General features: G+C 54.6%; 51 protein-coding genes, 3 pseudogenes and 2 riboswitches (1 of these 56 running past the window's edge). Of the genes and pseudogenes, 37 read left to right on the top strand and 17 right to left on the bottom strand.

Annotation, left to right across the window (positions count from 1 at the left end; translation table 11 throughout):
• The 5 genes from AC3WJN_RS15045 to AC3WJN_RS15025 all read right to left on the bottom strand — a co-directional run.
• On the bottom strand, positions 1-580 hold the 5' portion of the coding sequence (locus AC3WJN_RS15045; RefSeq protein WP_005826668.1) for a hypothetical protein. The gene continues 236 nt to the left of window position 1, outside the view; only the first 580 of its 816 coding nucleotides appear in the window; it begins with the start codon at positions 578-580; its stop codon lies beyond the left edge, outside the window.
• Positions 581-726: 146 nt separating this feature from the next.
• On the bottom strand, positions 727-1569 hold the full coding sequence (proC, locus tag AC3WJN_RS15040; protein WP_007787404.1) for a pyrroline-5-carboxylate reductase: 843 nt from the start codon (positions 1567-1569) through the stop codon (positions 727-729).
• A gap of 20 nt (positions 1570-1589) precedes the next feature.
• A complete protein-coding gene (locus tag AC3WJN_RS15035; RefSeq protein WP_005826665.1) occupies positions 1590-2858 on the bottom strand; it encodes a glutamate-5-semialdehyde dehydrogenase in 1269 nt (422 codons plus the stop codon).
• A 32-nt stretch (positions 2859-2890) separates the two neighbouring features.
• Positions 2891-4003: a glutamate 5-kinase gene (gene proB / locus AC3WJN_RS15030; protein WP_005826664.1), complete on the bottom strand. Its 1113-nt coding sequence runs from the start codon at positions 4001-4003 to the stop codon at positions 2891-2893.
• 374 nt (positions 4004-4377) lie between these two features.
• Entirely contained in the window at positions 4378-4992 is a 615-nt protein-coding gene (locus AC3WJN_RS15025) for a hypothetical protein (RefSeq protein ID WP_026558496.1), read from the bottom strand.
• A 196-nt stretch (positions 4993-5188) separates the two neighbouring features.
• Here AC3WJN_RS15025 and AC3WJN_RS15020 point away from each other — a divergent pair, with 196 nt between their 5' ends.
• The 7 genes from AC3WJN_RS15020 (at position 5189) to AC3WJN_RS14990 (ending at position 15327) form a co-directional block, all read left to right on the top strand.
• Complete coding sequence (locus AC3WJN_RS15020; RefSeq protein ID WP_005826661.1) at positions 5189-5605, top strand: hypothetical protein; 417 nt, start codon at positions 5189-5191, stop codon at positions 5603-5605.
• Between the two features lie 171 nt (positions 5606-5776).
• Positions 5777-6502, top strand: coding sequence for an ABC transporter ATP-binding protein (locus AC3WJN_RS15015; RefSeq protein ID WP_005826659.1), 726 nt, complete (start codon positions 5777-5779; stop codon positions 6500-6502).
• A complete protein-coding gene (locus AC3WJN_RS15010) occupies positions 6495-8162 on the top strand; it encodes a putative ABC transporter permease subunit (RefSeq protein WP_492329300.1) in 1668 nt (555 codons plus the stop codon). The genes AC3WJN_RS15015 and AC3WJN_RS15010 overlap by 8 nt, the downstream gene beginning before the upstream one ends.
• 259 nt (positions 8163-8421) lie before the next feature.
• Positions 8422-9537 (top strand): S-layer homology domain-containing protein, encoded by a 1116-nt coding sequence (locus AC3WJN_RS15005; protein WP_025844037.1) that lies wholly within the window; start codon positions 8422-8424, stop codon positions 9535-9537.
• 368 nt (positions 9538-9905) lie between these two features.
• Positions 9906-12314: a 3-hydroxyacyl-CoA dehydrogenase/enoyl-CoA hydratase family protein gene (locus AC3WJN_RS15000; protein WP_492329299.1), complete on the top strand. Its 2409-nt coding sequence runs from the start codon at positions 9906-9908 to the stop codon at positions 12312-12314.
• A gap of 19 nt (positions 12315-12333) precedes the next feature.
• A complete protein-coding gene (locus AC3WJN_RS14995) occupies positions 12334-13512 on the top strand; it encodes an acetyl-CoA C-acetyltransferase (protein WP_005826653.1) in 1179 nt (392 codons plus the stop codon).
• Between the two features lie 36 nt (positions 13513-13548).
• Positions 13549-15327, top strand: coding sequence for an acyl-CoA dehydrogenase FadE (locus tag AC3WJN_RS14990; RefSeq protein ID WP_005826652.1), 1779 nt, complete (start codon positions 13549-13551; stop codon positions 15325-15327).
• Positions 15328-15411: 84 nt separating this feature from the next.
• Here AC3WJN_RS14990 and AC3WJN_RS14985 read toward each other — a convergent pair whose 3' ends face one another.
• Positions 15412-16059: a Ger(x)C family spore germination C-terminal domain-containing protein gene (locus AC3WJN_RS14985; RefSeq protein WP_492329298.1), complete on the bottom strand. Its 648-nt coding sequence runs from the start codon at positions 16057-16059 to the stop codon at positions 15412-15414.
• Positions 16060-16108: 49 nt separating this feature from the next.
• Positions 16109-16555 carry a GerAB/ArcD/ProY family transporter gene (locus AC3WJN_RS14980; RefSeq protein ID WP_007776502.1) on the bottom strand — a complete coding sequence of 149 codons (447 nt, stop codon included), beginning with the start codon at positions 16553-16555 and terminating at the stop codon, positions 16109-16111.
• A gap of 456 nt (positions 16556-17011) precedes the next feature.
• Here AC3WJN_RS14980 and AC3WJN_RS14975 point away from each other — a divergent pair.
• The 3 genes and pseudogenes from AC3WJN_RS14975 (at position 17012) to AC3WJN_RS14965 (ending at position 20753) form a co-directional block, all read left to right on the top strand.
• Positions 17012-18545 (top strand): annotated as a pseudogene (locus tag AC3WJN_RS14975) (spore germination protein).
• Positions 18542-19632, top strand: a pseudogene (locus tag AC3WJN_RS14970) (GerAB/ArcD/ProY family transporter). Before AC3WJN_RS14975 ends, AC3WJN_RS14970 begins: the two co-directional pseudogenes overlap by 4 nt.
• The gene (locus tag AC3WJN_RS14965) at positions 19629-20753 is read left to right on the top strand and encodes a Ger(x)C family spore germination protein (protein WP_007776484.1); all 1125 of its coding nucleotides are present in this window, start codon (positions 19629-19631) and stop codon (positions 20751-20753) included. Before AC3WJN_RS14970 ends, AC3WJN_RS14965 begins: the two are co-directional and overlap by 4 nt.
• A gap of 78 nt (positions 20754-20831) precedes the next feature.
• Here AC3WJN_RS14965 and AC3WJN_RS14960 read toward each other — a convergent pair whose 3' ends face one another.
• From AC3WJN_RS14960 to AC3WJN_RS14945, 4 genes are read right to left on the bottom strand one after another with little or no spacing between them, the layout of a single operon-like run.
• On the bottom strand, positions 20832-21344 hold the full coding sequence (locus AC3WJN_RS14960) for a 1,2-dihydroxy-3-keto-5-methylthiopentene dioxygenase (RefSeq protein WP_005826638.1): 513 nt from the start codon (positions 21342-21344) through the stop codon (positions 20832-20834).
• Positions 21345-21361: 17 nt separating this feature from the next.
• The gene (locus AC3WJN_RS14955) at positions 21362-22015 is read right to left on the bottom strand and encodes a methylthioribulose 1-phosphate dehydratase (protein ID WP_005826636.1); all 654 of its coding nucleotides are present in this window, start codon (positions 22013-22015) and stop codon (positions 21362-21364) included.
• Positions 22016-22018: 3 nt separating this feature from the next.
• Complete coding sequence (locus AC3WJN_RS14950; protein WP_005826634.1) at positions 22019-22687, bottom strand: 2-hydroxy-3-keto-5-methylthiopentenyl-1-phosphate phosphatase; 669 nt, start codon at positions 22685-22687, stop codon at positions 22019-22021.
• Complete coding sequence (locus AC3WJN_RS14945) at positions 22684-23898, bottom strand: 2,3-diketo-5-methylthiopentyl-1-phosphate enolase (RefSeq protein WP_007776480.1); 1215 nt, start codon at positions 23896-23898, stop codon at positions 22684-22686. Before AC3WJN_RS14945 ends, AC3WJN_RS14950 begins: the two co-directional genes overlap by 4 nt.
• A 119-nt stretch (positions 23899-24017) precedes the next feature.
• Positions 24018-24168: riboswitch (SAM riboswitch) on the bottom strand.
• A gap of 157 nt (positions 24169-24325) precedes the next feature.
• On the opposite strand from AC3WJN_RS14945, the gene AC3WJN_RS14940 reads away from it, so the two are divergent.
• The 9 genes from AC3WJN_RS14940 (at position 24326) to AC3WJN_RS14900 (ending at position 35061) form a co-directional block, all read left to right on the top strand.
• Complete coding sequence (locus AC3WJN_RS14940) at positions 24326-24844, top strand: sigma-70 family RNA polymerase sigma factor (RefSeq protein ID WP_035316625.1); 519 nt, start codon at positions 24326-24328, stop codon at positions 24842-24844.
• A complete protein-coding gene (locus tag AC3WJN_RS14935; RefSeq protein ID WP_007776475.1) occupies positions 24841-26034 on the top strand; it encodes an anti-sigma factor in 1194 nt (397 codons plus the stop codon). Before AC3WJN_RS14940 ends, AC3WJN_RS14935 begins: the two co-directional genes overlap by 4 nt.
• Positions 26035-26126: 92 nt before the next feature.
• Positions 26127-26272, top strand: a riboswitch (SAM riboswitch).
• 180 nt (positions 26273-26452) lie between these two features.
• A complete protein-coding gene (gene mtnK / locus AC3WJN_RS14930; RefSeq protein WP_005826623.1) occupies positions 26453-27682 on the top strand; it encodes an S-methyl-5-thioribose kinase in 1230 nt (409 codons plus the stop codon).
• Complete coding sequence (gene mtnA / locus AC3WJN_RS14925; RefSeq protein ID WP_005826621.1) at positions 27679-28719, top strand: S-methyl-5-thioribose-1-phosphate isomerase; 1041 nt, start codon at positions 27679-27681, stop codon at positions 28717-28719. Before mtnK ends, mtnA begins: the two co-directional genes overlap by 4 nt.
• A gap of 160 nt (positions 28720-28879) precedes the next feature.
• Positions 28880-29434: a GNAT family N-acetyltransferase gene (locus tag AC3WJN_RS14920; RefSeq protein ID WP_007776467.1), complete on the top strand. Its 555-nt coding sequence runs from the start codon at positions 28880-28882 to the stop codon at positions 29432-29434.
• Between the two features lie 227 nt (positions 29435-29661).
• Positions 29662-31404: an ABC transporter ATP-binding protein gene (locus AC3WJN_RS14915; protein WP_005826618.1), complete on the top strand. Its 1743-nt coding sequence runs from the start codon at positions 29662-29664 to the stop codon at positions 31402-31404.
• Positions 31405-31431: 27 nt separating this feature from the next.
• Positions 31432-33519, top strand: a complete 2088-nt coding sequence (locus tag AC3WJN_RS14910) for an ABC transporter ATP-binding protein (RefSeq protein WP_007776461.1) — start codon at positions 31432-31434, stop codon at positions 33517-33519.
• Between the two features lie 39 nt (positions 33520-33558).
• A complete protein-coding gene (locus AC3WJN_RS14905; RefSeq protein ID WP_005826616.1) occupies positions 33559-34743 on the top strand; it encodes an MFS transporter in 1185 nt (394 codons plus the stop codon).
• Positions 34744-34920: 177 nt separating this feature from the next.
• Positions 34921-35061 (top strand): hypothetical protein, encoded by a 141-nt coding sequence (locus tag AC3WJN_RS14900; RefSeq protein ID WP_167333240.1) that lies wholly within the window; start codon positions 34921-34923, stop codon positions 35059-35061.
• A gap of 95 nt (positions 35062-35156) precedes the next feature.
• On the opposite strand, the gene AC3WJN_RS14895 is transcribed toward AC3WJN_RS14900, so the two are convergent.
• The 3 genes from AC3WJN_RS14895 to sppA form a co-directional block, all read right to left on the bottom strand.
• A complete protein-coding gene (locus tag AC3WJN_RS14895; RefSeq protein ID WP_005826615.1) occupies positions 35157-36167 on the bottom strand; it encodes a CAP domain-containing protein in 1011 nt (336 codons plus the stop codon).
• A 132-nt stretch (positions 36168-36299) separates the two neighbouring features.
• Entirely contained in the window at positions 36300-36773 is a 474-nt protein-coding gene (locus AC3WJN_RS14890) for an RDD family protein (protein WP_007776457.1), read from the bottom strand.
• Positions 36774-36788: 15 nt separating this feature from the next.
• Positions 36789-37760 carry a signal peptide peptidase SppA gene (sppA, locus tag AC3WJN_RS14885; protein WP_007776454.1) on the bottom strand — a complete coding sequence of 324 codons (972 nt, stop codon included), beginning with the start codon at positions 37758-37760 and terminating at the stop codon, positions 36789-36791.
• A 181-nt stretch (positions 37761-37941) separates the two neighbouring features.
• On the opposite strand from sppA, the gene AC3WJN_RS14880 reads away from it, so the two are divergent.
• Positions 37942-38670, top strand: coding sequence for an amino acid ABC transporter ATP-binding protein (locus AC3WJN_RS14880; RefSeq protein ID WP_005826607.1), 729 nt, complete (start codon positions 37942-37944; stop codon positions 38668-38670).
• Between the two features lie 48 nt (positions 38671-38718).
• Here the strand turns inward: AC3WJN_RS14880 and AC3WJN_RS14875 are convergent, their stop codons facing one another.
• A complete protein-coding gene (locus tag AC3WJN_RS14875; protein WP_005826604.1) occupies positions 38719-39420 on the bottom strand; it encodes a polysaccharide deacetylase family protein in 702 nt (233 codons plus the stop codon).
• A gap of 141 nt (positions 39421-39561) precedes the next feature.
• Here AC3WJN_RS14875 and AC3WJN_RS14870 point away from each other — a divergent pair, with 141 nt between their 5' ends.
• The 6 genes from AC3WJN_RS14870 (at position 39562) to gcvH (ending at position 43074) form a co-directional block, all read left to right on the top strand.
• Entirely contained in the window at positions 39562-40374 is an 813-nt protein-coding gene (locus AC3WJN_RS14870) for a DUF2797 domain-containing protein (RefSeq protein WP_005826602.1), read from the top strand.
• 58 nt (positions 40375-40432) lie between these two features.
• On the top strand, positions 40433-40621 hold the full coding sequence (locus AC3WJN_RS14865) for a hypothetical protein (protein WP_005826599.1): 189 nt from the start codon (positions 40433-40435) through the stop codon (positions 40619-40621).
• A 139-nt stretch (positions 40622-40760) separates the two neighbouring features.
• Entirely contained in the window at positions 40761-41123 is a 363-nt protein-coding gene (locus AC3WJN_RS14860) for an arsenate reductase family protein (RefSeq protein WP_005826597.1), read from the top strand.
• Between the two features lie 3 nt (positions 41124-41126).
• A complete protein-coding gene (locus tag AC3WJN_RS14855; protein ID WP_005826594.1) occupies positions 41127-42314 on the top strand; it encodes an aminotransferase class I/II-fold pyridoxal phosphate-dependent enzyme in 1188 nt (395 codons plus the stop codon).
• 56 nt (positions 42315-42370) lie between these two features.
• A complete protein-coding gene (locus AC3WJN_RS14850; RefSeq protein ID WP_051998869.1) occupies positions 42371-42634 on the top strand; it encodes a hypothetical protein in 264 nt (87 codons plus the stop codon).
• A 59-nt stretch (positions 42635-42693) separates the two neighbouring features.
• Positions 42694-43074, top strand: a complete 381-nt coding sequence (gene gcvH, locus AC3WJN_RS14845) for a glycine cleavage system protein GcvH (protein ID WP_005826591.1) — start codon at positions 42694-42696, stop codon at positions 43072-43074.
• Positions 43075-43381: 307 nt separating this feature from the next.
• On the opposite strand, the gene AC3WJN_RS14840 is transcribed toward gcvH, so the two are convergent.
• Positions 43382-45436, bottom strand: coding sequence for a methyl-accepting chemotaxis protein (locus AC3WJN_RS14840; RefSeq protein ID WP_007780223.1), 2055 nt, complete (start codon positions 45434-45436; stop codon positions 43382-43384).
• 304 nt (positions 45437-45740) lie between these two features.
• Here AC3WJN_RS14840 and AC3WJN_RS14835 point away from each other — a divergent pair, with 304 nt between their 5' ends.
• The 11 genes from AC3WJN_RS14835 (at position 45741) to sufB (ending at position 57031) form a co-directional block, all read left to right on the top strand.
• Entirely contained in the window at positions 45741-46175 is a 435-nt protein-coding gene (locus AC3WJN_RS14835; RefSeq protein WP_005826586.1) for a hypothetical protein, read from the top strand.
• A 28-nt stretch (positions 46176-46203) separates the two neighbouring features.
• On the top strand, positions 46204-46596 hold the full coding sequence (locus AC3WJN_RS14830) for a VOC family protein (RefSeq protein ID WP_005826584.1): 393 nt from the start codon (positions 46204-46206) through the stop codon (positions 46594-46596).
• A gap of 185 nt (positions 46597-46781) precedes the next feature.
• Positions 46782-47123 carry an SCP2 sterol-binding domain-containing protein gene (locus AC3WJN_RS14825; protein WP_007780218.1) on the top strand — a complete coding sequence of 114 codons (342 nt, stop codon included), beginning with the start codon at positions 46782-46784 and terminating at the stop codon, positions 47121-47123.
• Between the two features lie 78 nt (positions 47124-47201).
• Positions 47202-48362 (top strand): M20 peptidase aminoacylase family protein, encoded by a 1161-nt coding sequence (locus AC3WJN_RS14820; protein ID WP_005826580.1) that lies wholly within the window; start codon positions 47202-47204, stop codon positions 48360-48362.
• A gap of 360 nt (positions 48363-48722) precedes the next feature.
• Positions 48723-50303: a phosphoenolpyruvate carboxykinase (ATP) gene (pckA, locus tag AC3WJN_RS14815; protein WP_005826578.1), complete on the top strand. Its 1581-nt coding sequence runs from the start codon at positions 48723-48725 to the stop codon at positions 50301-50303.
• Positions 50304-50850: 547 nt separating this feature from the next.
• The gene (locus tag AC3WJN_RS14810; protein WP_007780203.1) at positions 50851-51387 is read left to right on the top strand and encodes a cupin domain-containing protein; all 537 of its coding nucleotides are present in this window, start codon (positions 50851-50853) and stop codon (positions 51385-51387) included.
• Positions 51388-51834: 447 nt separating this feature from the next.
• Positions 51835-52623 (top strand): Fe-S cluster assembly ATPase SufC, encoded by a 789-nt coding sequence (sufC, locus tag AC3WJN_RS14805; protein WP_005832072.1) that lies wholly within the window; start codon positions 51835-51837, stop codon positions 52621-52623.
• A gap of 21 nt (positions 52624-52644) precedes the next feature.
• On the top strand, positions 52645-53943 hold the full coding sequence (sufD, locus tag AC3WJN_RS14800; RefSeq protein WP_005832073.1) for a Fe-S cluster assembly protein SufD: 1299 nt from the start codon (positions 52645-52647) through the stop codon (positions 53941-53943).
• A complete protein-coding gene (locus AC3WJN_RS14795) occupies positions 53943-55169 on the top strand; it encodes a cysteine desulfurase (RefSeq protein ID WP_007780199.1) in 1227 nt (408 codons plus the stop codon). Before sufD ends, AC3WJN_RS14795 begins: the two co-directional genes overlap by 1 nt.
• Complete coding sequence (gene sufU, locus AC3WJN_RS14790; protein WP_005832076.1) at positions 55156-55593, top strand: Fe-S cluster assembly sulfur transfer protein SufU; 438 nt, start codon at positions 55156-55158, stop codon at positions 55591-55593. The genes AC3WJN_RS14795 and sufU overlap by 14 nt, the downstream gene beginning before the upstream one ends.
• A 40-nt stretch (positions 55594-55633) precedes the next feature.
• Positions 55634-57031, top strand: coding sequence for a Fe-S cluster assembly protein SufB (gene sufB, locus AC3WJN_RS14785; RefSeq protein ID WP_007780196.1), 1398 nt, complete (start codon positions 55634-55636; stop codon positions 57029-57031).
• Between the two features lie 285 nt (positions 57032-57316).
• Here the strand turns inward: sufB and AC3WJN_RS14780 are convergent.
• Positions 57317-57478 (bottom strand): annotated as a pseudogene (locus AC3WJN_RS14780) (AbrB/MazE/SpoVT family DNA-binding domain-containing protein); the annotation flags it as partial.
• Positions 57479-57671 lie beyond the last annotated feature (193 nt).

Here is a 57671-nt window from a genome sequence, read left to right as displayed (position 1 = left end):
CCAGCGTAATTTTGCGCAGCACTTGGGGATGAATCAGGATGCGGCCGCCGGAAAAAGGCGGGTGAACCACGGTCGATTCGCCGATGACTTCCTTTTTCGAGCTGAAAATGCGGGTGGCAGAAGCAATCAGCCGCTGCAAATAGTCTTTTTCAACCTCGACCCGCGGGATCGGGATGACGTGCCTGCCCATCGTCTCCCGCACGTAGCGCGCCGCCTCGATTTCCTGCGGCGGCTTGATGGACTCGATGGGAATGTATTCAATAGAAGCAGGAAGGTGCAGCGCCTCGACAATCCGTGTAATCATGCGCTGCGACGTGCCGAGAATCAGCAAGCGTCCCGGCTGAATCTGCTCCAGGCTGCGCCGCACTTCCTCTGCGTGCTCGTCGTAGTGAAAAATCGCCCGCTTGACCGCCTGGATTTTTGTCTTTTCGTACTTGGCGGAGGTACCAGCCACCTTGCGACCCTGGTAGATCAGGATGCCGTCGTCAATAATGGCGTCGATATTCATGCGGTGGGCGAGTTCTAGTGCACTGGAGCTTTTTCCTGTACCACTGGTGCCGTACAAGGCGTAGATTTCCATCGGATACCTCCCTCGTTAAGCTTCTCGCAAAAAATAGGGCAACGGTGCGCCTGCTTGCGTGCGCGCCCGGACATGCTTTGTTTCAACATGGTAACGCACAGGCGGCTCACGAAGCAACCATCTTTGCGAAAAGCTCTTACCGATACTTACCGATACTGCGCGCCCATTTCCCTGGCGCGCTCTGTCGCCCGCAGGATGGCTGCTGTTACCGCCTCCTGGAACCGATACGACTCCAACACTTCCAGCCCGGCCTGCGTAGTTCCGCCAGGGCTGGTGACTTGCCTGCGCAGCAGGGCAGGCTCTGCGCGCGTCTCCAGCAGCATATGGGCCGCGCCGATCACCGTCTGGAGAGTGAGCTGACGGGCCATTTCCCGATCCAGCCCGGCTGTCGCGCCTGCTCCCATCATCGCTTCGACCAAATAATAAATATAGGCCGGGCCGCTGCCGGACAGCCCTGTGATAATATCGAGCTCTTCTTCTGCGACTTCGTGCACGGTGCCAATCGCTTCAAACAGGCGCGTGGCGAGTGCAAGCTGCTCGGGACGCACAAACGCATTGGCACTCAGTCCTGTCGCAGACAGCCCGACAGCGGATGACGTGTTCGGCATCGTGCGAATGATCGGGCAGTCTACCCCCAGCCATTCGCCGATCAGGCTGGTAGGAACGCCTGCGATGACGGAAATAATCAGTTGGTTCGGAGAGATGGTTCCGCGCAGTTCGAGTAGCGCTTCCCCCGCGTCCTTTGGCTTGATCGCCAAAATCAAAATGTCAGATGCCCGCGCCACCGCCAGTTTATCCGTGGTGGCGTTGACCCCGTATGCGTCCGTCAACTGCTCCAGGCGCACCGCGTTGTTGCGGTTGGTGACGAAGATGCGGTCTGCTGCGGTCAAGCCTTTTTTCAAAATCCCCGAAAGCATCGCTTCCACGATGGAGCCTGCGCCGAGAAAGCCGATTTGTCCGGTTGTTATACTGGCTGTTTGGTTGCTCATCGCTGTTTCCTCCCTTTGGACTAGCGGATTTGTCCCGTTCCACGTACGACGTACTTGTAGGAAGTGAGTGCGGGCAAGCCCATCGGCCCGCGGGCGTGCAGCTTTTGCGTGCTGATCCCGATCTCGGCGCCAAAGCCGAACTCTCCGCCGTCGGTAAAGCGGGTAGAGGCGTTGTGATAGACAGCAGTTGCGTCGACAGCGGCCAAAAATTGATTCGCTGCGGCGTCGTCTTCCGTCACGATCGCTTCGGAGTGGCCTGAGCTGTGCGCGGTTATATGCTCAATCGCTTCGGCCAGACTGTCGACTGTGCGGACAGCCAGGATGAGAGCGGAGTATTCCGTATCCCAGTCCGCCGCCTGGGCTTCGCGGAGGAGAGAAGCGAGCTCATGGTGCGCCTCTCGCGTTTTGGCGCAGACGCGCAGTTCGACTCCTTGATCGAGCAGCTTTTGCAGCAGCGCCCGCTGGTAGTCGTGCGGCCAGTTGCGGTGGAGGAGCAGCGTTTCGGCTGCGTTGCAGACCGCGGGGCGGCTTGTTTTCGCGTTGACGGCGATTGCTTCTGCCATGTCGTAGCGGGCCGCCTGATCGATATAGATGTGGCAGTTGCCTACTCCCGTTTCCAGCACAGGCACGCTGGACAGTTGCAGCACGCGCTGGATCAGACCTGCTCCGCCGCGCGGGATGATGACGTCGACCAGTCCGTTTGCGGTACATAACAGGTCGACAGAAGCATGCTCGGCAAAAGGCAGGTATTGCACAGCGGCTTCGGGTAGTTCTGTCGCTGCCAGCGCCTCGCGAATCGAGCGGGCCAACGCGACGTTGCTGTTGACGGCGCTGTGGCTGCCGCGCAGGACGATCGCATTGCCGGTTTTCAGCGCAATCGCCGCCGCATCGACGGTGACATTCGGCCGAGCTTCGTACACCATGCCGATGACGCCAAGCGGGACGCGAATCTGTTCGATGACGAGACCATTCGGCTGCGTCCAGGAATCCATTTTTTGTCCGACAGGATCATCGAGAGCGGCCAAGGAAGCCAGGCTTTCCACGAGATCGTGTACACGCGCAGGTGTCAGGCGCAGGCGGTCGAGGTAAGAGGCGGGCTGTCCGTCAACTTCCGCCTTGGCGATATCCAGCTCGTTTGCCGCCAGGATGGTTTTTTCGTCGGCCAGCAGCTTTTCGCCGATGGCAGCCAATGCCCTGTCTTTTTCTGTACGGGTCAAGAGCGCCATTTGCCGTGAAGCCTGTTTAGCCAGCGAGAGTTGTGCATACACTTTTTCTTTCAAGCTTTCCATTGTCTCCCCATCTCCTTTTCTCTCTTTCGGTTTCAAAACGTTTTCGAGCGTGCCGGGGTCCATTCATCGCGGTGGATTACGGTACCGCTGCGTCGCGTCAAGCCAGAAGGTGAGAGCGAATCCAGGAGCTGGGCAGCGCCGTACCTGCTGACGCCCCGGCCGATCAGAGCGCCTTCGCAATACACCTCGATAACCTCGCCTTCCTCGAACATCCCCGAGACATCGCGTACGCCCGCCAGAAGCAGGCTGCGGCTTTTTTCCAAAATCGCTTCCGCCGCCCCGCTGTCGACCGTGATCGTGCCGCGAACAGGGGAGTGGAGCGCGATCCATTGCTTGCGCGTGGAAACGCCGGCTGTTGCAGGGGATTCGGGACGGTAGCCGACGTAGGTGCCATCGCCGTTGCCCGCAAGCACCTTGATAAGATCAGCCGATTGCGCCAATTTTCCGATAAAGCTCGGGATTCCCAAGCCTTGCGCCGTTTTCGCGGCGATCAGCTTCGAGCGCATTCCGCCCGTGCCGAGCTGTGACGCGCCTCCTGCCAACGCCTCGATTTCCTCTGTCACCTGCTCAAGCGAGCCGATTCGCCGGGCGTCCGGATGGTGGCGCGGGTCTTTGTCGTACAGTCCGTTCGTATCGGTGAGAATCATGTACAAATCAGCGTGGACCAGTCCGGCCACCAGCGCGCCGAGCATGTCGTTGTCGCCAAAGGTCAGCTCCGCCACAGATACCGTGTCATTTTCGTTGATGATCGGCAAAATGTTTTTGTCCAAAAGCAGCGACAACGTTTGAAAAGCGTGCTGGTAACGCTCGCGATCGGAGAAGTCTCCCCGCGTCAGCAAAATTTGCGCCACGCTGAAGTGATGGGCCGCGAACATTTGCGTGTACGTCTGCATCAGCAGGCTTTGCCCGATGGCTGCGGCGGCCTGCTTGGCAGCGAGAGAGCGGGGGCGCTGCTGGTAGCCAAGACGTTGATAGCCGCTCGCGACCGCGCCCGAGGAAACGAGCACGACCTGGTGCCCTGCCTCGCGCAGCTTGCTGACAGCGGAGACGAGCAAGGACATTTTCGCCGGGTCCACGCCACCGCCTGCCGCGGCAATCGAACTGCTGCCCACTTTGACAACCAAACGCATTTTTCCCTTCTTCATACTTTGACCTCCTAGCACTTACTTGTATCCATGTGAAAAAGCAATAAAAAAAGCCCAATCGTCTCTTTGATAAGGACGAAAGGGCATGTTAGCCTTACGCGGTACCACCTTAATTGACGTCTGCCGACAGAAGATACCCGTCAAGTCGCAAACATCCAGCTCTCTTTCTTTGATAACAGGTGAAAGAAACCCGTCCAGGTCTTCCCTGGATGCTCTGGGGTGGGTTCAAACCGATTCATGGACGAAACCTCTCAGCCGTTGGATTTCGCTCTCTGGACCTGAAGGGCGGTTTTACTGTTCCCCGTCATTGCCGCTCGCTATGCGCTTGTTAATTCACTATTATTCGCCGGGCCTATAAGAAATGTCAAGAGGGTTTATTGAAATTGTTCGCTGCCGTACGTGCCCGATCTTGTTTTGATCTCGAACCGCTTCGTCTTCTGATCGCGAACGAGGCGGTAGTGCAGCGTGCGGTCGGAGGCAAAAGACGAGTCGGTCGCGTCCTGGACCGTTACGTTCAGCTCGCCGTTTGCTTTGGCGACCGTCGTATTGCGGACGGAGATCAGGACCGGATAGTCGACGCGCGGAATCGCAATGTACAGCTTTTCCTTGACCAGCTTCGTCGTCAGCTTGTCGTACATCGCCAGCGCGAGCGGCGTGCTCCAGAAACGGCCGAAGTACTTGACGATTTTGTCCTTGCTGTCAAATTGCTTCGGCAGCTCGCGGAACGCCAGCCCGTCCTCGTAGACGGTTTTGCCTTTGGCGTTGTCGAGCGCGGCGAAGTACACTTCCTCCAGCAGATGTTCGGCACGGTTGAGGAACAGGACGACATCCATTTTGTTGTCGCCGAGCTTCTGCATGGCAGACAGCTTCACGGGCTTGCTCTGGGCTTTCGTCTTGCTTTTGCTCTCTTCCTTGGCGGGAAGGGCACAGCCTGTAACGATCAGGGAGAGGGACAGAAAAATCATCCATTTTTTCCAGTTGGTTTTCATAGCGCACCTCACTTGAAAAGCCGTTGTTACCTGTTAGCGTGTGTGGCAAAAGAAATAAATAACCATGTGAAAAGATGCCAGTTGAAAAACAGGGCGGGATCACGGAAAAAGGAAACAGGATAGGGGTTGTCTGACAACGGGATTATGTCTATCATGGAGAGAGTTGTGCAGATCGAACGATTGAGGTGGAAAATACATGTTTGGATTTGGAAAAAAGGCAAAGAAGCTAGACGGCATTGATATTTTGATTATCAAGACCATTGAGGCGAAAAACCGCAACTTTTACCAGGTTGCTTTTCCCAGCGTGGTAGCAAACGATGTGATGTCCATGCTGCAAAAGCTGGAAAAATCGAAAATCAACCAGCAAGAATTTTTGGGCGAGATCGGCGGCTTTCGCATCGTGACTCACCTGGAAGCGCTGACCAGCTACAATGTGCTCGATGACGCGGATATGGAAGCGCAGCCTGTACAAATTGCCGATTTCGCAAACATCCTGCTCCGCCGCCTGGAAGCGCTGGCGGAGAGCGGCAAGCTGGGTGAATCCGAAGAGTTGGCGTTCATCATGGGCGAGCTGACGATGCTGCGCGATGGCAGCTTTGTACCGCAAGAGTAAAGAATACCCGGATGTTGAAGCCGGCCTTACGCTGGGCAGAATACATGATAAGCCGTTGGGAAACCGACGGCTTTTTTCGTATCCGCAACTTTCTCCTGCCGTTGGGCGTATAGCATAAAGTGGAATCTGTTGGAAATGGGAAAAGTAAAACAGATAGAAGGAGGGACGGACATGATCGAGCTGGTGAATGTGACGAAAAGCTACAACGGGACAAACAAAGCGGTCGATCAGCTAAATCTGACAGTGCCGAAGGGGGAAATATTCGGCTTCCTCGGCCCCAATGGAGCAGGGAAGACGACGACGATCAAGATGGTGACCGGAGTGATCCGCCCGGACCAGGGCGAAATTACGATTAACGGAAAAAACATCGCTTCCCAGCCGCTTGAAGCCAAGCAGCAGTTTGGCTATGTACCGGACAGCCCGGACCAGTTTTTGCGGCTGAAAGGGCTGGAGTACGTCAGCTTCATGGCCGATATGTACGATGTGCCAAAAGACGTGCGCGGGAAGCGGATTCTGGAACTGGCGAACCGCTTTGAAATGACGAACGCGCTCGGCGACCCGATTCAGAGCTACTCGCACGGGATGCGGCAAAAAATCATGATTATGGGCGTGCTTGTGCACAACCCCGAGGTGTGGATTCTCGACGAGCCGTTGACCGGGCTGGACCCCAAGTCGTCGTTTACGCTGAAAGAGATGATGCGGGAGCATGCCGACAGCGGGCGCACCGTATTTTTTTCGACCCACGTGCTGGAAGTGGCGGAAAAGCTCTGTGACCGTGTCGCGATCATCAACAAAGGGAAAATTTTGTTTTGCGGTACCTTCAAAGAGATGCAGCAGCATTTTCAGTCAGATGTTTCGCTGGAGAGCCTGTTCCTGGAGCTGACGAAGCATGAATAAAGTCCTGCTGTTATCCAAAGTGCTGCTTAAAAATGCGGGCTCGACCTGGGGGGCGAAAAAAGGAAGCGGCTGGAAGAAACTGCTGCTTGTCTTGGCGATTTTGATCGGACTGATTCCGATGATGCTCGGGGCTGTCGTCTTTATTTCCGCGATGTACGACGGGCTGGCGCTGCTCGGACAGGAAGCGGCGTTGCTCGGACTGGGAGTGACGGTGGTTTCGGTGGCGATTTTCGTCTTCGGGATTTTGTACGTCCTGAGCGTGTTTTACTACTCGCAGGATGTCGAGCAACTGTTGCCGTTGCCGCTTCGGCCGATGCACATTCTTGGGGCCAAATTCATTGTCGCGCTCTGCTATGAGTATCTTACGGCACTGGTCTTGCTGGGACCGCTTCTGGTAACATACGGAGTGAAGAGCGGGGGAGGCTTTCTGTACTACCTGTTTGCCGTCCTCATTTTTTTGCTCGTGCCCATCGTTCCGCTTGTGATGGCGGCAGTTGTGGTCATGCTGTTCATGCGCTTTACGAACGTGGGCAAAAGCAAGGAGCGCTTCCGCTTAATCAGCGGCCTGTTTGCGATTTGTCTGGCAGTCGGGTTTCAAATGGTCGTGCAGCGCCAGACGAGCGGCGGGGTAGACAGCATAGAACAACTGCAGGAGCTGATTGCCAGCCAGGAGAACGCGTTGTTGAACCTGGTGACGCAGTTTTTCCCTGCGGGCAGGCTCGCGGCACTCGCCTTGCAAGACAGCGGCACGCTGGAATCGCTCGGCTATCTGGCAGTCTTTTTCCTGGTGGCGGTTGCCAGTCTGATCGTCTTTCTTGTGGTCGGAAACAGCTTGTACTTCGCTGGGGTCATGGGGATCAGCGACGCTGTGGCCAAACGAAAAACGGTCGGAGATGCGGCTTTTCAAAAGCTCGTGAAGCAGCGCTCAAGACTCTTGTCCTACTTCTGGAAAGAATGGAAAATGCTCTGGCGGACGCCTGCCTTTTTCCTGAACTGCACGCTCTCCGGCATTCTCGTGCCGATCCTGGGCTTGCTGCCTTTGCTCGCCCGCCGGGATAGCGGAGAGATGCTCGCGCGCCTGCAAGCGACGCTACAGGGCGAGCACGCCGGAGCCATCAGCCTGGCGATTGCCTTCGCCGCTTTTGTGATGCTGGGTGCTCTCAACAGCACTTCGGTTACGGCGATTTCCAGGGATGGACAAGGGTTCTTTTACAACAAGACATTGCCGATTTTGCCCCAGCACCTTTTGCTGGCAAAAGTCATGCCGGGTATCATCCTCAGCACGATCAGCATGTTGTTGCTGCTGGCCGAAGCTGTCTGGCTTCTGGCGCTGTCCGGGGAGTTCATCGTCTGGGCGATCCTGTGCGGGATTCCGGGCGTGATCTTCATCAACCTGGTCGGCATCATGGTCGACCTGCACCTGCCCAAGCTGGGATGGAGCTCAGAGCAGGAAGCGGTGAAGCAGAATCTCAATCCGCTGTTCTCGCTTCTCGTCGGCCTGGTGGCGGGAGGACTGGTTGTCGTGGCTATTAGTTTTGCGGGGACTTCTCTGTTTGCAACGGCTCTGGGACTTTTCGCTCTTTTTGCCCTTCTGGACTTCGGGATTTACCGATTGCTTGTTGCCAAAGGACCAGGGTGGCTGGAAAAGATCGAAGAGTGAGCATAACGTTTGGCTGCTGAAAAGCCGTTCTCCCCGTGCTGGAGTGCGGCTTTTTTCACATGGTCAACGCCAATTAGGAACATTTTGTGAAAAGAGGGTATAAAGAAGTGCGCGATCCATCCCGATACATGAAAGGGGGATCGTTGTTGTCCGGGACGCTCGTCGAGTCCTGGACCTTTCTGCCACAGAAACGGCAGGGAGAACTACATAGAAAAAGGGGTAAAGATTCTGGCAAAGGAGAAAGGAGTATGCGTATAACATGATGAAGCGTTTTGCTCTCTGTTTTCTCATGGCATTGCTGCTCGTGCAAACTGCATGGACGGGCGGTGCACATGCTGCAGGTGTTTTCGATGACACCGAAGGACACTGGGCAGAGCAACAAATTGAAGAACTGGCGAGCCTGGGGATTGTAAAGCGAAACAGCAGCCACGCGTTTTATCCGAACAAGCCGATTACGCGCGGCGAAGCGCTGGCTCTGCTCAACCGCGTATTTGAGACGGCCTACGGCTCGCTTGAGCTGCCGCAGCGAAAAAGCAACCTGGACTACCGCTTTCTGCTTCGGGGGGAAGTAGAACAACTGTTGGTCAACATGAAAGCGATCTGGCAAGTAGAAACGAATGCGCTGTCCAGCTACGATCCGGGCGACAGAATGCTCTATTACTTGTACCTGGCCGAAAGCGGGCAACTGCTCAAAAAACAGCAAAAAGAAAATCCTGACTGGTGGCTGTCCAGCGAAGCCATGCAGCGGCCGTTGACCCGAGAAGAGGCGAGCCTGCTGTTGTTCCACGTGCTGGCGCCGCAAAAATTCAGAACGGCCAATTTGAAGCCGCAAGACGCGGTGACGTACTTCAACAGCTTTTACGAGTGGAAGCAGGATCGGTTCTACCGCGATACATACTCTCCATACCCGCTGGCTATTCGCGAGTTTCAGTTGTTTTTGACCGAAAAGACGTTTTCACCCGAGAAAATCATGACCCGCGCGGAATATGCCGTCGTCATGAAGCGACTGCTCGATTATTACCGCACCGATATGGCAGCCCAGTTCCGCAGCACGGTGGCGCAGCAGCAAAATATCGCCCAACTGTACTTGCGCTCCGCTACTCTCGCGCTGGAGAAAAAGCAGCAGGCCCGCTTGGCCGCCGTGTTCGCTCCCGAACCGTTAAAAGCGATGACAACGCTTCCGCAAGTGCCGAAGTACAACGGCCCGGTGACGATTACAAGCAAGACAGACATGAATGACCCGAAAATTCTTTGGCTGATCGGCCACTATCGCGACCCGGTAAACGGAGACTTCCAGGTCGAATACAAGCTGGAGCAGGATGCGTCGAATGCTTATGGGCGCAAAATCACAGCCGTTCTTTATTCGGAAAAATAGGCAAGCACTATGGGGAGCATCTGTTGCAGGATGCTCCTCTTTGTTTTGAAATGGAAAAGAGGAAGAAACATCGACAAGTGACGATTGCAAATGACAGAATTTTCGATTACAATAAAACTGAACGGTGACTCAGTAGGGGGTCAGCCAAAACATCTCAGGGCGGGTAACATAGCCAACACGTGGGATGTATTTTTTGGCCCACCAACTGAATGAGCATTCATTCAACAAGAGCATGAGCCTTGGCATACAGGAATATGGTTAAGAATAGTAGAACTTATGGAAATGATCTACTAATCTGAAAAGTTGAGCAAGGTTGGCAGCCATTGTGATTATGCCTCGACAGAGGTTCTCTAAAGGAGGATTTGAAGATGGAACGCAAAATTCGCAAAGCGGCGGTTCTCGGCTCTGGCGTCATGGGCGCCGGGATTGCCGCACATCTCGCCAACGTCGGAATCCCTACTTATTTGCTGGACATCGTACCGCGCGAACTGACGGCGGACGAGAGTAAAAAAGGACTGACACTGGCTGATCCGGCAGTGAAAAACCGCATTGCACAGGCGGGCAAAGACAGGCTGCTCAAGGAAAAGCCAGCTCCGCTCTACGATAAAAAGAACATCGAGCTGATAACGGTAGGCAACTTCGAAGACCATTTGCCGCTGCTCGCCGAAGTCGACTGGATCATCGAGGTCGTCGTGGAGAACCTCGAAGTGAAGAAAAGTGTGTTCGCGCAAGTAGAAGCACACCGCAAGCCAGGGACGATCGTCTCTTCCAATACGTCCGGCGTTTCTATCAACGAGATGGCAGAAGGCCGCTCTGACGATTTCCGCAAACATTTTCTCGGCACGCACTTTTTCAACCCGCCGCGCTATTTGAAGCTGCTGGAGCTGATTCCCGGACGCGATACCGACCCGGCTATCGTCGCTTTCATGAAGCAGTTCGGGGAGCATGTGCTCGGAAAAGGAATGGTCGTCTGCAAGGACACGCCAAACTTCATCGCCAACCGCATCGGTACATACGGATTGCAGGTTTCGATCCACGAGATGGTGTGTCTTGGCCTCGGGGTAGATGAAGTCGATGCGCTGACAGGCCCGGTAATCGGCCGTCCGAAGAGCGCGACGTTCCGCACACTCGATGTCGTCGGGCTGGACACGTATGTGCATGTCGCAGGAAACGTCCGCAACAAGAGCACGGACGAAGCGGAGCGCGCTGTCTTTGAGGTTCCGGATTTCGTTTTGCAAATGGTCGAGAAGCGCTGGATCGGACAAAAGGCAGGGCAAGGCTTTTTCAAACAGGTGAAGTCGGCGCAGGGCAAAGAAATTTTGGCGCTGGACATCAACACATTGGAATACCGCCCGAGCGTGAAGCCGAAGTTCCCGTCGCTGGACGCGGCCAAGACGGCGAAAACATTGCCGGAAAAGCTGCGGGCGCTCGCATACGGCAAGGACAAGGGCAGCGAGTTTGTCTGGAGCGTTTTCAAAAAAGTGCTGCTGTATTCCGCTGAAAAGGCTTACGAGATCGCCGACGACATCGTTGCAGTCGATCAGGCGATGAAGTGGGGCTTCGGCTGGGAGCTGGGGCCGTTCGAGACGTGGGATGCCATCGGCGTGGAAAAATCAGTGGCGCGGATGCGCGAGGAAAACGAGCAGATTCCCGCGCTGGTCGAGGAGCTGCTCGCGAGCGGCAAAACCTCCTTCTACCAAAAGGCAGAAGGCAAGCGCCAGGCGTTTGCGATCGGCGGCGTCTACAAAGGCATCGAGGAAAACAAGGAAAACATCAACCTCGCCGCGCTCAAGGAGCAAGGCAAGTTGATTAAGAAAAACGCGGGCGCTGCCCTGATCGACCTGGGCGATGGCGTCGCGTGTCTGGAGTTCACTTCGCCGCACAACGCGCTCGGACTGGATGTATTGCAGATGGCGAACCAGGCGGCAGAAGAAGTGCAGAAAAACTTCGCCGGACTGGTGATCGGCAACCAGGGCAAAAACTTCTGCGTCGGGATGAACCTCGCGATGGCGCTGATGGAAGCGCAAGATGAAAACTGGCTGGAGCTCGACATGCTCGTCAGCAATTTCCATAAAGCGGCCAGAGCGATTCGCTACATGCACCGCCCGGTCGTGGCGGCACCGTTCGGCATGACGCTCGGCGGCGGCGTCGAGGTCACGTACCTGGCTGACCGCGTACAGGTAGCAGCGGAAACGTACCTTGGACTCGTCGAGGTCGGCGTCGGGCTTTTGCCAGGCGGCGGCGGCACGAAGGAAATGCTGTTCCGCGCCATGGAAAACGTGCCGGAGGGCGGCAGCGTGCCAGTCGACCCGTTCCCGTTTGTCGCCAGAGCTTTTGAAACGATTGCGATGGCAAAAGTTTCGACTAGCGGACAGGAAGCGATCAACCTCGGCTACTTGCGGCCGACTGACCGGATCAGCATCAACTCTGACCATCTGTTGTACGATGCGAAGCAGCTCGTGCTCGCGATGGACAAAGAAGGCTATACGCCGCCCAAGCCGCGCAAAATCCGCGTAATCGGAGAGACGGGCTACGCCAACCTGCGCCAAAACATCTATGCGATGAAGAAGAGCGGGTACATTTCCGAGCACGACGAGCTGATCGCGTCCAAAATCGCCTATGTCATGTCTGGCGGCAACGTGCCGGCGGGTACGGAAGTGACCGAGAGCTACATTTTGGAGCTGGAAAAGCAAGCGTTCCTCTCGCTGATTAAGACGCCTAAGACTCAGCAGCGGATGCAGCACATGCTGACCAAAAACAAGCCTTTGCGCAACTAGGGAGAAGGAGGGTAAAACGATGAGAGAAGCAGTAATTGTCGCAGGGGCCCGGACTGCGGTCGGCCGAGCGAAAAAAGGAAGTCTCAAAGACGTACATCCCGTCGACATGGGGGCAGCCGTCGTAGCGGATTTGCTCCGCCGCGTTCCGCAACTGGACCCGGCGGATATCGAGGACGTCATCATGGGGACGGCGGTGCCGGAAGCAGAGCAGGGCATGAATATGGCGCGGCTGATCGGACTGCGCGCCGGACTGCCGACAAATGTCGCGGGCATTACGATCAACCGTTTTTGCTCCTCCGGCTTGCAGACGATTGCCTATGCCGCGCAACAGATTATGGTCGGCAGCTCGGACGTGGTCGTGGCAGGCGGAGTGGAGAGCATGAGCCTCGTGCCGATGCTCGGCCACAAGGTCGCGCTCAATCCGACACTGGTGGAGACGAAGCCTGAGGCGTACATGAGCATGGGGCATACGGCGGAGGAAGTGGCGCGGCGCTACCATGTGACCCGCGAAGACCAGGATGCGTTTGCGCTCCGCAGCCATCAGCGCGCGGTTGCGGCGATCAGCTCGGGCAAGTTCCAGGACGAAATCGTGCCGCTGACGGTGAAGCAGTACACGGTAGACGAAGCCGGAAAGGTGCATATCCGCGAGCGCATTTTTGACAAGGACGAAGGCGCGCGCCCAGATACGACGCTGGAGGCGCTCGCCAAGCTGAAGCCGGTCTTCCACGTGCAGGGCAGCGTAACGGCCGGGAACTCCTCGCAAACGAGCGATGGCGCGGCAGCGGTGATCGTCATGTCAGCCGACAAAGCGGCAGAGCTGGGCGTTTCGCCTATCGCGAAGTTCCGCTCCTTTACCGTTGGCGGGGTGGACCCGGATGTCATGGGGATCGGTCCGGTCGTCGCGATCCCGAAAGCGTTGAAGCTGGCGGGGATCAGCCTGGACGACGTCGATTTGTTCGAGCTGAACGAAGCATTCGCGTCCCAGTCGATTGCGGTCATTCGAGAGCTTGGCCTGGACCCGGAAAAAGTAAACGTCAACGGCGGCGCTATCGCCTTGGGCCATCCACTCGGTTGCAGCGGCGCGAAGCTGACCGTCTCGCTCTTGAATGAAATGAAGCGCAGAGGCGGCAAGTACGGCGTCGTCACTATGTGTATCGGCGGAGGCATGGGAGCCGCAGGCGTTTTTGAAATGATCTAGCACGTACGTCCATTTTCATAAAAGGAGAGGGATAGCATGGCAGATACGAAAGAATTGATCCGTGGTGGAAGCTTTTTGATTGACGCAGGTTCGGCAGACGACGTGTTCGTGCCGGAGGAGTACAGCGAGGAGCAAAAAATGATCGCGAAAACGACGGAGGACTTTGTCGTCAACGAAGTTCGTCCGCATCTGGAAGAATTGGAGCAGCACAACTTCGACATTTCCGTCCGTCTGCTGAAGGAAGCAGGGGAGCTTGGCCTGTTGGCTGGCGATGTGCCGGAGAAGTACGAAGGACTTGGCCTGGATAAAGTCAGCACGGCTTTGGTCACCGAAAAGTTTTCGCTTGCGCGCGGCTTCGCGCTGAGCTATGGCGCACATGTGGGCATCGGCTCGCTGCCGATCGTGTACTTTGGAAACGAAGATCAGAAGCAGCGCTATCTGCCTGATCTGGCGTCCGGAAAACGGATCGCGGCCTATTGCCTGACAGAGCCAGGCTCCGGCTCCGACGCGCTGGGAGCCAAAACGACAGCGACTCTCTCTGCTGACGGCAAGCATTACATCCTCAACGGAGAGAAGCAATGGATCACGAACGCAGGCTTTGCTGACGTGTTTATCGTCTATGCGAAAATCGACGGGGAAAAATTCACGGCCTTCATCGTCGAGCGCACCTTCCCTGGCGTATCGTTTGGACCGGAAGAGAAGAAAATGGGCATCAAGTGCTCCTCGACTCGCACCGTCATTTTGCAGGATGTGCCCGTGCCTGTGGAAAACTTGTTGGGCGAGCCGGGCAGAGGCCACGTCATCGCCTTTAACATCCTGAACGTAGGCCGTTACAAGCTGGCAGTCGGCGCAGTCGGCTCCGCGAAAAAAGCGCTGGAGCTGGCGACGAACTACGCGAAGGAGCGGAAGCAGTTTAAAACGCCAATCGCCAATTTCACTTTGATTAAAAACAAACTGGCGAACATGGCGATCAAAGCGTACGCCGCAGAAAGCTCCGTCTATCGGACAGTCGGCCTGTTCGACACCGCGCTCGGCCGCCTGGGCGAAAAAGCGGATGACGGCGCAGAAGTCGCGAAGGCGATTGCCGACTACGCCATCGAATGCTCGATCAACAAAGTGTTTGCTACGGAAGTTTTGGACTACTGCGTGGACGAAGGCGTGCAAATCCACGGCGGATACGGCTTCATGTCCGAGTACGAGATCGAAAACATGTACCGCGACTCGCGGATCAACCGGATTTTTGAAGGCACGAACGAGATCAACCGACTGCTCATCCCGGACACGTTGGTGAAAAAGGCGATGAAGGGCGAGCTGCCGCTTCTGCAAGCAGCGACCAGCCTGCAAGCCGAGCTGATGAGCTATTACCCGGAGGAGATCGAGGAAGCGCCGCTCGCGGTGGAGAAGCACCTGCTCAGCATGACGCGCAAAATCATCCTGATGGTGGCAGGCTCCGCGCTGATGAAGTACCAGCAAGCGATTTCCAAGGAGCAGGAGCTGCTGGCGTTCGCTGCCGACATGCTGATCGAGCTGTACGCAATGGACAGCATCGTGAAGCGCACGGAAAAAGCGATTGCGGCCAACGGACTGGAAGCGGAGCAGCAAAAGCTGGAGTTGACAGCGGTCTATGTGCATGAAGCGTTTGATCGCATCGAAGCGTGGGCGAAGGAAGCGCTCGCTGCCATGGAAGAAGGAGATGAGCTGCGCCTGCGCCTCTCGATCCTGAAAAAGCTGACACGCCGTACGCCGATCAATACGGTTGCGCTGAAACGGTCGATTGCCGATCGCGTCATCGAAGCAGGCGGATACGTGGTGTAAACCGCACAGACACGCATACAGAAAAAAGGAGCGAAGAGTCATTCTTTGCTCCTTTTTCTTTTGCCCGCAGCCAAAAAGCTTGGCTCAAGGCTTTTGCTTCACTTTGGAAATACCGCCGTCGTTGATGTGCACCTGCACGTTTACCGACTCCAGCATGTCGGGGCGAAGCGGGAGCGCGCTGTATTTTTGCAGTCTGTGCCACTCATGCGGGTGCTTGCGATAGAGCGTGTGCCCGAGCTGGAGAGTGTCTGCGCCCAGCTTCAGCCCTTTTTCAAACAGTCCGCGAATCTCTTCCTCGATTTTTTTGGCTGCTTCCGTTTCGATTTCGATTTCCCGCACAGGGCCTTGGCGGAAAAGCTGGGTAATAAAGCCGGAGATGTCGACATCCACCTGAAAAACGACGTTCTCGCCGGGGAGCACCGGACGTATGGCTGCTTTTGGCTTTTCGAGCACGAGCATGGCGAGCGTCTGTTTGTCTTTTTTACCTCCAAAAGCGTACGGACTACATGCTTGTCCATCCAGCGCAAGCCGAGCAGCTCGGAGCGCGGCCAGCAAGCTGTAAAACTGGATGGCGCTGAGCGGCAGGAGCGAGAGCGTCGACGAAAGGAAAAAGAGTCCGGTCAGCCACCAGATCCGTTTTCGCCCGCCAGGTATCATCCAGATTTCCACGATCAGCAGATGGGCGAGCGCGATTCGGGTGAAAGCCCCGCTGAACCATTGGTAAATGCTCAAAAAATCGAGATGCTCGATATAAATGCCGATATTGGCTAGCCGCCACTCTTCATAGGCCGGGTAGCGCAGCTTGGCGGCTTCCGCCGGGCCAAATTCGACGATCGCGCCAATCGTTCGGCCCCAAGGTCAAGTCAATCAGCGACATCGCCAGCGAGAAAAACTGATAGTAAGGCACTTTGCTTTTCAGATGATGCTTCAGAAACAAAAACAGGAGCAGTTCCACAAAGCCGCTTCCCGCGTACATCATGCCTTTGAGCACCGGGGCCATCCCGTTTTCCATGATCGGCAGAAGCAGGCGGTAGTCTTTGTTCTGAAAATTCGTGGACATCACGAAAAACTCTACGACGACTGGCAACAACACCGTCGACGTCATTGCAATGGAGCGTATCCCGAACAGAGCGTTGACGAGACACAAAGCGGCGAAGAGGACAGTGTGAACCGTCAGCGGAGTCTGGGGAGCAAAAGACAGGTTGATCCAGGTGACCGTGTCTGTCATGGTCATCTTCCCGATAATAAAGCAATAGAGAGGTCAGTGGCGCCAACAGGCGGGAAACGAAGAAGCCGTATCGGTTCTGCAACCGAACAAAAAGGTGTTCGCGCCCGGTTCTCAGATAGATAAAGTAAAGAAAGCACGTCCAGATCAGGTAGAGAGCCCCGGCAAAAAGGACGGAAATCCACGAATCTCTCTTGGCGGAGTCGAGCATCATGGGGATGACGATGACATGGTTCATCAAGCCGTTGGCCAGCATCAGTATTGCTACGATTTGAGTAAAAGCTAGTCCGTTTTTCATAGTTCTCCCGCCAGACTGTTCCAGTTCTTTTGTCAGTATTTGCAGGTCGTCTCGATTTATGCGACAGGACAGGCGTGCCTTCGAAGGTTGCATGCATATTTTTGGAAGCTGCCACGAAAGCTAAGAGAACATACTGAGCAGAGGATGGGGAACGGTTCGAGATGACGATGAGAGGATGGCTGAGAAGGAAACGGGTGTCGGCAAAAGACAGAATTCAGCCGTCCCATGCCCACCCGATAAGCGACAGCCTGGGCGAAAATATTAGCGAACTGGAGCGCATATTCACGCTGACACCTGACCTGGTGATTCGCACGTTTGAAAGCAGTATGCTCGAAGGTTCGGCAGCGATCGTGTATTTAACTGGGCTTGTGGAAAAAAACTCCATCAACAACAATGTGCTGCGGCCGATGCTGGCTCAGCGGGATCGGGGAAAAGCGGGAATTCTCGACCTGCTGTCGGTAGGAGATGTCTCGATTGCCCGCGATTTTCGCACCGTTGAAAAGGAGATTTTCGACGGCAGCTGTATCATGTTTGTAGAAGGGCGCAACGAGGCGTTCGTTCTCGATACGCACGGCTGGCCGCAGCGGGCGATTGAGGACCCGCAACTGGAAGCGTCTTTGAAGGGCGCCCACCAGGGGTTTGTGGAGACAGGGATGCAAAATATCGCCCTGATTCGCCGCTACTTGCCTAATCGGGAGTTGAAAATCAAGGAATTTTGGATAGGGGACAGGGGAGCTACCCGGGTGTCGATCCTATTTTTGCAAGATGTCGCACATCCGGAGGTTTTGCAAGAAATGGAGGACCGGATCAAGCAGATCAAGATCGACTCGATTCTCAATACAGGCGAGCTGGCAGAGTTGATTGAGGACAATCCGTTTTCCCCTTTTCCGCAGTTGATGATGACGGAGCGGCCCGATTCGGTGGCCTCGCACATTTTGCAAGGCAAGATCGCCGTCGTGGTAGACCGTTCTCCCAGCGTCTTGATTGGCCCTGCCACCTTTTCCTCCTTTTTTCAAAACGTGGACGATTACAGCACGCGCTGGCTTGTTTCGTCGTTTATTCGTCTGTTGCGGGGGCTGGCTTTTATCATCGCGACCTTTCTTCCGGCTCTCTACATCGCCCTGATCTCGTTTAACTACGAGGTGATTCCGCTCGACTTGATTTTATCGGTCGGAGAGTCGAGAGAGAGTGCCTTTTCCGCCTTTACTCGAAGCGATGCTTATGGAGCTGACTATGGAAATGCTGCGGGAAGCAGGGGTCAGGCTGCCAACGCCCATCGGACAGACGGTAGGCATCGTGGGGGGGATCGTCATTGGACAGGCAGTAGTTCAGGCGGGGATTGTCAGCAACATCATGGTGATTGTGGTCGCGTTTACAGCGATCTCCTCCTTTATCATCCCGAATTACGATATGGGGTCTGCGGTTAGACTGCTCCGGTTTCTCATGATGGTGCTGGCTGCTTTGTTCGGTATCGTCGGGATTATCGTCGGGCTGATGGGCCTCATTGCCCATCTGATCCAGTTGGAATCGCTTGGCGTTCCCTACGGAAGTCCGCTCGCGCCCGCTCGTTTCAGCGACTGGAAAGATTTCTTTGTCCGCTTGCCGTTTTGGACGATGCGGGATCGGCCAGTCAGTACGAGGGCCATTCAAGCGAGAAGGCAGGGAGATAATCGTCCAAGGGGAGATGGCGAATGAAAAAATATGCCTTCAATGAACTGACGGTCTTCCAGTACATTTATTTGATTCACGGTGCGCAGGTAGGGATCGGGGTGTTGTCCATGCCGCGAGAGCTGGCCGAGGTGGCAGGGACGGACGGATGGCTCTCAATTTTGATTGGTTGGTTCGCGGCTATGGCGGTCAGCCTGGTCATCATCGGCATCATGAAGCGCTATCCCGGCAAAACGATTGTGGATCTGCAGCCGTTGTTTTTGGGTAAATGGCTGGGGAAAGTCTGTGTTGCAGGAATCGCCGTCTATTGCGGTTTTGCCTCTTTCACTGTCATGGCCAACACTGCGGCCATCGTCAATACGTGGATTCTTAGTCAGACACCGATTTACATGGTAGTTATTTTGCTGGCCATTCCGGCTTATATGGTTCTCCAAGGCGGCTTGCGGGTGCTTGGACGGTATGCCGAGCTGATCTTTTATCTGACGCTGTGGATGCCGATCGTCTTGGTCACTGTCTTGCCGAAAACGAACTGGCTTTATTTGCTCCCTGTTTTCAAGGAAGGGTGGTGGCCGATTCTGGCGGGAATAAAATCAACGGTTCTGTCTTTTTTAGGATTTGAACTGGCTTTTTTTCTCTATCTTTTTTGCAGAAAAAGCAGTATGCAGTCCTTGGTATCGTTGTGGCCAATACGTTGTCCATGCTGATTTTTATGAACATCACCTTGTTCAGTTTCGTGTTTTTCAACCCCGATGAAATTCTACAATATACGTGGCCAACATTGAATTTATGGAAGGTGATTGAGTATCGATTTTTGGAACGAATGGATATTATCTTTCTCGCTTTCTATTTATTTTACTTGTCTACAACCAGCTTCCCTTATCTGTATTTTTCAGTCTTCTCGTCAAGTCAATTGTTCGGTGCAGCAGATCATCGCAAGCATTTAGGCATCGCTTTGCTGTTGGTTATTTTACTGCTTTGGCTGTATACGCCTACGTTCATGGATTTACTCAAATGGAAGCAGTGGTGGAGCACTGGCGGTTTGCTATTCGGATACGCGCTGCCCGTTCTGGCTTTTGTGCCGATCTGGCTGCTGCGTAGGTCAGTGAAGGAGTGAAGGTTATAAAAAGATACGTACACGTTCTATTGATTTTGTGTGTAGTCTCCCTGCTGACGGGGTGTGTGGATCGGATTGATCTGGAAGACGCGACGATCACCCTGATGACAGGGATAGATCTGAATGAAAAAGATCAGCTTCTCGTCTATTTATCGAGTCCGGTGTTCAGCAAGGAAGCCAAGGATAAGGAAGAGGAGTACGGAGTCAAGATAGAATCGCTCCGTCAGGCAAGAGGACGGTTTGACGGGCTGGTGACGGGCCTTTCGTTATCAGGCAAAATACAGGTGTTCGTTATCGGGAAAAAACTGTTGGAACATCCCGATTGGTTTCCCATTATGGATGTGATGTTTCGCGATGCGCGATTTACGGTGAATGCGCGAGTGATCGTTTGCGACGGGCCGGTCAAGGAGCTGTTCAATTTTAATCCGACGGATAAGCCGCGGCTTCCGCTTCACCTAACCAGGCTGCTCGATAAGGCAAGCCAAAGGAATTTGACAGTAACAACAAGGTTACAGGAATTTCATCGACAAATGTTTGAAAAAGGAGGCACACCGTTACTCGCTGAAATCAATTCAGGACGCTCTGTTAAAGTATTGGGGACGGCACTGCTAAACAAGGGCGGCAAGTACGCTACGCTGCTCGAGCCAAGAGATACGATGCTGTTGCAGATGCTCCGTCATCAAAAGCAGGGAGAGACATCCTTGACGCTTCCGCTTCCCGTAAACGGTGGCAGCAATCACATAGCGAGGGATCGGCTCAGTTTTTTGGTGAATGGCGTCAATCGCTCCGTGAAAACAAGCTACCGTAACAATCGGTTTCAATTCGACGTAAAAATGAAAATTCGCATTTCCATCACCGAAAGGCTGTTTTTGTTCGACATGGAACAAGACTACAGGAAAATGGAGCAAATGATTAGCGAGGAACTGCGCAAAGAGTTCGCAAATCTGGTCACAAAGTGCCAGGAGAGTGGAACAGACCCGTTTGGCTTTGGCGTGTACGCCCGTGCCTATGAGTACGAGGAGTGGAAAAAGGTACAGGAAGATTGGCCGGCGGCATTTGCCAGAGCCGATGTCCGTATTGTGCCGGAGGTGTCGATTATAGGCAATGGCGTCATTAAGTGAGTAAATAGCAGGAAAAAGGAAAAGCACCTTGTCGCCAAGGCTATGGTCCAAGGTGCTTGTTTGTTTTTGCGATACGTATCAGTAGATAGCCTCCCAGCCTGCAGGAGTGACGAACAGGCGGATTGCCTTGATTTTGCGGTCGTCCATCAAGGTGAAGTAGTGGCGGAAGTTCGGCGGTACGGAGATCAGGTCGCCTGGCTCAAGCTCGACGTCGAAGTAGCGCCCGTCTTTGCCCTTGATCGCGAAAATGCCGTGGCCGTCTACGCAGAAGCGGCACTCGTCGTCGGTGTGATGATGCTCGTTCTTGAATTTCACGAGCAGCTCATCGAGGTTAGGGGTTTTGTCAGAGAGGACGATGATGTCGGCAGTCAGGTAGCCGCGGCGCTCGCTGATCGCGTCGATCTCCGGCTTGAAGGCGGCGAGAATCTCCTGTTTTTCTTCCTCTGTCGGGCTGTAGTTGTCGCGGTGCTTGGGATCGAGGCGGTCTACGCCCCATTTTTCGTAAATGATCTCTTGGCTGTCCAGGAAGGAAATGACTTCCTCCGGTGCGGAAATGTACTCGTTAGTGTCGTGGAAACGAATTTGTGCCATCTTGTTTGCCTCCTTGGTTAATTGGTTGTAGTGGACACGACGGCTTGGCGCAGTTGCAGCCAGCGGGCGTGGTACTCGAACAGAAATTCAAATGCTTCCAGGTGGCGCTTCGCTTCAAAGTCGTTGCCGCCCCATGCGTAAATGCCGTGGTTGCGGATGAGCACGCCCGGAATTTCCGGGGTGATGACTTTTTCAATCGCGGCGGCCAGGGTCGGAATATCGGCAAAGTTCTCAACAATCGGAACAGTGATACGCGCGTTTTCCTCCCAAATGCCCAAGCCTTTAATCAGCTCTTGCCCCTGGATGGAGAAGGCGCGCTGGCCGAAGTACAGCTCGGAGATGAGGTTGTTCCAGACGGTATGGACGTGGAAGCAGGCACCTGCCTGCGGGAACTTTTGATAGACGACGGCGTGGATCAACGTCTCTGCGGACGGCTTGAGCGAAGTCGCGTCTACAGGGCGGGAATCTCGATCGACTACGAGGTAGTCTTCCGGCGACAGCTTGGTCTTGTCTTTGCCGCTTGCGGTTACGGCAAATTGCAGCGGCTCGTTCTGGATTTTGATCGAGAGATTGCCGCTGGTACCGGGAAACCAGTCCCGGCGGGCAAATGTCAGCTTGGCGTCGTCCAGACGGCGAAAAGCGTCCAGACGTTGTTCGAGTGTTGCGGTCATGGATTAGACAACCTCCTGTTTCAGTTCGGTCAGCGTGCCAATCACGTCGTGGAAGGTCGCGAATGTGCTGTGCGGCAGCGCAAGCTCCTGTGCCTTCTCGGCGAGGAAGGAGCGGGCGATGACGTAGTCGGCGATCTTTGCGCCAGCCAGGTCCGTGATCGAATCGCCAATGACGACGCGATAGTGAGTGGCAGGGTCGTAGCGGCGAATGATGGTCGTCTTGCACATGCCGCAGCCGTTTGTGCATTGCTCGTCGCAGGAGTGCGGCCACGTGATCGTGATGTTCTCGCCGGAGAAGTCGCTGCCGTTGCAGTAGATCGGGACACCGCTAAGGTCAAACGGAGCGAGAATCGGCTGGACGAAAAAGTCGATGCCGCCGCTCGTAATCAAAAGCTCGATGCCTTCCTCGCGGCAAAAGCGGACGAAGTCAGCGAAGCCGGGGCGAATCGTAGCCTCCTGGACGATGTAGTCTACAATATCCTGGCGCAAGGAAGAAGGGAGCAACTGAAACAGCTTGCCGACGCCTTCCTGTACGCTTATTTGTTGCGAAAGAATTTGTTTGGTGAGTGCTTCCCATTCGGGGGGAGCGAACTTTTTCACAATCGCGACGATGTTGTCTTTTTCCGTAATCGTTCCGTCGAAATCGCAGAACAGCACGAGCTTTTTGCTCATCGTGCGCCACCCCACTTTTCCAGGGCGATGGCAAGCTCAGGCGATCCGGCAGCGGCTTCTTCCAGGCTGCGCCCGGCAGTGACGGCAGCGATTGCGTCGACAAAAGCTTTCGCTCCGGCCGTCGCGCCGCCGGGGTGGCCGTGAATGCCGCCGCCCGCGTTGACGATTTGGTCGAGACCGAAGTCCTGATACAACTGCGGCACGAGTCCGGGATGAATGCCTGCGGACGGAACCGGGAACGAGCGGCGCACGCCCTCCAGCGGCGTCGTCAAGTTGTGGGCGAGTTGCAGCGCTTCTGTCTTGTCCAGCGCCACGTTGCCGTACGGAGACGGGAACAGCACCAGGTCTGCTCCGGCGATCCGCATCAAGGTGCCGAGCAGAAGCGGCGTGGCGATGCCGTAGTCAGGCGACGGATAGTACGCGCCTGCGAGCGCCGGGTGCGCCATGATCGGGACGTTGACATCCGGATCGGCTGCCAGGCGGTGCAGGGCATCGAAGCCGAAGGCCAGCACGTTGAACAGCAGGCAGTCGGCGCCCGCTTCGACCGCGCGTTTTGCCTTTTCGTTCAGCTCGTTGATCGGCCCGGTCAGGTTGGCGGCGTAGAGGACAGGCTTGCCTGTCTCGGCTTCGGTCTCCAGGGCGATCTGTTTGAACGCCTGGATGCGCTCCAAAAACGGTGCGCGGTCGTCCGCGAAGAAAATTTCGTCATCTTTGACCAAATCGACGCCGCCCTGCGCCTGTGCTTTAAATTGCGTTTTCAGATCGTCGAACGGCAGGCCGAGGCAAGATTTGAAAATGCTCATCAGGAGCGGACGGTTTTGGGCGTCCAGTCGTCCGCGCAGTCCGTCTATGCCGAACTTCGGTCCGGGAAAAGCCTGGAGGAACGAGTCGGGAAAAGCGATGTCGACCAGCTTGATTTTTCCGTCCATCGAGAGCTTGCCGAAAATTCCGGTCAAGAGCGAAGGAATGTCGCTGGTGAAGTTGCGGGTCGGGTAGCTGACGGTAATCAGCCCGCGCACATCCCCGTTTTCCAATGTTTCCAGCGGAGTGGCGCTGACGGCTTCGCCTAGGTACGGCGCCAGCTCCGCTTGCTTGGCAGCGGGCAAGTCCGTCCAGGAGCCGACCGTCATGCCGACTGCGATGGCAGCGGCTTTTTTGTTCAAGTCTTTGGCTTGTGTCAAATAGGTGACGAGGATGCGTTGCTCACTCATGCTAGTCCTCCTTGGCAGCTTGAAAAGCTGTCGTGGTCGTTTCGAAACATGTAATCATGCAAAAAAGCCTCCCCACTTGAGCGGGGAGGCGGTTGTCGACTATGAAAACGTCTCGTCTCCTCTCATCTCTCGGGTCAGTAGCCGGAACAAACAGCTCCGACTCTTATCCGTTGGAATTAGCACCGTTTCGCTATTTTTGTCGAACGCAAAAAAATAGCGCCGGTTGCCGGGCATCATAGGGCCAGTCCCTCAGCCAGCTCGCGATAAGAGTTTATGTGGTTCACACGTCATCTATCCGTGTGCGATACACCCATGATATGCCTTCTCGTTCCGCTAGTCAATCTTTGTTTTTCCGAGAATGTGCATCTGCTCACAGGGAAAAGGAGGCAGCAAGTGAAACTTTTTTACTCAGCGTGCGTGGTATCGGATGAAAGGGTGTGGAGGCATTGGGAAAGTAGGCTTGGAGGACGTGTACCAGTTGCACGTAAACGATATATACCGCTATCTTTTCCGGCTCACACGCGATCGGAGGCAGGCGGAAGACTTGACGCAGGAGACTTTTTTTCGCGCGTATGCCTCCCTGGATGACTATCACGGGGAAAAAGTGCGGCCGTGGCTGTTCAAGGTAGCATACCACGCCTTCGTGGACTGGCATCGCAAACAGAAGCGGCGGCCAGTCGATTACGTCGGGAGCGTGCCGGAACGACTGGATGCTTCCGCCGTCGATCCCGCTGACCAGCTCGTGAACCAGGAGTTGTGGGAGGCTGCATCCGCCTGTTTGGAGCGGCTGCCGGAAAAGCAGCGACAGGTGATTTTGCTGTCGGCGATGCAGTTTTCCTACGCGGAAATGGCGGAGGTGCTGGGAATCGAACTGGCGGATGTCAAGCGCTCCCTGTTTCGGGGACGGCAAAAGATGCGGCAACTGTGGAAGGAGGAAGGGCTATGACGAACCAAAACGGGGATGACCGCGAGCAAAAACTGCTTGCTTACCTGAGAGGGGATTTGACGGGCGAGGAAGCGAAACGGCTGGGCGAGGAACTGGCAGACGACGAAGAGTACGGGAAGCGGCTGGAACGGCTATTGCTCGGGGAAGAACAAGGGACAGACGGCAAGCAGGAGGCTGCGCCAGGGCTTTCGGAAGCAAGACAACGGGCGATCGTCCGCCGGGGAAAGTGGAAAAACAGGCTGACGACCTCCTTCTATGCCTTCGCGATTCCTTGCCTCGCGGGTGTGCTCTTGCTGTTCGTAAACGGCTGGGTGGGGACGCTGATGCATGACGATTTGTTCCGGGTGGCACGGGACATGGTCAATTTTACCCAGCCTGGCGTGAGCGTGGGCAGCAGCGGCTCGCAGGTGGGGCTGTTGTACGGCAGCATCGACATGGAGCTGCGAGAGCAGGTTGGCAAGGAGGCCAAAAGCGCTGGCCGCTTTCGGAGCACGAATGTGCTGTGGAACGTGAGCGCCAGACCGGAGTGGACAGGGGGCGTCAGGGAGCAAAAGCTGTTTTTCCGCTATCCGCTATCGGCCGGAGAACCGGAAGAAGACACGTCCTTTTTGCGCACGCCTGCCTGGACGACGCTGGAAAAGCTGCCGGAAGGAACGGTTTCCCAACTGGCGATCTCGTTTGACAGCTTCCTGACGTATGAGCAGTATGTCGAGCTGGTTTCCCGCCATGTCAGCAGCTACAACCAGGAGACGGTCTGGTTTGCCGTCGACACTGGCGTGGAGGTGAAACAAGTTGACGGGGAAGCCGGCAATCTGCTACTCGGCCCGGGGGAGGTCTGGGGCTTTGCCGAGCGGGAGCTGGATTACGGAACCGCGCCGATTCAGGTGAACGGAGAAGGCGAGCGGCGAATGGCCGCCTTCATGGGCGAGATGAAGTATTTGACCGAGCAAAAAAGCTTGGCGCGCGACATGGGCTACGCGCTGCTTTCGGGCGGCAATCCGCAACTCGAGGAGCGCTATCGCTATTTGCAGGAAAAAGGCGTGCGCATCTACGGCGCCGTCCTGACCGGGCCGACGAAGGAGCTGCTCAGGCTCAAGGAGGAAAAGTCGATTACCGCCGCGTTTGTCGGCAAAATCGACTGGTGGAACTGGGAGCGCCCCGCCGCCTCGGGGACGCAGAATAGCTGGTAGAAGGCGAGCCGTTTTTGCAAAAAAAGAGTGTTGACATCGTGGAACCGCAGGTTGTATGATTCAAACTAAATCAAAACCGCATACGTTTGGATACCTTATCCAGAGAAGGTGGAGGGACTGGCCCGATGATACCCGGCAACCGACACGACGCGATTTCAACGCGAGCAGCGATTGAAGCAAAAAGCGACGTGCACGGTGCTAATTCCTGCAGAAACAAAAGTGGTCTGGAAGATAAGGGGGACATGACACGTTATTTGTACGTGACGACAGCGACCTCTTTTCTTCGGAAAAGAGGTCTTTTTGTATGTCACAGCACGAACGCCGATTGCCGCATGACACCGTTTGACCGCAAGGCTGGGGGATATGACCAGTCCGCTACAGATAGAGAGAAACTACTTAACGAGGGGAGTAATCAATCATGGCATACCGCGCATTGACTGAACAGGAAGCAGTAGAGTACGTAAAAGGCTTGCCGGGTCTGTTTACAGAGGGGGCCGAGTTGACCAGCCGCGAAATCGGGGACGGGAACCTGAATCTGGTGTTCGATATTCAGGAGTCGGCTACCGGAAAAAAAGTGATCGTGAAGCAGGCGCTGCCGTTTGCGAGAGTCGTGGGCGAGTCGTGGCCGCTGACCATCGACCGCGCCCGGATCGAGAGCGAAGCGCTTCGCATCCAGCACAAATACGTACCGGACCTGGTGCCGGAAGTGTACCACTTCGATCAGGAGCTGGCCCTGACGGTGATGGAAAACGTAGGCGACCACATCATCATGCGCAAAGGCTTGATTGAGGGCAAGCGCTATCCGCTTTTTCCGAAGCAGATCGGCCGTTTTCTCGCGCACACCTTGTTCTACACATCGGATTTGGGCGCGCATCCGTACGACAAAAAAGCGCTCGTCGGAACATTCATAAATCCGGAATTGTGCAAAATCACAGAAGATCTCGTCTTTACCGATCCGTACGAAAATGCGCCGACCAACGACTTCAACCCGCTGATTCGCCGGGAAGTGGAAGCGATCTGGAACAACAAGCCGCTCAAGCTGGAGATCGCCAAGCTGAAATACGACTTCCTCACGCGCGCAGAAGCGCTGCTGCACGGCGACTTGCACACGGGCAGCATTTTCATCACCGAGACGAGCCTGAAAGCGATCGACCCGGAATTTGCCTACTACGGGCCAATCGGCTTTGACATCGGCGCGGTCATCGCCAACCTGCTGCTCAACTACGCAGGTCAACACGGATTGCAAGAAGACCCAGGAGAACGCGACTCGTACCGCGAATACTTACTGGAAACGGTGGAAGATGTCTGGAACGAATTCGTTTCCCAGTTCGTTCAGCTCTGGCACAAACAGGCAAAAGAGCGCAGCGCTCACGTCGAAGGTTTGTGGCAAAGCTACGTGAAGCGACTGATTCAGGACACGGCGGGCTATGCCGGCTGCAAAATTTTGCGCCGCGTGATCGGGCTTGCGGGAGTGGCTGATCTGAACACCATCGCAGACGATGAAAAACGGGCAGAAGCCGAGCGACTGGCGCTGGCGATCGGAGAAGCGCTGATTCTCGGCCGCAGCAACGTCGACGAATCGACAGACATCACGGACATCGTCCGCCAGGTAACCGCACGCTACTATCAGGAGGCAACGACAGTATGACAACCAGTACACAAACAACGCCAGTCAAGTGGGAAGACGACGCGCTCGTCTTGCTTGACCAGACGCGTTTGCCAGTAGAGACGATTTACTTGCGGCTGACGACCGCAGAAGAAGTATGGGGCTCCATTCGCCGCCTGGAAGTGCGCGGCGCGCCGGCAATCGGCATGGCCGCAGCATATGGATTGTACCTGGGGATTCGCGGCAGCGAGGCACAGACGTACGAAGCGTTTTGGCAGGAGTTGAACCGCCAGGCAGACTACCTGGGCACATCCCGCCCTACCGCTGTCAACCTGTTCTGGGCGCTCGACCGGATCAAGGCGCGCGTGAAAAAAGACGCTGCCCTGCCAATCGCAGAGCTGAAAGCCGCTGTGCTTGACGAAGCGCTGGCGATTCAAAAGGAAGACGCCGAGGTGTGCCGGACGATCGGAGAGCATCTGCTCACGCTGCTGCAAGACGGCATGGGCGTTCTCACGCACTGTAATCCGGGGGCGCTGGCGACGGCAGCGTACGGAACGGCTACGGCTCCCTTTTATTTGGCCAAGGAACGCGGCTGGAATCTGAAAGTATATGCAGACGAGACGCGTCCCGTCTTGCAAGGCGCTCGCCTGACCGCGTATGAATTGCAGCAGGCGGGCATCGACGTCACGCTGATCTGCGACAACATGGCGGCGATGGTGATGTCGCAGGGCAAAGTGCAGGCGGTCGTCGTCGGAACGGACCGCGTGGCGGCCAACGGCGATGTCGCCAACAAGATCGGCACCTACGGGGTAGCGGTTTTGGCAAAGGCGCACGGCATTCCTTTTTACGTGGCAGCTCCCCTGTCCTCAGTCGACCTGGCAACACCGACAGGCGCGGACATTCCGATTGAGGAGCGTCCGGCCGAGGAGATCACGCACGGCCTGGGCAAACAGGTAGCACCTGACGACATCAAAGTGTACAATCCGGCGTTCGATGTGACGCCTGCCCAATACATTACGGCGATTGTCACCGAGACGGGCATTTTCAAACCGGAAGAGATTGCGAAAAGCAAACAATAATCACGCTCATGAGCGTCTGCCAGTTCGCTGGCGGGCGCTTTTTGCGCAAGAAGCGTCCCTGCCGCTTGCCAAACAATGGCTCCGGTCGCATAATCGAGCGTAAGCAGTCGTTTGCCAGTCTTTAGTCGCTGCATCTACATAATATAAGGAGGGCTTTTGCATGAGAAGGATACCGATTAATGAGGAGACGTTTCTCAAACAGCTTGAGCTGTCCGATGCCGCCGAAATGTTCTGGCTCACGGACACCAACAGACCCTACCTGAAGGAATGGCTGCCTTGGCTGAATTTTACGAAGCGTGTCGAGGATACGAGCCATTTTATCCAGCGAACGATCCAGCAGCATAACGACAATCAGGGCATTCACTACGGAATCTGGCACAACGGACGGCTGGCCGGAACGCTGGGCGTGCACAATATTGACTGGATCAACAAGAAAACGGCGATCGGCTATTGGCTCGGCGCCCAGTTCCAGGGCAAGGGACTGATGACCGGGGCAGTGGCGGCGTACATGGACCAGCTTATTTTCGGCTCGTGGGGGCTGGAAAAGGTCACGATTCAGGCGGCGACGGAAAATTACAGGAGCAGAGCGATCCCGGAGCGGCTGGGCTTTCAACTGGAAGGAATCCTGCGCCGCAACGAGTTTCTGTACGACCATTTTGTCGACCATGCCGTGTACAGCATGTTGAAGGAAGAATGGCTGGCAAGACGTAGCTGAAAAAGTTGGATTGACAAAGAAAATTCAGTAAATTACGATGAAGGAAGCAAGAAGGGGTGCGTGATGCGCGCGCCTTTTTTATATATTAGTACAATTACGGTTTCGCCCATGGTTTGGTTTGGCGCAGCCGGGTTTGTCCATTCGCTGGAAAGGTGCAGTTGCCCAGGAGAAAAGCGCTGGCTGCAATTGAGTTCCATACAAGGCTACATCATGGGAGGGGGATCTGCTTGCATACACTCAAGGAGCTATCGTGGTTTTTTCGCGCGTACTGGAAACGGTACACAATCGGTATCTTGTTTTTATTTCTCATCGACGTCCTGATGCTTTGGCCGCCTCGTCTGATCGGAGAGACGGTCGATGCGATGCGCAACAGCTCTTTGACGACGCAGGATTTGACCAGGACGGTTGCGATCCTGCTCTCGCTTGGTGTCGGGCTGTACGCGATGCGTTTTGCCTGGCGACACTTGCTCAACGGCGGTGCGCTGATTTTGGAGCGGACTTTGCGCGAGCGTCTGTTTGCGCACCTGACGCGGATGACGCCGTCGTTTTACCATCGCAAGCGCAGCGGCGATCTGATGGCTGTCGCGACCAACGACATTCCGGCGATCGAGCAAACGGCGAGTACAGGCGTGCTCACGCTGGTCGATTCGCTGTTCATGACGCTGTTGACGCTCGGGGTCATGGTGACGGTCATCGATTGGAAGCTGACGTTGGCGGCGCTGATCCCGATGCCTTTTTTGGCCTGGTCGACCGCCTACTACGGCAGACTGCTGCACGAGCGCTTTTATCTCGCCCAGGAAGCGTTTGGCGAGATGAACGACCACGTGCAGCAATCGGTTTCCGGCGTGCGTGTGCTGCGTGCGTTTGTGCAGGAAAAGGAAGACATTGAAGCCTATCGCCGGGTCAGTGAAAAAACGCTGGAGCGCAACGTGAGCGTATCGCGGATCGACGCGCTGTTCGAGCCGACGATTGCGATCATTATCGGCTTCAGCTTCCTGATCGGGCTTGGCTATGGAACATACCTCGTCTTTACGAGCGCGATTTCTTTGGGCGATCTGGTCGCTTTTAACCTGTACCTCGGGCTTTTGATCTGGCCGATGTTCGCCTTTGGCTGGCTAGTCAACGTGCTGCAGCGCGGCGGAGCGTCCCACAAGCGCCTCTCCGAGCTTTTGGTGGAACAGCCGGATGTGAAGGAAGTCGCCCACCCGGTGACGGCCGAGACGCCGAATACGGTAGAAGCTCGCCAGTTTTCTTTTGCCTACCCGGGCAGTGAAAAGCCTGCGCTCACTGACATCACCTTTTCGCTCGGGGCAGGCGAGACGCTGGGCATTGTCGGGCGGACGGGGAGCGGGAAGTCGACGCTGTGCCGCGCCCTGTTGCATCAATACGAGTTGAAGGAGCAGTCGCTGTTTGTCGGCGGAGTGCCGATTGAAAAACTGTCATTTGCAGCGCTGCGGGAAAAAATCGCCTATGTGCCGCAGGAGCATTTACTGTTCTCGCGGACGATTGCGGAAAATGTAGCGTTTGGCCGGCCGCAAGCGACAGAGGCGGAGGTACTGCACGCGCTCAAGCTGGCGGAAATGAGCAATGATCTGGCCCAGTTCCGCGATGGCCTGCAAACGATGGTGGGCGAAAAGGGCGTGACCCTCTCCGGCGGGCAAAAGCAGCGGATTTCGATTGCCAGGGCTTTGCTGCTCGATGCAGGCATCCTCATTCTCGACGATTCGTTGTCGGCGGTCGACGCCCGGACGGAAGAGGCGATTTTGCGTCATTTGCGCGAGGAGCGCGCCGCCAAAACGACGATTATTACCGCTCACCGCCTGTCTGCCGTGCAACACGCCGAGCTGATTCTCGTGCTGGACGAAGGCCGGATTGTCGAGCGGGGAACACATGATGAGCTGATGCAGCAAAACGGCTGGTATGCGGAGCAGTATCGCAGACAGCAAATGGAGCGGGATGTTGCCGGCTAAGCCGTGAAGAGGGAGGGAGAGCGTTTCGTGGGGAAAGAACACGTATGGAAGCGGCTGGCCGCATTTGCGCGGCCGTTTCAAAAGCAAATAGGGGGAGCGCTGATCCTGCTTCTGCTCGGGACGAGTGCGGAGCTGGCGGGACCATTTCTGGCCAAGGCGATGATCGACAATCACATCCTCGCCATCCAGAAGCCCTGGTACGAGTTTGAACAAAAGCCGCAGGTGCCCGAGGACCTGGTGGTTGCGATAAACGATCGCTACTATATACGGGAGGATGCGCTGGCCGATGCGGGCTTGACACCCGGCAGCATCCAGGCGAGCGAAGCGACCGTAGTTGCGGCAGGCACGACGTATTACTTGATCGAGGGAAAAATCGAGCAAAACGGCGAGAAGCAGTTCACGCCCATCGAGCCGGAAAATGGCCGGGAGCGCTTTGCGGTGACGGCGGGCGATGCGGCGGGGACGAGTGCGGCTCCGACAGGAATCCGGCTGACGGGCGAAGAAGTTTTGGCGATGTACCAAAACGACGTGCAGCCGATCATCTGGCTGTCGTTAGGGTACGGAGCGCTGATTTTGCTGTCGGCGTGCTTCAACTACATTCAGATTTTGTGGCTGCAAACGATCGCCCAGCGCATCATTCAACAGATGCGGATGAAGCTGTTCGTGCATTTGCAGAAGCTCCCGGTCTCCTTTTTTGACAAGACGCCGGTTGGCTCGCTCGTCTCCCGCGTGAGCAACGACACCGAGGCGATTCGCGAGCTGTACGTGAGCGTGCTTGCTACGTTTGTGCAAAACGGCATTTATTTGCTCGGAATCTTGATCGCGCTGTTCGTGCTCCAGCCGCAACTGGCCCTGTTCTGCTGTCTGACTGTGCCGCTGCTCGCGCTCTTGGTCTACGTCTATCAAAAGTACAGCTCCCGCTACTACGCGGTGATTCGGGCGAAGCTCGGCGACATGAACGCGACGATCAACGAGATGATTCAAAACATGGCGATTGTCCAGGCGTTTCGCCGCGAGGAAGGCGTGCAAAAAGAGTTTGCGCAGGTGAACGAAAGCTACTTCAAGGTGCGGATGAAGGAAATCAACCTGGAGTCGCTCCTGCTGCGGCCCGCTGTCGACCTGATCTGGAAAATCGCCCTGACCTTGATTATCTGGTACTACGGCTCCGCGTCGTTTCACAGCGTCATTTCGTTCGGGGCGCTGTTTGCCTTCGTAGACTACATGGGTCGCTTTTTCGAGCCGATCAACATGATTATGAACCGCCTGTCGCAAATGCAGCAGGCGACGATCTCGGCCACACGCGTCTTCGATATTTTGGACACGGCGGCCGAATCGCAAACAGCGGGGACGCCAATCGCGCGGCCGCGCGGGGAAGTGGTGTTCGACCAGGTGTCGTTTGCTTACAACGAAGATGAGTACGTGCTGAAAAACGTTTCGTTCACCGCGAAGCCGGGCCAGACGATCGCGCTCGTCGGCCATACCGGATCAGGGAAAAGCTCGCTGATGAACCTCTTGCTCGGCTTTTATCCGGTGACAAAAGGGCGCATCCTGATCGACGGAAAAGACATGCGCCAGATCGACACGCACTCGCTGCGCAGTCATATCGGGCTGGTGCTGCAAGACCCGTTTTTGTTTACGGGCAGCATCGGCTTCAACATTCGCATGTACAACGATGCGATTTCCGATGAAAAAGTCGTGCAGGCCGCCAAGGCAGTGCGGGCCGACGAATTTATTACGCGCCTGCCGCAAGGGTACGACGAGCCGGTTGTCGAGCGCGGCATGACGTTGTCTGCGGGACAGCGGCAGCTCATTTCGTTTGCCCGGGCGCTTGTGGCCGATCCGGCGATTTTGATTCTCGACGAAGCGACGGCGAGCATCGACAGCGAAACCGAGCTGGCGATCCAGGAAGCGCTGCACGTCCTGTCGCGCGGGCGGACGACGTTTATCATTGCCCATCGGCTGTCGACGATCCAGCACGCGGACCAGATTCTCGTATTGTCCCGCGGGGAAATCGTGGAGCGGGGAACGCATGACGAGCTGATGGCACAGGATGGACTGTATCAAAAAATGTACCAGCTTCAACAAGGGAGTCTTTCTGTTAAAGTGAATGGATAGAGGTTTACAGAGGATTTAGGGGAAAGGAGCTTCAACACCATGTCTTCGTCGAGATACACCTTCTGGGTGTTGATCCTGGTGGTAGCCATCTCGGGCTTGAGCCAAGGCTTGAGCATTCCGCTTTTGGCTGTGCTGTTGGAAAAGCAGGGCGTGTCGTCGGTCATGAACGGGCTGAACGCCGCCGCTCTGTACGTGGGGATGGTGCTCGTCTCGCCTTTGCTGGAAATTCCGCTGAGGCGGATCGGCTACCGTTCCACGATTTTGTGGGGAATGCTGCTGCTCACGATTGCGACTGCCCTCATCCCGCTGTTCAGCCACCTGGCTGTCTGGTTTGTGTTGCGCATGCTGATGGGGATTGGCGATTCCAGCCTGCACTACTCCAGCCAGATGTGGGTGACGAAAATCGCCGCGCCGCAAACGCGGGGACGCGACCTGTCCCTGTACGGGCTGGCGTATGGCGTCGGCTTCAGCATCGGGCCGCTTGGCTTGAATTTGTTGCCGCTCGGGCTGTGGGTGCCGTTTGGCGTCTTGCTTTTTTTGTACGCCGTAGCTTTTGTGCTTTTGTCGCGGATTAAAAACGAATATCCCGAACAGCTCAAGCAAACGGAAAAGAAACAAAACAAATACGCCACCGTGCTGCGCATCGGCTGGCTGTCGCTGATTCCTTCCTTTTTATACGGGTTCATGGAGACGTCTTTGAACGGCAGCTTTCCGGTCTACGCGTTGCGCACAGGCTTGTCGCTGGAGTGGGTTTCCCTGATTTTGCCGTCGTTTGTAGTCGGCAGCATTATTTTGCAAATGCCGCTCGGGACGCTGAGCGACCGGATCGGGCGCAGGCAAGTGATGCTCGCCTGTGCGCTTGTCGGGGGGATTGCCTTTTTCCTGTTCCCGCTGGCCGGGGAAAACGTCTGGCTGATGATGCTGCTGCTCGCGCTTGCCGGGGCGGCAGTCGGATCGTTTTACTCGCTCGGTCTGGCCTATTCGGCCGATATTTTGCCTGCCGCCATGGTGCCGACTGCGGGAATTATTGCGGGCATCAACTTCGGGATCGCGAGCATTCTCGCGCCAAACGTCAACGGCGTGCTCATGGAGCTGTGGGAGCCGTGGACGATGTTTTGGCTGATGGGGGCGCTTCTCGTGGTCTTCGCCGCCGCCTGCCTGTTTGCCCGAAACAGCAAGTCCCAGGCAGAGGGCTATCCGCTGCCATTGCAAAAACAAGGCTGATGGATGCCAAAAACGAAGCCATTCTCTGCATGTGTGGAGGATGGCTTTTTGTGCTGCCGGGGTTTCCCAACCATTTTTGCTGAACTGTAAGTTTTCTTCGTAAAAAAGCATAAACGGGCGCAGGGGAGGGAAGCGTATTACTATAGAAGAATTGTTTTTTTGGAAGGGGTTGACCCGATGCTGACTCCGTGCATATTCAAGCGGGGGATCGTCTGGATTTTGTTTTTCGTTCTCAGTCTGGTCATCATCCCGTTTTTTTCCGAAGAGGGGCAGGTTCCGCCGCCAACTCCTGCTACGAATGCGGCTGCGCAGCAGTAACTTCGACTCTGTCCGTGGATGAGGCAAGAAGTCTTCGTTAGAGCAACAAAAGACACGCCAAGCGATTGTGCTGGCGTGTCTTTTTTCGCGAGCGCTTACTTCGAGACGAAGTTTTGCGTGTAGAACGGGCGGCCGTCTTTGATGACGACACCGACGCCCAACTGTTTGAAGTTTTGATTCAAAAGATTTTGCCGATGGCCGGAGGAGTTCATCCAGCCCATGTGGACTTCAATGCCGTCCAGTTGGCCGTAGGCGATGTTTTCGCCCGCGTAGCTGTAGCGGATGCCTGCTTTTTTCAGGCGGTCAAACGGGCTTCCCGTCGTCGGCGAGGTGTGGCTGAAGTAGTTGTGCTGCGCCATGTCGTTGCTGTGCGCCCTGGCGACAGCCGCGACCTGCTCGTCCCAGGTCAGGACAGGCAATTTGGCGCGCAGCCGAGCGACGTTCAGCAAGTCGAAATTTTCTTTCTCATAAGCGATGGCGGCTTGCTTGATCTGGGCGTCTGTCAGCTTCGGCTGTGCCGGCAACTGTGTATAGACAATCGGGTACATCAGGCCCATGGCGATCGTGGCGAAGTGCTCTGGCGTGGAGATGCGGACACCTGCGACTTTGTTGCCGCCCAGTTGATCGATGGAAAAGGTGATGACCTGATTGTTTTGAAGATAAGTCGGATGTTTGAGCGTATTGTCCTGGATGCGCAGCGATGGAGTAATAGCCAGAGTGTTCTGTGGCGCTCCCCATGCCTCCTGCAACGCTTTGGTGGTGGAACCGATCGTGATTCCCCCGATATTGATCTTCGCTCCGTTCGTAAACAGCGTGACGACTTTGCTGTTTTGGATGCCCACCTGTATGTAGTTGTTCAAATCTTTGTTGTAGATCCACCATTCTACTCCGGTGTGGCTCGGGTCTTTGCGTGCGGGCTTGCCCAGCTTTTGCTCGACCTGAGCGGCGCTCATTCCGAGCTGGATGCCGTACGTGGACACCGATTTGACTGCTTGCTCTGCGGCTGCGACAGGAGCGGCGGACACACCAAAAACGGGTGACAACTGGCCGAGCAGAGCCAGTGAAAGACCTAAGGCGAGGATGCTGATTGCTTTTTTCTTGTGCATATGTCTACCTCCTCGAAGTGGAATTGCCTTGGTTGTTACCAGTATCAGTGCAAAGACGGGCCAAAAACAGAGTCAAAGGAAGCAAATCTGTTACGAAAAAAGGAAAAACCTCCGAATAGACGATCGGAGGTTTCACGTTTTGCGGTCGTAGACGACGTATGTTTTCGCGAGCAAGTCATGCCAGCCTTGCTTTTGCGGGTTCCATGCCACCCACAAATAGCCGAGCCCAAAAGGCAGCGTGGACAAAAACTTGCCAATCACTTCGCGCAGGATGACCTGGCCGCCCGACAGGTTGCCCCGGGACTGTCTGGCACTAATGACCCGGATTCCGGTAATCAGCTTGCCCAACGTCTGTCCCGTCCACCAGGTCAGAAGGATCATGTACAACAGTCCGAACAGCGCCTCCATCAGATCGATCAACGAAAAAAAGTCGCCGGATACGCCCATGGCGCGCCGCAGCGGATTGAACACGAGCAGGCTGACGCCGACCAGAAACAGGGAGTCCAGCAGGGAGGCCGCTACGCGTATCCAAAAGCCTGCGAAGTGGTGCTCGCGAGGCGGCTCCTGCCAGCCGTCCGGCTCTTGCCTTGCCATGAGGTCGCTCATTCCTCTCACTCCTTTTTAAAACGACGGGATGAATTGGTACAGGAGCCGCGGCGAGCTTTGGCGCTGCACGAGCTGCGCAAGCCCGAGCGGATCAGGGTTGGACCAGTGCTGCTTCAGGCTGAACAACAGCTTGCTGATGGAGAGCTGGTCATTGTAGCGCACGACCATCGCTTCCTGCTCGCCAGAGAGCGAGAGTGCATGCCGGGTCGCTTCTTCCAGATCGCCAAATCCGTCGATCAGTCCGAGCAGCTTGGCTTGCTCGCCGGAGTAGACGCGGCCATCGGCAATTTCTAAGACGCGCTGGCGGGAGAGATTGCGGCCTTTGACGATTACATCGACGAATTTTCGGTAGCTCTCGTTGACCAGCGACTGGAAAATTTGCCGCTCGGGATCGGTCAAAGGGCGCGCCGGGCTGCCGATGTCTTTGTAGCGCCCGCTTTTGATCGCGTACTGTTTGACGCCCAGCTTGGCTGCGGCCTCGTTGTAATTAAACAGTTGAAAAATGACGCCGAGACTCCCGGTCAATGTATTCGGATTGGCAAAAATCGCATCGCCAGCCGTTGCCAGGTAGTAGCCACCCGACGCAGCGGTCGAGCCCATGCTGACGACGATCGGGATGTCGCGCAACTGCTTGAGCCGCATCAGCCGGGTATGCAACTCATCCGTGGCGACGACCTCGCCGCCAGGGCTGTCGATCCTGAGCACGAGTGCCTTGACCATGTCGTCTTCCTCGACTCGCCGCAGTTGCTCGGCGAGCAGTTCTGCCATCGAAGGCATCCCGGAAGCGCTCGGCTCCCCGGAAATGACGCCGTTTACGAACAACTGCACAATTTTGTTGCTGCCTGACCCGTACACGACGTTTTCCTCCCAGGAGAATCCGGGGGTGTCGGCCAGCTCCTTGTAGCTTCCGGCCAAGCCTTCTACCGTTATTCCCGCGACAAAGACGACCAGCACGATCAGGAGCGCCACCCATTTTTTTCGTTGCATGAAAACCACCTCCCCCTTAGCATGAGCCGCGAGGGGAAGAGTTACGCATCGGGCCGGGCTTGGAAAAACAGGGAGTGCAAAAACTGGGCGAGAGACTATTTGTGCAATTTTCAAACTATTGCGGTACAATATAGTTACATAGATTACAGCAAACGCATTTACCGCAATTAGGGGGATGACCATGATTATTCAAGTGACCGATTTGACGAAAAGCTACGGAGAGCTTCAGGTGTTGAAAGGAATTACGACACAGGTGGCGGAAAAGGAAGTCGTGTGTGTCATCGGGCCGTCGGGCTCGGGCAAAAGTACTTTTTTGCGCTGTCTGAACCAACTGGAGCAAATGACGGGCGGGAGGATCGTCATTAACGGGCATGACTTGTCAGACCCCAAGACAGATATCAACAAGGTCAGGGAAGAAGTCGGGATGGTGTTCCAGCGCTTCAACCTGTTTCCGCATAAAACGGTTCTGGAAAACGTCATGCTGGCGCCGATCAAGGTCAAAAAGCTCGCGCAAGAAGAAGCGCGCAAGCAGGGTCTGGCGCTTCTGAAAAAGGTCGGGCTGGAAGACAAGGCCGACGTGTACCCGGAGCGGTTGTCCGGGGGCCAGATGCAGCGGGTGGCGATTGCCCGCGCGCTGGCGATGAACCCGAAAGTCATGCTGTTCGACGAGCCGACCTCCGCCCTCGACCCGGAGCTGGTGGGTGAGGTGCTGACCGTCATCAAAAACTTGGCCAAGGAAGGGATGACGATGGTCGTGGTCACGCACGAGATGGGATTTGCGCGGGAAGTCGGCGACCGCATCATTTTCATGGATCAGGGCGTGATTATGGCAGAAGGAAGCCCCGAGGAACTTTTTGACAACACCAGCCACGAGCGGCTGCGTTCTTTCCTCGGAAAAGTTCTGGCCTAAAAGGCAAGGCACCAGTTGCTTCGCGAAAGAGCGAGGCGTTGGTGCCTATTACTTGGCCTCATCGAGCAGTTGCGATACGGTGACAAAGCGGTAGCCTTGCGAGCGCAGGTCACTGATTAGCTCCTGCAGGGCGGCCACGGTTTGCTTCTGGTTCAGGCCGCCATCGTGAAACAAAATGATGTCGCCGGACGACACGTTGCTTTTCACGGTTTTCGCAATGACAGACGCCGTTCTCGCCAGCGACCAGTCTCGCGGATCGACCGACCAGTGAATGATGTCGTACCCGCTCGCCTGGACGGCGTTCATGACGTCGTGGGTCATGACACCCCCGGCGGGACGGTAGTATTGGGCGAGAATGCCCGTCGTCCTCAGGATGGAGCGCTCTGCTTGCTTGATGTCCTCGTACACCTCGTGCTCTGTCAGCTTGTTTAAGTCAAAATGGTGGTAGCCGTGATTGCCGATCTCGTGTCCGGCCTTGTAAATCCATTGCAGCACCTTTGGATGCTTGTCCACCTGGGAGCCGAGCACGAAAAAGGTGGCGGGCACCCGGTTTTTATGGAGCACCTCCAAAATTTTCGGGGTGTAGGTGGCATCCGGACCGTCGTCAAAGGTCAGGGCGACTACCTTTTTGTTCGTGTCGATCCGGTGAATCGGTTCGTAAGAGGGGAGCAGTTCCCGGGCCGTAACAGGAGATATCCCGTAGCCGAGCAGGCAGGCAAGCAACAAAGCATACAGCACGACGCGGCTCATGACGGACGCCCTCCTTTTGATTGAGATAGTTTAGGTTCACCCTCCGCTCTGGAAAACATGCTGCCAAAAGAAAACAGCGCCCGGTGCGCACAGGCGATATGTTAAAATGAGAGGACTGTACATGGGAGAGGAGAGAATGAAGTGGAACTCCGCGGTATTTTGCACGGTCTGAGCCACGATTATCACGGGAGAGAAAAGCCGGTCGACTACTATTTGAACATCGGCGAAGACCGTCTGCCTTTAAATGAATGGCTCGGCAGCGAACTGACCATTTCCTATCTGGGCCAAAAAAATTGCATCGCCTGCGGGCGCAAAACGAACAAAACGTTCAACAGCGGGTACTGCTACCCCTGTTTTACCAAACTGCCGGAAAATGACTTGTGCATCGTCAAGCCGCACGAATGTCATTTTGACCAAGGGACGTGCCGGGACGAGAGCTTCGGCGAGCAATACTGCATGATCCCGCACTACGTCTATCTGGCAGTTTCCAGCGACATCAAGGTCGGACTGACGCGCAAGCACAACCAGCTCAAACGCTGGGTCGATCAGGGGGCGATTCGCGCGATTCCGATTGCGGAAGTGCCGACGCGCCGGATGGCGGGAGAACTGGAGTACCATCTTAGCCAGTTTTTGCCGGACAAGACCAACTGGCGCAAAATGCTCAAGGGCGACGTCAAGGAAATCGACCTGATTGCTATGCGCGACGAGGTGTACAGCCATTTTCCCGAACCGTTCAAACCTTTCCAATACAGGGAAGACGAATGGGTGGATATTACATATCCGATTTTGGAGTCGCTGGACAAGATCAACTCGAAAACGTTGGACAAAGAGGAGCAGCTCGGCGGGCGGCTGATCGGCGTCAAGGCGCAGTACCTGATTTTTGAGAACGGCGTTTTCCAGGTGCGAAAGCACGCCGGCTACCAGGTAGAGATCAAGGCAAGCCACTCTGCATAAGTTCAGGCAAACTCCCCACACTTAAAAAAGCAGGCCAAGCTGAAGGGGGAGCTTTTTCGTGGATGGAGAAATCGAGTACACCCAGCCGTTGACGGGGACTTTGGCGGAAGCGGTAGAAGCGCAAAACGACAAGCAGCTAGGGGTGCCTTATTCGCCGCTTGCCCAGATGTGGCAGGTGAACCCCGGGGCCGAAGCCGTCGAGACGGAAGGCGCAAAAGCCGATCCGTCCAAAAGCCCGGGCCACTAACAGCAGAGCAAAACGCGAAAAACGGCAGCCGTTGAAGTGGGGCTGTCGTTTTTTTCAAGCAGGCAAACATTGTCCAGGACGGTGTGGTATTCTTTTACAAGAGAGAATGACTACATAACGAAAAGCGAGGGAATCGACCATGACCATGAAAGCGTATTTGTACAGCAAATGCGATACATGCCGCAAAGCGAAAAAATGGCTGACAGACCACAAGGTGAGCTTCGAGGAAGTGCCGATTGTCGATGCGCCGCCTTCCAAGGAAGAGCTTCGTCGGATTTGGCAGACGAGCGGGCTTGACCTGCGCAAGTTTTTCAATGTCAGCGGCGTGCAATACCGCGAGCTTGGGTTAAAGGACAAGCTGCCGACGATGACAGACGAGGAAATGCTTGACTTGCTCGCTTCCAACGGAAAGCTCATCAAGCGCCCTCTCTTGGCGAGCGATGATACAGTGACGCTGGGCTTCAAGGAAGACGAGCTGGAAAAAGCGTGGGGAGGCAAGTAGGGAATGCGCCAACCGTCCAAAAGACTGCAAAACTTGTCTGCCGCGATTTTTTCCGAGATGGCTGCGCGAAAAAAAGAAGTCGCGAAGAAAAGGACCGTGTACGACTTGAGTATCGGCAGCCCGGACCAACCGCCTGAAGACCAGTTGCTCGAAACATTGCTCGCTGCTGCCAGACAGCCGGGCGCATTTGGCTACGCCTTGAGCGAGGGTACCGGAGCTTTTCGCGAAGAAGTGGCGCGCTGGTATCAATACCGCTTTGGCGTGGAGCTTGCGCCAGACGGCGAGGTTCATTCCTTGATGGGCTCGCAGGATGGACTCGCGCACTTTGCTTTGGCCTGGACCGATCCGGGCGACATCGTGCTCGTGCCTGACCCCGGCTACCCGATTTACGAGGGGAGCGTGCATCTGGCCGGGGCGATGCCTTACCGGATGCCGCTGCGCGCGGAAAACGGCTTTTTGCCCAGGCTCGCAGACATCCCGGACGAGATCGCGGCTCGTGCGAAGTTCATGATTCTGAACTATCCGAACAATCCTGTATCGGCTGTGGCCACCGTCGACTTTTTTGCAGAGGTCGTCGCATTCGCCAAGCGTCACGACATCATCGTCGTGCACGACCTCGCTTATTCGGAGATGGCTTTTGACGGCTATCGCCCGCCCAGCTTCCTGCAAGCGCCGGGAGCCAAAGAGGTCGGGATCGAGTTCAATTCGTTTTCCAAGAGCTTTAACATGGCAGGCTGCCGCATTGCGTATGTAGTCGGCAACAGCGAGATCATCAAGCCGCTGGCCATCGTCAAGTCGAATGTCGACTACGGCGTCTTTTTGCCTGTCCAGCAGATGGCGGTCGCGGCTTTGCGCATGGACCGGGAAGCAGGCGGCAAGAGCAGCGTCGGCCCTGTCTATCAGGAGCGCCGCGACGTCTTGCTGGCAGCACTGGCCGAGGCGGGCTGGGACATTGTGCCGCCGAAAGCGACGATGTTCGTCTGGGCACCCGTGCCAACTGGCTGGACGTCCCGCGAGTTTGCCATTGCGCTATTGGAGGAGGCAGGGGTGGTCGTCATTCCTGGTAGCGCCTTTGGCGACGAAGGGGAAGGCTACGTCCGGATTGCGCTCGTGCAAAGCCCGGAAGTATTGCGCCAGGCCGCTCGCTCGATTGCGGAGTCAGGCATTTTGGCGAGAAAAACAGGGGCATAGGCGCAGGCTGGCCGGCAAATGAGGGACGGTGTGACAAATCGGCGTCGGCGAATGGTTTGAAAGTTACATGTATTCCTGTGCCGGATTTGGAAAAAGCTACAGATATTGAAGTGAGGAAACAGGCGATTGCGGAGCATGGCCTGAGGTATTCGCTTGCGGTCGTCGACGAAAAGGTCGATGCGCTGCCGGATGGACATGTCTCTGTTTTTGGCCTGTTTGACGAGAGGCTCCAGCGCGCCATTTTCTGGCAGGCGAAAAGGGTTTCAAGCTGGTCCCCAAAACGTCTGTTCAGAATTTTGTGGAGCGAAGAGGAATCCTAGAATGTTCGTCTAATTATGTATGTGTAATGGATTGTACCCGATAGGAGGATATGTAAACGATGGAATTCCCGAAAAATCTACGTTACAGTGAAGAGCATGAGTGGGTGCGAGTAGAAGGCAACAAAGCGTATATCGGAATCACCGCTTTTGCTCAATCAGAGCTGGGTGACATCGTGTTTGTCGAGTTGCCAGAGGTAGGCTCGACAATTCAACAGGATGAGCCATTTGGCAGTGTGGAATCGGTAAAGACCGTTTCCGAGCTGTACGCTCCTGTATCTGGCAAAGTAGTGGAAGTAAACGGCGAACTGGAAGACGCACCAGAACTGGTGAACTCTTCGCCTTATGAGCAGGCCTGGATGATCGCTGTCGAGCTGTCCGACACAGCCGAGCTGGACAAGCTGCTGGATGCCGACAAGTACGAGGCAATGGTAAAAGAATAGTTTGCAGACACACAAAAAGCCGGGGCATTGTTGCTCTGGCTTTTTTAGCTTTTTGGCAAAAGCCAGTCGACCGTTGCCGCAGTGGAGGGAGGAAACAGGAGAAAACGCTACAGGTACTTGGGCCTCTAGCGAGGAAGCGGAGACTGGCCGCCTGCGGGGAAAAAGGAAAACCGCGTCCAAAGTGGAGGATTCAGGGAAGCGGGTTCAAGGTGGACGCTTAAAGGCAGATACAAAAGAAAAAAGGCTTCGCCGAGCCGCTAAAGCTTGGCGAAGCCTTTCTATGATAAAACGTCAAAACCTCAAACCACTACCTAAGCTTAAACGAGCGCACCGTATCGTTCAGCTCTTCTGCCATCTTCGCGAGCATGGTCACGGCTGCGGAAATTTCTTCCATCGACGCGTTTTGCTCTTCTGCTGCCGCTGCGACGGTTTGCGAATTGCCGGCGGACTGGATGGCGATTTGCGAAATATGGTCGATCGCTGCGACGATCGTTTGCATTTCCTGGCTGATTTTTTTCATTTCCGCCGACACTTCGTCTGTGCGGGTAAGCAAGTGGGCGGTAGAGTCGGAAATTTGCTCGAAGGCGGTTCCGGTCGCGGTGACCAGCGTCATGCCTTCCCCGAGGATGATGGAGCCGTGGCTCATGGCGGAGATGGCCGATTCGGTATCGCGCTGAATGTCCGTGACGAGGCTGCTCACCTGTTCGGCGGCCGAGCTGGACTGTTCCGCCAGCTTGCGCACTTCGTCAGCGACAACGGCAAAGCCTCGTCCTTGCTCCCCGGCTCTGGCGGCTTCGATCGCTGCGTTTAAGGCAAGCAGGTTGGTCTGGCTGGCAATCGAGGTAATCAGCGCGATCATTTGGCCGATTTCCTGGGAGCGCTGTCCAAGTGCGTTGACCACCGCTGCGGTTTGCTCCATTTGTCCGTGAATTACCGTCATGTGCTCCACTGTCTTCGCGGCCATCTGGTTTCCTTCTGCAGCCTGGCGATTGGCATCGCGAGTAGAGGAGCTGACTTCCTCGATGCCTTTTTCCATCAACGAAATATGCTGGGCGATTTCGTTGATGACATCGCTGCCCTGATTGGTCGCGTCCACCTGCTGCTCTGTTCCGTAGGCGATCTCCTGCACAGACTGGGCAATTTGCTCCGTCGCTTTGCTCGTCTGCTCTGCGCTCGCCATCAGTTGTTCGGAAGTAGCGGCGACTTGCTGGGCGCTGTAGCTGACCTGGCTGAGCGTTTCGCGCAAGGTGGCGGTCATCGTATTGAAGCGGCTTGCCATGACGCCCATTTCATCGGCTGTCTTGACGTCCATCGTAGCGGTGAAATCGCCGGAGGAGAGAGCTTGCGAAAGCTGGTTGGCCTTGTTGATTTGTCCGGTCAAATACTTGCTGAAAAAATAAATGACGGCAATCAGGATCAACAGCCCAAGCAGACTGACAGCGAGAAGCCGGTAAGCCAGAGCGTTCAGAGGCTTGGCAAATTCATTTTCCGGCATGACGAGCGCGATAGTCCAATTTGTGTCAGGGATTTTTTGGAAATAGACGCGATTGACGCCATTGTCATCGGAAAAAGTTGTCATGCCTTCATTTTCAGCGAGAAGAGCGGGGCCGATCTCTGCGAGAGACGCGTTGCTGTCGGTTTGCACGGATTGGACCATCAGCTTGTCCGACTGGGGATGGGACAAGTACTTGCCGTTCTGATCCAGCAAAAAGGCCCAGCCCGTCTCGCCTACTTTTGTACCCGAGACCATCGCTTGAATATCCGTGAGCGTGATGTCGTCTGTCGCTACACCCAAAAGCTTTTTGTCTGGGGAGTAAAACGGAGCTACGACTGTCGTCATGGAGACTTTGGAAATCTCGTCATAGTACGGCGGTGAGTAATTTGTCGGTTTTTGGGTCGACGCACCGATCTTGTACCACTCTTGCTCAGGATAGTTATAGGACGATGTACTGTACTCGTACGTAATGCTCACCTTGCCGTCTTTTTTGGCAGCGTAAGTAGCAACGAACTGCTTGCTCGGATCAAAAGCGTAAGGCTCCATGAAAATTCCCATGCCAACAGACGTTTCGTTGACGAGAACTGTTTTGCTCAGCAGGGAATCCAACTGCTCCAGCGAATAAGTAATGGGGCTCATTTCGATGACGCGCGCCATGTTCAGCGTCACCTTGCTGTGTGCTTCCAGTTCTTTCTCCACTTTGCTGCCGAGCACGTCCAACTGGTAGTTCATCTTCTCCGTCAGTTCCTTGTTCAACTGGGCGTGGGAAAACATGAAGGCCATGCTCATCAGAAGTACTAAGGTAAGGACAATGACTGGAAGGGTAATCGCAAGTGTCCGGGCGCGAAGACTTTTAAAACGAAACATAAAACCGCTCTCCTTTTATTGTGACTAGCTGACTAACTATTCTCTTTATCGGCGTGATTCGAACTTCTTTGCACGATTTTTAGGCATGTACCGACAAAAACTTCAAACTAATCAGAAAACGGTGTTCAAACGCAGGCAAATCGAGTACAATGGTATGACAATTTGTTTTGCCATAAACCGATTGGTATCTTTTTGCGGTAGAGCAGCAGAGGGATTACGGGTTACAATGCGGATACAGACAGAGAGTTTCGACCAGACGCTTCTAACGCTTTCGCTGTTTGGCGAAGAAGGAGGGAGACTATTTATGAGTTTTTGTTGCGGTGCAGGAATGGTAGGTTCCGTAGGCTCAGTCCGTCATTATAAAACGCTTGTACACAATGTCCCCATCATGTTTTGTCCTGTTTGTGACAGAATTGAGGTTCATCCCGGTATTGAGGGAGAGTACGAAATTTTAGTAGAATATGCTCAAGGGGATCAGGCGCCCGAAGTCGATTTCGCCGATTTTGTGAGTGTTGACAATACATCGGAGTTGTTTGAGAATTGTACCATGACGGATGAAGCAGCCAGCTTCGCCGATGTTTTGAAGCAGCAGATTGATATCTCCTTGGATTTGCTCGGTATTGCCAAGGAGTTAAAGGATGAAGAGTGGCGCGAAGCACTCATGATTCGTTTAAAACGGTTAAGCGAGCGACTGAAGCAGTACAATAAACGCAAGCAGGTGTCGCAAAAAAGCGCATGACCTTTAGTTGACGTGGGAGGCAGTGTGAATGTTTCATTTGAAAGGCGTTCACCACATCGCATTGAATTGCAGCGATGTCGTGAAGGTAGCTCGGTTTTTTAAGGACATTTTGGAAGTCCCCATCCCGGAAGAGAATATGGTGGAAGGAGCGCCTGTCTACTTTCAAATCGGCACATACACACGGATCGGTCTCCATCCGCACGACGGGGCGGAAGGCAAAGGCGGCGTAGGGCAGGTCGATCACCTCGCTTTCTCGGTAACGAGCCGCGCTGAGCTCGACTATCTGGTCGACAAGCTCGAGGCGGAAAACATTTGCTACCGTGGCCCGATCACGCAGCCTACGAGCTACAATTTGTATTTTGAGACACCGGATGGTCACCATCTGGAAGTCCGACTGGATAAAGACGAATTTGATGAATAACGGATGGATCAGAAGAGCATCTGCGGCCGCGGGTGCTCTTTTCGTTTTTGCGCAACAGATGAAAAAGCCTGTCGAGAAAAAGTCGGCCGCCCTGACAAGACCCGACAGTGGTTCTCATCCCTCGCCAAAGGATTCGACTGAGCGAGCCACGAACCCAATGGGAGAAGAGAGGGGGACGGATTTTTATGATCGGAATTGGCAGACTGCTTTACGAGGTAGGCGAGCGCCTACAAAAGAAAACGCATTTGCACTATATGACAGCAGGCTGGGAAAAGCGGATCGGGATCGTCGTCGACGACACGCAGTCGCGCTGGCAACTCACGATATCAAAAGGCAGCATTTCGGCAGGCGTCTGGGAGGAGGAGCAGTCCGCCGATCTGATCGTCAGGGGCGGCGAGCGGCAGATGGAGATGCTGTTTGGCGGAGACGAGCTGGTCTACACCATGGCCAAGCAGCAGGTGAAAATAGCAGGGACATTGCGCGACCAGTTGAAGCTGGATGCGATTTTGCGCTTGACGTGCAAATAATAGCTGGCTGATCCCGTTTCCAAATAAAGGCGCCCGCATGTGCTATAATGAGGAAGAAACGATGGGGGAGGCGCAAATATGTCTGATAGCTTGGCGTTGAAAGAAACAGTCGCTGCACGTGCGCGAAACATTGACGAAACATTCAGTCACTTGCACGCGAATCCGGAAATTAGCTGGCAGGAAGTCGAGACGACGAAGTACTTGGCCGAGAGAATGCAAGCACTGGGGCTTGCAGTCACTACTTTTGCAGATTGTACAGGGCTTGTCGCGGAGTGGGGAGAAGGGAAGCCTGTCGTCGGGCTGCGCACCGATATCGACGCGCTGTGGCAGGAAGTAGACGGAGAGTGGCGCGCCAATCATTCCTGCGGGCATGACGCGCACATGACCATGATTGTCGAAACGGTAGAGGCGTTGATCGCTTCCGGGTACAAGCCTCCGGGCACGCTGAAAGTTTTGTTCCAGCCCGCTGAGGAAAAAGGAACAGGCGCCTTGAAGCTCGTGGAAAAAGGCGTCGTGGACGACATCGACTATTTGTACGGCGTCCATCTGCGCCCGATTCAGGAAATGGCGAACGGGACGGCGGGGCCAGCCATCTACAACGGCGCCGCGATGTTTTTGTACGGAGAAATTACAGGCGTATCTGCACACGGAGCAAGGCCGCACCTCGGAATCAACGCGATTGAAGTCGCGGGTGCGATCATTTCCGGGATCGGACAAATTCACATCAATCCGATGGTTCCGGCGACAGTGAAAATGACCATGCTGCAAGCCGGAGGAGAGAGCTACAACATCATTCCGGACAAAGCGAGATTCGCCCTTGACTTGCGGGCGCAAACCAACCAGGCGATGGATGAGCTAGTCGGGCGCGTCCGCCAGATGATCGAAGGGATCGCGACATCCTACCAGGCGTCGATCGAACTTACGGCCGGATCGCGAATGGTGGCGGCGGAAGTCGATGAGGAAGCGAAGGAGCTGATGGAGCAAGCGATTGTCGACGTGCTCGGGGTGGACAACCTCAAGGCGGCGCCTGTCAGCCCGGGAGCGGAAGACTTTCATTATTACACTGTAGAACGTCCGCACATCAAGGCGACGATGCTGGCTCTCGGCTGCGATTTGCAGCCTGGACTGCACCACCCGCAGATGAAGTTCGAACGGTCGGCACTCCGCGACGGCGTCCAGATTCTCAGCCGTGTCATCGTGCGCACGTTTGACAAGCTCGGAGAAAATGCCTCCCGCTAAGCGAATGCGCTGGAAGACCCGCTCATGCAGCGGGTTTTTTGTGTAAGCCATGGCGCAGGCACCATCCAGGGCTGGCGGATCAAGGCGGGTCGCTGTCCAGGCACTTTGTCGCGCCAACTGGTCAGACCAGCGAATTTTCAAAATATCCATTCATTTACGAAAGGGTGGACATAGAGTCGAAGAACTGAAATACTGTAGGGTGGGGAAAACTACTGGGGAGGCTATTCACACATTCTCCACAAGAGATTATAAAATTATGTGGCTTATTTGATTGAATGTGATATACTAATTACAAATCGAACGACATTGAGAAAAGTTACTTTACTTGGATATACATTTTGGGAAGGAGATCGTTCACACATGGAAACCAATACGGTTCACAAGCTTTCTGACATTCTGGGAGCTACACAGGTTTACCGCAACCTGCCTGTAGCTGGGCTCGTTGAGATGGCAGTAAAGCGTGGCGAAGGGATTTTGACCGACAAGGGGGCGCTCAATGCGCTGACAGGCAAGTTTACCGGCCGTTCGCCAAAGGACAAATTTGTGGTGGACGAAGCTTCCGTACACGATAAGATCAACTGGGGTCCGGTGAATCAGCCGATTTCTCCGGAGAAGTTCCAGGCACTCCAGCAGGACGTGCTGCAATACTTGCAAGGCAAAAGCGAGCTGTTTGTATTTGACGGTTTTGCTGGTGCAGACACAACCTACCGTCTGCCAATCCGGGTCGTAACCGAATACGCTTGGCACAGCCTGTTTGCGCGCCAGTTGTTCATCCGTCCATCTGCAGAGGAGCTGGCGACACACGAGGCTGAGTTCACCGTGCTTTACGCACCTGGCTTCAAAGCCAATCCATCTGTACACGGAACCAACTCCGAGACTTTCATCGTTCTGAGCTTCGAGCAAAAGACCGTTTTGATCGGTGGCACCGAGTACGCGGGCGAGATGAAAAAGTCGATCTTCAGCGTCATGAACATGCTGTTGCCTGAGCGCAACGTTTTGTCCATGCACTGCTCGGCCAACGTGGGCAAAGACGGGGATGTCGCCCTGTTCTTCGGACTGTCCGGTACAGGCAAAACAACGCTGTCCGCTGACCCGAACCGCTTCCTGATCGGGGACGACGAGCACGGCTGGTCTGACAATGGCGTATTCAACATCGAGGGCGGATGCTATGCAAAATGCGTCAAGCTGTCCGAAGAGGGCGAACCGCAAATCTGGAACGCGATCCAGTTCGGTACCGTACTTGAAAACGTAGATGTAGACCCGGCTACCCATGTCGCCGACTACGACAGCACGAAGTACACAGAAAATACGCGCGCAGCCTATCCGGTAGACGCAATCTCCGGCGCTGTGATTCCAGGTGTAGGCGGTCAGCCAAACGTCATCATCTTCCTGACAGCCGATTCGTTCGGCGTGCTGCCTCCAATCTCCAAACTGAACAAAGAGCAGGCGATGTACCACTTCCTGTCCGGCTACACGAGCAAAATGGCCGGTACAGAGCGCGGCGTAACGGCTCCGCAAACCGAGTTCTCCACGTGCTTCGGCTCTCCTTTCCTGCCGCTGCACCCGGTTGTGTACGCAGAAATGCTCGGCAAAAAAATTGACGAGCGCGATGTGCAAGTATATCTCGTAAACACAGGCTGGACGGGTGGCCCTGTCGGTGTTGGACAGCGCATGAAGCTCTCCTACACGCGTGCGATGGTAACGGCAGCGCTGAACGGCGATCTGGAAAAGGTAGAGTACGTGGAAGACCCAACGTTTGGCGTACAAGTGCCGACCACTTGCCCGAACGTACCGGCAGAAGTGCTTCAGCCGCGCAACACATGGGCAAACAAGGAAGACTACGACAAGCAAGCTGCCGAACTGGCTGCACGCTTCATCGAGAACTTCCAGAAGAAGTTCCCGGATGCAACAGACATTGCGAAAGCAGGTCCAAAAGCGTAAGCAACGGCTATATATATATGGAGGAAACGGCTGGACAATAGCGTCTAGCCGTTTTGTTTTGTCCAAGGCGAGAGCGGCCAGGCAACGCTGCCAATCAGCAGGCTGTGGACAGGGCCGCTATCACAGCTTTTCCATTTGACTCGCGCAAAAGGGTCAGGTAAGCTTCCATAGGAGGCTTTTTCAGCGAATGGAAACGAGCGGATTGGATACATAACCAACACGAGGCAAGCTGCTGAACTGGCTGTACGCACCTGTGCCTTTTTTTGTGGCGCTCGGGAGGCGAATCGGGAGAAAAGTTCCTGGAAAATGCCAGGCGATGTATTGGAAAAAGTTGCATGGGAGTGTTCATTGAAAATAAAGTGTTAGACTGAAAAATAAAGTGTTAGACCGTGAAAATAAAGTTGTAGTCTGATCGCGAGCAAAGCTAACGGGCAGAACCCTTCAACAGCACCCTTCCGATAGCTTTCTATATAATGCTGAATCTAGGTACATTCCCTAAGTATATTTCATAAGATAATTTGAAAAATGCGTGAAGGGAATGAAAAAAATGTACAATGTTCCTTATATGTATCCATATCCATATCCATATCATGTAAATGTACCAATGTATAACTATGGAGGACAGAATGTTTACAGGACTATGCCTCCTGATACATGGCATGATAATCGATTGGTTTTTCAGTTGAAAGATTATGGACCTGAACCGTTTGTAGTTAATATCAATCAGGCTTCGAAGCAAAACAGTACGTATCGTACCGCTTTATGGACAGGAAATCATTTGCAAGTTACATTGATGAGTATTAACGTTGGCGAAGATATCGGGTTGGAAATTCACCCTAACGTTGACCAATTCCTTCGTATTGAACAAGGTCAAGGGATTGTTCAAATGGGCAAGAGTAAAAATAATTTAAGCTTTGTAAGAAAAGTCTCTGATGACTTTGCCATTGTGGTACCCGCTGGAACATGGCACAATGTAACTAATACAGGCAATATCCCGCTAAAACTTTATTCGATATATGCACCTCCACACCATCCACATGGTACTGTACATGTAACTAAAGCTGATGCTATGGCAGCCGAATAATAATTACTGTGAGTAATAAATTATAATTTTTTACACCCAAGGAATGAACAACATATCCTTGTTGTTGCTGAACTAACGGGATACGTTAGTTGAACAAAGACAGCGGCAGTCTAAGACTTTATTTTTCAAGTCTTGGTCCGCCGCTGTTTCATTTTTATTGTCAGTCTAATACTTATTTTTGGAAGTCTGGCGATTTTTAATCTCATAAAACGCGTTAAATCGCGCCTCTGAGTCTAAAACTTTATTTTCACGGGACAGGGAGAAAATGCTTACGTGGCCGTTGTATTTGGGAAGGTTTTTGGAAGCAAAAACGGACTTTCTAAATATAATGATATAAAAAATACAGATATGTTTCATTCCTTGATTTATAATTATTCTTATTATAAGATAGTTATTGAGAATGGATTGAGAATTACCAACTCACTTTTGTGTATGGAGGGAATTCAGATGACAGCAGTACCGCATTTGCAAATAAAAAACCTTCGCGCCAAGATCGAGGACAAAGAGATCCTCAAAGGTTTGAACCTGGAAATCAAGGGCGGCGAAGTGCACGCGATCATGGGACCGAATGGTACCGGTAAATCGACACTGGCATCTACGCTGATGGGCCACCCGAAATACGAGGTAACCGATGGCGAAGTGCTTATCAACGGCGACGACCTTCTGGAAATGGAAGTAGACGAGCGCGCACGCGCAGGTCTGTTCCTGGCGATGCAATACCCATCCGAAATTAGCGGCGTAACCAACTCCGACTTCCTGCGTTCCGCGATCAACGCGCGCCGTGGCGAAGGCAACGAAATCTCCCTGATGAAATTCATTCGCGAGATGGACAAAAAGATGAGCACGCTGGAAATGGACGATTCTTTTGCGCACCGCTACCTGAACGAAGGCTTCTCCGGCGGGGAGAAAAAGCGCAACGAGATTTTGCAAATGATGCTCCTGGAGCCAAGCATCTGTATCCTGGACGAAATCGACTCCGGTCTCGACATCGACGCGCTGAAAATCGTAGCCAACGGTGTAAACGAAATGCGTTCTGCTGACCGCGGTTTCCTGATTATCACGCACTACCAGCGTTTGCTGAACTATGTGAAGCCTGACTTCGTACACGTCATGATGCAAGGTCGTATCGTGAAGTCCGGTGGTCCTGAGCTGGCTGAACGCCTGGAGGCAGAAGGCTACGACTGGATCAAGGAAGAGCTCGGCATCGAGGACGAAACCGTTAACGCCAACGTGTAGGAAGAAGGAGGCAGCAGTGAAATGAGTGTGGATGTACAGCTCCGCTTCGGTTCCGAAGCGATCACCGAGTACTCCAAAGCTAATCAGGAGCCTGCTTGGTTCCTTGAAAAGCGCCTCGCTGGACTGAAGGCGGCGGGAGAGCTTCCGCTTCCCGCTTTGGAGAAAACGAAGATTGATAAATGGAATACTGCCGGGTTCGACCCGTTTCAAACCACTGCCAAGATCGCGTCGGCCAATGAGCTGAGCGAACTGGTAAAAGGGCAAATCGACGTGGACAGCGTGAAAAACCTGGTGGTGCAAAAGAATGCTTCCGCCGTTTTTCATGCCGTGACAGATGAGCTGAAGGCACAAGGCGTCATTTTTACTCCGCTGGCTGACGCGCTGCAAAACCATGGCGAACTCGTACAAAAATACATGCACCAGGTAGTGGCGCCAGACGAGCACAAGCTGAGCGCGCTGCATGCCGCAGTCGTAAACGGCGGCGTTTTCCTCTACGTTCCGAAAAACGTGGAAGTGGATGTACCGTTGCAGGCTGTTTACGAAATCGCTGGCGACCATGCGCTTCTTTGCCCGCATGTGCTGATCGTGGCAGAAGCGAACAGCAAAGTGACCTACGTGGATACATACGTATCTGGCGAAGGCAAAAGCATGGTAGCCAACAGCATTGTCGAAGTGTTCGTAGGGGCAGGCGCATCCGTGCAGGTAGCTTCTGTGCGTTCCTTGTCCGCAGAGGTTCACGACTACAGCTTCCGTCGCGCAACGGTTGACCGCGATGGCAAAATGGAATGGATTTTGGGCGAGATGAACGACGGCAACACCGTTGCCAACAACACAACCATCCTCAAAGGAACTGGTTCGAATGCACTGACCAAATCCATTTCGGTAGGGACAGGTTCCCAGCGTCAAAACTTGACTTCCCAGGTTCAACATATCGGCACCCACTCCGAGTCGGACATGGTGAGCAAGGCCGTTATGACAGGGGAAGCAGTCAGCATTTTGAATGGGATCACCAAAATCGAAAAAGGCGCTGAAAAAGCAAACGGTGTGCAGGCGGAAAACATCCTGATGCTGAGTGACAAAGCTCGCGGCGACGCCAACCCGATCCTGTTGATCGACGAGGATGACGTTAAAGCGGGGCACGCTGCTTCGGTAGGACGCTTCAGCGAAGAGTCCATCTACTACCTGATGTCGCGTGGAATTACCCGTCAGGGCGCAGAACGTCTGATTATTCTCGGCTTCCTCGATCCGGTTGTGTCCGAAATCCCGGTGGAAGAAGTGAGAAACAAACTCCGTCAGGCGCTTGAAAGGAAGTTAGGCTAATGGACGCCAAGGAGCTTCGGAAATATTTTCCCATCCTTCACCAAGAGGTAAACGGGCACCCGCTCGTCTATCTAGACAATGGAGCAACCTCTCAAAAGCCGCTTCCGGTAATTGAGGCGATGGATAAATACTACAAGGAGTTCAACTCCAACGTGCACCGTGGCGTGCACACCTTGGGCAACCGAGCGACTGACGGCTACGAGGGCGCGAGAGAGAAGGTTCGCGCCTTCATAAACGCCCGCGAGACAGCGGAAATCGTGTTCACGCGCGGCACGACCTCCGCGATCAACACGATTGCTTACGGCTACGCTCGGTTGGTTCTGAAGCCTGGGGATGAGATTGTCACAACGCTGGTAGAGCACCATGCCAATTTCATTCCGTGGCAGCAGGCAGCCAAGGCAACCGGAGCGACCTTCAAGTTCATCCCGCTGGCAGAGGACGGGACCGTCACTCTGGACGCGGTAAAAGAAACGGTTACGGACAATACCAAGATCGTAGCGATTCACCATATTTCCAACGTACTTGGGGATACTACTCCGATCAAGGAAATTGCCCAGATCGCGCATCAGCACGGCGCTCTTCTGTTTGTGGACGGGGCCCAGGGCGCTCCGCATAAAAAAATCGACGTCCAGGATTTGGATTGCGATTTTTACGCGTTTTCTGCGCACAAGATGGCAGGCCCGACAGGCATCGGTGTCCTGTACGGCAAGCGCGAGGTGCTGGAGCAGGTCGAGCCGATGGAATTTGGCGGCGAAATGATCGACTACGTGGATAAGTACGACTCTACGTGGAAGGAGCTGCCGTGGAAATTCGAAGGCGGCACGCCGATCATCGCAGGCGCGATCGGACTCGGGGCAGCGATTGACTTTTTGCAGGAAATCGGTCTGGAAAACATCGAGCGCCATGAAAAGCATCTGGTGAAATACGCCATGGAGCAAATGCGCGAGATCGAGGGACTGACGATTTACGGCCCGCAGCAGGACCGCAGCAGTTTAATTACATTCAATCTGGATACGGTACATCCGCATGATCTGGCGACTGTGCTGGACAGCTACGGAATCGCAGTTCGTGCGGGCCATCACTGCGCCCAGCCGCTTATGCGCTGGCTGAATGTGACGGCTACCGCTCGGGCAAGCTTCTACCTGTACAACACAGAAGAAGAAGTAGATGTGCTGATAGCGGGATTGAAGAAGACGAAGGAGTATTTCGGCAATGTCTTCTCTTGATGATTTATACCGCCGCGTCATTATGGACCACTACCAGAAGCCGCGCAATCGCGGCAAGCTGGAAGAATCCGACGGACTCATTGTGAATTTGAATAACCCGACTTGTGGCGACAGCATCTCGCTCTCCTTGAAGGTTGAGGAGGGCAAGGTGGTGGACGCGAAGTTTCTAGGCGAAGGCTGTTCGATCAGCATGTCATCCGCTTCGATGATGACGGATGCGGTCAAGGGCCTGCCAGTGGAAAAGGCACTTGAGCTGGCGCACAAGTTTTCCGATATGATGCAGGGCAAAGAGATCGACGATTCCATTGATCTGGGTGACATCGAAGCTTTGTCTGGCGTAGCCAAGTTCCCGGCGCGCATCAAGTGCGCCACTCTGGCCTGGAAGGCGCTGGAGCAAGGCATCAAGCAGGCAGAGCAGAAATAGCAGCCAGGTATGGACATGAATGAAGAAGGAGTGAGCAACGATGGCTAAAAAAGCCCCTGAGATACAGGATTACCAGTACGGCTTTCACGACAAGGACGTCTCTGTATTCCGGACGAAAAAGGGTCTGACCCGCGAAATCGTCGAGGAAATTTCCAAGATCAAGGATGAGCCGGCGTGGATGCTGGAATTCCGCTTGAAAGCCCTGGACATTTTCAACAGCATGCCGATGCCGAAATGGGGTGGCGACCTGGACGACCTCGATTTCAATAGCATCACGTACTACGTAAAGCCTTCGGAAAAGCAAGGCCGTAGCTGGGATGAGGTGCCGGAAGAAATCAAGGCGACTTTTGACAAGCTGGGGATTCCGGAAGCAGAGCAAAAATTCCTCGCGGGTGTATCCGCTCAATACGAATCCGAGGTCGTTTACCACAACATGCAGGAAGACCTGGAAAAACTGGGCGTTCTGTTCTGCGACATGGATTCGGCAGTGAAGCTGTACCCGGACATCGTGAAGGAATACTTCGCGACCGTCATCCCGCCAGCAGACAACAAGTTTGCGGCGCTGAACTCGGCTGTATGGTCCGGCGGCTCCTTCATTTACGTGCCAAAAGGCGTAAAAGTGGAAACTCCGCTGCAAGCGTACTTCCGCATCAACTCGGAAAACATGGGCCAATTCGAGCGTACGCTGATTATCGCTGACGAAGATTCGTTCGTGCACTATGTAGAGGGCTGTACAGCTCCGATCTACAGCACGGATTCCCTGCACTCCGCCGTTGTAGAAATCATCGTGAAAGAGCGCGCACGCTGCCGCTACACCACGATCCAAAACTGGTCGAACAACGTTTACAACCTCGTGACCAAACGCGCGGTTGCTTACGCAGACGCGAACATGGAATGGATCGACGGCAACATCGGCTCCAAGCTGACCATGAAATACCCTGCAGTTATCATGAAAGGCCCACGCGCCAAAGGTACTGTCCTGTCCATCGCGGTAGCAGGCAAAGGCCAGCACCAGGACGCAGGTGCGAAAATGATTCACTTGGCACCGGATTGCACATCGACCATCATTTCCAAATCGATCTCCCGCGACGGCGGAAAAGTAACCTACCGCGGTCTGGCCCAGTTTGGACGCAAGTCGGAAGGCTCCAAGTCCAACATCAAGTGCGACACGCTGATTCTGGATAAACTGTCCACGTCCGACACAATCCCGTACAACGAGATCATGAACGACAACATCACGCTGGAGCACGAGGCGACTGTCTCCAAAGTGTCCGAGGACCAGCTCTTCTACCTGATGAGCCGCGGCCTGTCCGAAGCCGAAGCGACCGAAATGATCGTCATGGGCTTCATCGAGCCATTCACGAAGGAATTGCCGATGGAGTATGCGGTGGAGATGAACAGATTGATTAAGTTTGAGATGGAAGGCAGTATTGGGTAGGAAACGATAAAACGTTGTTGCCCCAGCATTTTATAAGTGGCATACGTGTTTTAAAAAATAATCGTGCCGATTCAAAATGTTCCTTTGGTGTAGAAGGCGAACTTTTATGTTCGTCTTCTTCCATTTTTTCGGCGATGGACCAGGAGCGAGAGAAGCAGCTCACTGCGCTGCGAACGCTTTGCGTGACGCGGGGTATCCTGAAATATGACGAAGCCCTCCTTCAGAATTCTAGTCTGGAGAGGGCTTCCCTTGTTTATTCTGATTCATGTTGCTTCACTAGCACAGGAATACACATGCCAGTTCATACTTCTTCAATATGTTACATTCATCAACAACGTAAATCTCCAATGGATCTTTGAGGATAATATCAAAAATGGCTCGTAGCTCCTTTGGAAGCACAATGCGTCCAAACTCATCGACTTTTCTAACAACCCCGGTTGCATTCATCGTTTATTACTCGAAACTGAATAAAAATTGAGCAAAAAAGTGGAAATAAATCTAAAATTACGCTAAATTTTAAAAAGGGGTATATGGGTAATATTGTAAAATTAGGGTGATGGTTAATTTTTTGAGAGATAATTGAAAAGCCAAAAAAAGAAGATTATTGATGTTGGAAATACAATGATAAAAATTATTAGTG

It is taken from the genome of Brevibacillus sp. FW306-2-1A-C05A, assembly GCF_058781555.1.
The sequence above is the reverse complement of the archived record's forward strand: the minus strand, read 5'-3'. Positions and strand labels throughout refer to the sequence as shown.

Bases quoted from the DNA above. Each gene is read 5' to 3' on its own strand.
- AC3WJN_RS14995 (WP_005826653.1), top strand. From the start codon at position 12,334: ATGAGAGAAGCAGTAATTGTCGCAGGGGCCCGGACTGCGGTCGGCCGA.
- AC3WJN_RS14835 (WP_005826586.1), top strand. From the start codon at position 45,741: ATGAGTTTTTGTTGCGGTGCAGGAATGGTAGGTTCCGTAGGCTCAGTC.
- pckA (WP_005826578.1), top strand. From the start codon at position 48,723: ATGGAAACCAATACGGTTCACAAGCTTTCTGACATTCTGGGAGCTACA.
- sppA (WP_007776454.1), bottom strand. From the start codon at position 37,760: ATGCAACGAAAAAAATGGGTGGCGCTCCTGATCGTGCTGGTCGTCTTT.
- AC3WJN_RS14880 (WP_005826607.1), top strand. From the start codon at position 37,942: ATGATTATTCAAGTGACCGATTTGACGAAAAGCTACGGAGAGCTTCAG.
- sufD (WP_005832073.1), top strand. From the start codon at position 52,645: ATGAGTGTGGATGTACAGCTCCGCTTCGGTTCCGAAGCGATCACCGAG.
- AC3WJN_RS14990 (WP_005826652.1), top strand. From the start codon at position 13,549: ATGGCAGATACGAAAGAATTGATCCGTGGTGGAAGCTTTTTGATTGAC.
- AC3WJN_RS14840 (WP_007780223.1), bottom strand. From the start codon at position 45,436: ATGTTTCGTTTTAAAAGTCTTCGCGCCCGGACACTTGCGATTACCCTT.
- AC3WJN_RS14795 (WP_007780199.1), top strand. From the start codon at position 53,943: ATGGACGCCAAGGAGCTTCGGAAATATTTTCCCATCCTTCACCAAGAG.
- AC3WJN_RS15020 (WP_005826661.1), top strand. From the start codon at position 5,189: ATGTTTGGATTTGGAAAAAAGGCAAAGAAGCTAGACGGCATTGATATT.
- AC3WJN_RS14980 (WP_007776502.1), bottom strand. From the start codon at position 16,555: ATGACAGACACGGTCACCTGGATCAACCTGTCTTTTGCTCCCCAGACT.
- AC3WJN_RS14820 (WP_005826580.1), top strand. From the start codon at position 47,202: ATGTCTGATAGCTTGGCGTTGAAAGAAACAGTCGCTGCACGTGCGCGA.
- AC3WJN_RS14940 (WP_035316625.1), top strand. From the start codon at position 24,326: ATGAAAGGGTGTGGAGGCATTGGGAAAGTAGGCTTGGAGGACGTGTAC.
- AC3WJN_RS15025 (WP_026558496.1), bottom strand. From the start codon at position 4,992: ATGAAAACCAACTGGAAAAAATGGATGATTTTTCTGTCCCTCTCCCTG.
- AC3WJN_RS14955 (WP_005826636.1), bottom strand. From the start codon at position 22,015: ATGACCGCAACACTCGAACAACGTCTGGACGCTTTTCGCCGTCTGGAC.
- AC3WJN_RS14860 (WP_005826597.1), top strand. From the start codon at position 40,761: ATGACCATGAAAGCGTATTTGTACAGCAAATGCGATACATGCCGCAAA.
- AC3WJN_RS14810 (WP_007780203.1), top strand. From the start codon at position 50,851: ATGTACAATGTTCCTTATATGTATCCATATCCATATCCATATCATGTA.
- AC3WJN_RS14875 (WP_005826604.1), bottom strand. From the start codon at position 39,420: ATGAGCCGCGTCGTGCTGTATGCTTTGTTGCTTGCCTGCCTGCTCGGC.
- AC3WJN_RS14935 (WP_007776475.1), top strand. From the start codon at position 24,841: ATGACGAACCAAAACGGGGATGACCGCGAGCAAAAACTGCTTGCTTAC.
- sufU (WP_005832076.1), top strand. From the start codon at position 55,156: ATGTCTTCTCTTGATGATTTATACCGCCGCGTCATTATGGACCACTAC.
- AC3WJN_RS14950 (WP_005826634.1), bottom strand. From the start codon at position 22,687: ATGAGCAAAAAGCTCGTGCTGTTCTGCGATTTCGACGGAACGATTACG.
- AC3WJN_RS14895 (WP_005826615.1), bottom strand. From the start codon at position 36,167: ATGCACAAGAAAAAAGCAATCAGCATCCTCGCCTTAGGTCTTTCACTG.
- AC3WJN_RS14920 (WP_007776467.1), top strand. From the start codon at position 28,880: ATGAGAAGGATACCGATTAATGAGGAGACGTTTCTCAAACAGCTTGAG.
- sufC (WP_005832072.1), top strand. From the start codon at position 51,835: ATGACAGCAGTACCGCATTTGCAAATAAAAAACCTTCGCGCCAAGATC.
- AC3WJN_RS14945 (WP_007776480.1), bottom strand. From the start codon at position 23,898: ATGAGTGAGCAACGCATCCTCGTCACCTATTTGACACAAGCCAAAGAC.
- proB (WP_005826664.1), bottom strand. From the start codon at position 4,003: ATGAAGAAGGGAAAAATGCGTTTGGTTGTCAAAGTGGGCAGCAGTTCG.
- AC3WJN_RS14960 (WP_005826638.1), bottom strand. From the start codon at position 21,344: ATGGCACAAATTCGTTTCCACGACACTAACGAGTACATTTCCGCACCG.
- AC3WJN_RS15005 (WP_025844037.1), top strand. From the start codon at position 8,422: ATGATGAAGCGTTTTGCTCTCTGTTTTCTCATGGCATTGCTGCTCGTG.
- AC3WJN_RS15000 (WP_492329299.1), top strand. From the start codon at position 9,906: ATGGAACGCAAAATTCGCAAAGCGGCGGTTCTCGGCTCTGGCGTCATG.
- AC3WJN_RS14830 (WP_005826584.1), top strand. From the start codon at position 46,204: ATGTTTCATTTGAAAGGCGTTCACCACATCGCATTGAATTGCAGCGAT.
- AC3WJN_RS14825 (WP_007780218.1), top strand. From the start codon at position 46,782: ATGATCGGAATTGGCAGACTGCTTTACGAGGTAGGCGAGCGCCTACAA.
- AC3WJN_RS15010 (WP_492329300.1), top strand. From the start codon at position 6,495: ATGAATAAAGTCCTGCTGTTATCCAAAGTGCTGCTTAAAAATGCGGGC.
- proC (WP_007787404.1), bottom strand. From the start codon at position 1,569: ATGAGCAACCAAACAGCCAGTATAACAACCGGACAAATCGGCTTTCTC.
- gcvH (WP_005826591.1), top strand. From the start codon at position 42,694: ATGGAATTCCCGAAAAATCTACGTTACAGTGAAGAGCATGAGTGGGTG.
- AC3WJN_RS14890 (WP_007776457.1), bottom strand. From the start codon at position 36,773: ATGAGCGACCTCATGGCAAGGCAAGAGCCGGACGGCTGGCAGGAGCCG.
- sufB (WP_007780196.1), top strand. From the start codon at position 55,634: ATGGCTAAAAAAGCCCCTGAGATACAGGATTACCAGTACGGCTTTCAC.
- AC3WJN_RS14855 (WP_005826594.1), top strand. From the start codon at position 41,127: ATGCGCCAACCGTCCAAAAGACTGCAAAACTTGTCTGCCGCGATTTTT.
- AC3WJN_RS14900 (WP_167333240.1), top strand. From the start codon at position 34,921: ATGCTGACTCCGTGCATATTCAAGCGGGGGATCGTCTGGATTTTGTTT.
- mtnA (WP_005826621.1), top strand. From the start codon at position 27,679: ATGACAACCAGTACACAAACAACGCCAGTCAAGTGGGAAGACGACGCG.
- mtnK (WP_005826623.1), top strand. From the start codon at position 26,453: ATGGCATACCGCGCATTGACTGAACAGGAAGCAGTAGAGTACGTAAAA.
- AC3WJN_RS15035 (WP_005826665.1), bottom strand. From the start codon at position 2,858: ATGGAAAGCTTGAAAGAAAAAGTGTATGCACAACTCTCGCTGGCTAAA.
- AC3WJN_RS15015 (WP_005826659.1), top strand. From the start codon at position 5,777: ATGATCGAGCTGGTGAATGTGACGAAAAGCTACAACGGGACAAACAAA.
- AC3WJN_RS14905 (WP_005826616.1), top strand. From the start codon at position 33,559: ATGTCTTCGTCGAGATACACCTTCTGGGTGTTGATCCTGGTGGTAGCC.